General features: G+C 61.5%; 55 protein-coding genes and 1 pseudogene (1 of these 56 cut by a window edge). 29 read left to right on the forward strand and 27 right to left on the reverse strand.

The annotated features are described in order from the left end of the window. Window positions 1-559, forward strand: the 3' portion of a protein-coding gene (locus ACZ5C7_RS10405) for an SDR family NAD(P)-dependent oxidoreductase (protein ID WP_464376239.1). The gene continues 176 nt to the left of window position 1, outside the view; 559 of the gene's 735 nt are visible here — the last part of the coding sequence; its start codon lies beyond the left edge, outside the window; the stop codon is at window positions 557-559. 18 nt (window positions 560-577) lie between these two features. Here ACZ5C7_RS10405 and ACZ5C7_RS10410 read toward each other — a convergent pair whose 3' ends face one another. Further along, entirely contained in the window at window positions 578-964 is a 387-nt protein-coding gene (locus tag ACZ5C7_RS10410; protein ID WP_464376240.1) for a helix-turn-helix domain-containing protein, read from the reverse strand. 95 nt (window positions 965-1,059) lie between these two features. Between ACZ5C7_RS10410 and ACZ5C7_RS10415 the strand changes: the two genes are divergently transcribed. After that, window positions 1,060-1,680 (forward strand): DUF7509 family protein, encoded by a 621-nt coding sequence (locus ACZ5C7_RS10415; protein ID WP_464376241.1) that lies wholly within the window; start codon window positions 1,060-1,062, stop codon window positions 1,678-1,680. A gap of 37 nt (window positions 1,681-1,717) precedes the next feature. Here ACZ5C7_RS10415 and ACZ5C7_RS10420 read toward each other — a convergent pair whose 3' ends face one another. Next, window positions 1,718-2,158 carry a GNAT family N-acetyltransferase gene (locus tag ACZ5C7_RS10420; protein ID WP_464376242.1) on the reverse strand — a complete coding sequence of 147 codons (441 nt, stop codon included), beginning with the start codon at window positions 2,156-2,158 and terminating at the stop codon, window positions 1,718-1,720. A gap of 145 nt (window positions 2,159-2,303) precedes the next feature. On the opposite strand from ACZ5C7_RS10420, the gene ACZ5C7_RS10425 reads away from it, so the two are divergent. Beyond that, on the forward strand, window positions 2,304-3,698 hold the full coding sequence (locus ACZ5C7_RS10425; protein WP_464376243.1) for a hypothetical protein: 1,395 nt from the start codon (window positions 2,304-2,306) through the stop codon (window positions 3,696-3,698). A gap of 225 nt (window positions 3,699-3,923) precedes the next feature. Here the strand turns inward: ACZ5C7_RS10425 and icd are convergent, their stop codons facing one another. Then, window positions 3,924-5,186 carry an isocitrate dehydrogenase (NADP(+)) gene (gene icd / locus ACZ5C7_RS10430; RefSeq protein WP_464376244.1) on the reverse strand — a complete coding sequence of 421 codons (1,263 nt, stop codon included), beginning with the start codon at window positions 5,184-5,186 and terminating at the stop codon, window positions 3,924-3,926. A gap of 113 nt (window positions 5,187-5,299) precedes the next feature. Then, window positions 5,300-5,560 carry a hypothetical protein gene (locus tag ACZ5C7_RS10435; protein ID WP_464376245.1) on the reverse strand — a complete coding sequence of 87 codons (261 nt, stop codon included), beginning with the start codon at window positions 5,558-5,560 and terminating at the stop codon, window positions 5,300-5,302. A gap of 168 nt (window positions 5,561-5,728) precedes the next feature. On the opposite strand from ACZ5C7_RS10435, the gene ACZ5C7_RS10440 reads away from it, so the two are divergent. The 3 genes from ACZ5C7_RS10440 to map all read left to right on the forward strand — a co-directional run bounded on the left by ACZ5C7_RS10440 (window position 5,729) and on the right by map (window position 7,961). Next, window positions 5,729-6,646, forward strand: coding sequence for an isoaspartyl peptidase/L-asparaginase (locus ACZ5C7_RS10440; protein ID WP_464376246.1), 918 nt, complete (start codon window positions 5,729-5,731; stop codon window positions 6,644-6,646). 127 nt (window positions 6,647-6,773) lie between these two features. Next, window positions 6,774-6,911 carry a hypothetical protein gene (locus tag ACZ5C7_RS10445; protein WP_464376247.1) on the forward strand — a complete coding sequence of 46 codons (138 nt, stop codon included), beginning with the start codon at window positions 6,774-6,776 and terminating at the stop codon, window positions 6,909-6,911. Window positions 6,912-7,064: 153 nt separating this feature from the next. After that, window positions 7,065-7,961, forward strand: a complete 897-nt coding sequence (gene map, locus ACZ5C7_RS10450; protein ID WP_464376248.1) for a type II methionyl aminopeptidase — start codon at window positions 7,065-7,067, stop codon at window positions 7,959-7,961. Between the two features lie 143 nt (window positions 7,962-8,104). Here map and ACZ5C7_RS10455 read toward each other — a convergent pair whose 3' ends face one another. Then, on the reverse strand, window positions 8,105-8,305 hold the full coding sequence (locus tag ACZ5C7_RS10455) for a DUF7835 family putative zinc beta-ribbon protein (RefSeq protein WP_464376249.1): 201 nt from the start codon (window positions 8,303-8,305) through the stop codon (window positions 8,105-8,107). Between the two features lie 287 nt (window positions 8,306-8,592). Here ACZ5C7_RS10455 and ACZ5C7_RS10460 point away from each other — a divergent pair, with 287 nt between their 5' ends. Then, the gene (locus tag ACZ5C7_RS10460) at window positions 8,593-9,132 is read left to right on the forward strand and encodes an HIT family protein (protein WP_464376250.1); all 540 of its coding nucleotides are present in this window, start codon (window positions 8,593-8,595) and stop codon (window positions 9,130-9,132) included. 29 nt (window positions 9,133-9,161) lie between these two features. On the opposite strand, the gene ACZ5C7_RS10465 is transcribed toward ACZ5C7_RS10460, so the two are convergent. The 3 genes from ACZ5C7_RS10465 to ACZ5C7_RS10475 all read right to left on the reverse strand — a co-directional run bounded on the left by ACZ5C7_RS10465 (window position 9,162) and on the right by ACZ5C7_RS10475 (window position 11,893). Then, window positions 9,162-9,398, reverse strand: a complete 237-nt coding sequence (locus ACZ5C7_RS10465) for a glutathione S-transferase N-terminal domain-containing protein (protein WP_464376251.1) — start codon at window positions 9,396-9,398, stop codon at window positions 9,162-9,164. A 130-nt stretch (window positions 9,399-9,528) separates the two neighbouring features. Further along, entirely contained in the window at window positions 9,529-10,782 is a 1,254-nt protein-coding gene (locus tag ACZ5C7_RS10470; RefSeq protein WP_464376252.1) for a tRNA (N(6)-L-threonylcarbamoyladenosine(37)-C(2))-methylthiotransferase, read from the reverse strand. A gap of 79 nt (window positions 10,783-10,861) precedes the next feature. Further along, window positions 10,862-11,893 (reverse strand): AI-2E family transporter, encoded by a 1,032-nt coding sequence (locus ACZ5C7_RS10475; RefSeq protein WP_464376253.1) that lies wholly within the window; start codon window positions 11,891-11,893, stop codon window positions 10,862-10,864. A gap of 188 nt (window positions 11,894-12,081) precedes the next feature. Between ACZ5C7_RS10475 and ACZ5C7_RS10480 the strand changes: the two genes are divergently transcribed. Further along, window positions 12,082-12,807, forward strand: a complete 726-nt coding sequence (locus ACZ5C7_RS10480) for a DUF547 domain-containing protein (protein WP_464376254.1) — start codon at window positions 12,082-12,084, stop codon at window positions 12,805-12,807. 3 nt (window positions 12,808-12,810) lie between these two features. Here the strand turns inward: ACZ5C7_RS10480 and ACZ5C7_RS10485 are convergent, their stop codons facing one another. Further along, entirely contained in the window at window positions 12,811-13,872 is a 1,062-nt protein-coding gene (locus ACZ5C7_RS10485; protein ID WP_464376255.1) for a TrmB family transcriptional regulator, read from the reverse strand. 219 nt (window positions 13,873-14,091) lie between these two features. Between ACZ5C7_RS10485 and ACZ5C7_RS10490 the strand changes: the two genes are divergently transcribed. Next, a complete protein-coding gene (locus ACZ5C7_RS10490; RefSeq protein ID WP_464376256.1) occupies window positions 14,092-16,227 on the forward strand; it encodes a DUF7997 domain-containing protein in 2,136 nt (711 codons plus the stop codon). A gap of 52 nt (window positions 16,228-16,279) precedes the next feature. On the opposite strand, the gene ACZ5C7_RS10495 is transcribed toward ACZ5C7_RS10490, so the two are convergent. After that, window positions 16,280-17,416 (reverse strand): ABC transporter ATP-binding protein, encoded by a 1,137-nt coding sequence (locus ACZ5C7_RS10495; RefSeq protein ID WP_464376257.1) that lies wholly within the window; start codon window positions 17,414-17,416, stop codon window positions 16,280-16,282. Window positions 17,417-17,721: 305 nt separating this feature from the next. Here ACZ5C7_RS10495 and ACZ5C7_RS10500 point away from each other — a divergent pair, with 305 nt between their 5' ends. The 3 genes from ACZ5C7_RS10500 to ACZ5C7_RS10510 are packed head-to-tail and all read left to right on the forward strand — an operon-like array spanning window position 17,722 to window position 20,953. Then, window positions 17,722-18,930: an extracellular solute-binding protein gene (locus ACZ5C7_RS10500; RefSeq protein WP_464376258.1), complete on the forward strand. Its 1,209-nt coding sequence runs from the start codon at window positions 17,722-17,724 to the stop codon at window positions 18,928-18,930. 23 nt (window positions 18,931-18,953) lie between these two features. Then, window positions 18,954-19,988 (forward strand): carbohydrate ABC transporter permease, encoded by a 1,035-nt coding sequence (locus tag ACZ5C7_RS10505; RefSeq protein WP_464376259.1) that lies wholly within the window; start codon window positions 18,954-18,956, stop codon window positions 19,986-19,988. Beyond that, window positions 19,985-20,953, forward strand: coding sequence for a sugar ABC transporter permease (locus ACZ5C7_RS10510; protein ID WP_464376260.1), 969 nt, complete (start codon window positions 19,985-19,987; stop codon window positions 20,951-20,953). Before ACZ5C7_RS10505 ends, ACZ5C7_RS10510 begins: the two co-directional genes overlap by 4 nt. 283 nt (window positions 20,954-21,236) lie before the next feature. Here the strand turns inward: ACZ5C7_RS10510 and ACZ5C7_RS10515 are convergent, their stop codons facing one another. Continuing rightward, entirely contained in the window at window positions 21,237-22,475 is a 1,239-nt protein-coding gene (locus ACZ5C7_RS10515) for a mandelate racemase/muconate lactonizing enzyme family protein (protein ID WP_464376261.1), read from the reverse strand. 204 nt (window positions 22,476-22,679) lie between these two features. Continuing rightward, complete coding sequence (locus ACZ5C7_RS10520; protein WP_464376262.1) at window positions 22,680-23,747, reverse strand: glucose 1-dehydrogenase; 1,068 nt, start codon at window positions 23,745-23,747, stop codon at window positions 22,680-22,682. Between the two features lie 149 nt (window positions 23,748-23,896). Here ACZ5C7_RS10520 and ACZ5C7_RS10525 point away from each other — a divergent pair, with 149 nt between their 5' ends. Then, a complete protein-coding gene (locus tag ACZ5C7_RS10525; protein ID WP_464376263.1) occupies window positions 23,897-24,253 on the forward strand; it encodes a hypothetical protein in 357 nt (118 codons plus the stop codon). A 58-nt stretch (window positions 24,254-24,311) separates the two neighbouring features. Here the strand turns inward: ACZ5C7_RS10525 and ACZ5C7_RS10530 are convergent, their stop codons facing one another. Then, a complete protein-coding gene (locus ACZ5C7_RS10530; RefSeq protein WP_464376264.1) occupies window positions 24,312-24,491 on the reverse strand; it encodes a hypothetical protein in 180 nt (59 codons plus the stop codon). A 189-nt stretch (window positions 24,492-24,680) separates the two neighbouring features. Here ACZ5C7_RS10530 and ACZ5C7_RS10535 point away from each other — a divergent pair, with 189 nt between their 5' ends. From ACZ5C7_RS10535 to ACZ5C7_RS10545, 3 genes are all read left to right on the forward strand, one after another. After that, a complete protein-coding gene (locus ACZ5C7_RS10535; RefSeq protein WP_464376265.1) occupies window positions 24,681-24,959 on the forward strand; it encodes a ubiquitin-like small modifier protein 1 in 279 nt (92 codons plus the stop codon). A 194-nt stretch (window positions 24,960-25,153) separates the two neighbouring features. Continuing rightward, window positions 25,154-25,414: a MoaD-like domain-containing protein gene (locus ACZ5C7_RS10540; protein WP_464376266.1), complete on the forward strand. Its 261-nt coding sequence runs from the start codon at window positions 25,154-25,156 to the stop codon at window positions 25,412-25,414. Next, a complete protein-coding gene (locus ACZ5C7_RS10545) occupies window positions 25,414-25,767 on the forward strand; it encodes a hypothetical protein (RefSeq protein WP_464376267.1) in 354 nt (117 codons plus the stop codon). Before ACZ5C7_RS10540 ends, ACZ5C7_RS10545 begins: the two co-directional genes overlap by 1 nt. A gap of 34 nt (window positions 25,768-25,801) precedes the next feature. Here ACZ5C7_RS10545 and ACZ5C7_RS10550 read toward each other — a convergent pair whose 3' ends face one another. Then, a complete protein-coding gene (locus ACZ5C7_RS10550; protein ID WP_464376268.1) occupies window positions 25,802-28,138 on the reverse strand; it encodes an amino acid permease in 2,337 nt (778 codons plus the stop codon). A gap of 235 nt (window positions 28,139-28,373) precedes the next feature. On the opposite strand from ACZ5C7_RS10550, the gene ACZ5C7_RS10555 reads away from it, so the two are divergent. Then, window positions 28,374-29,186 (forward strand): Lrp/AsnC family transcriptional regulator, encoded by an 813-nt coding sequence (locus tag ACZ5C7_RS10555; RefSeq protein ID WP_464378431.1) that lies wholly within the window; start codon window positions 28,374-28,376, stop codon window positions 29,184-29,186. Further along, entirely contained in the window at window positions 29,183-29,338 is a 156-nt protein-coding gene (locus ACZ5C7_RS10560) for a hypothetical protein (RefSeq protein ID WP_464376269.1), read from the forward strand. Before ACZ5C7_RS10555 ends, ACZ5C7_RS10560 begins: the two co-directional genes overlap by 4 nt. Window positions 29,339-29,473: 135 nt before the next feature. Here ACZ5C7_RS10560 and ACZ5C7_RS10565 read toward each other — a convergent pair whose 3' ends face one another. After that, entirely contained in the window at window positions 29,474-30,109 is a 636-nt protein-coding gene (locus tag ACZ5C7_RS10565; RefSeq protein WP_464376270.1) for a metal-dependent hydrolase, read from the reverse strand. A gap of 101 nt (window positions 30,110-30,210) precedes the next feature. On the opposite strand from ACZ5C7_RS10565, the gene ACZ5C7_RS10570 reads away from it, so the two are divergent. After that, window positions 30,211-31,542 (forward strand): DUF2238 domain-containing protein, encoded by a 1,332-nt coding sequence (locus tag ACZ5C7_RS10570; RefSeq protein WP_464376271.1) that lies wholly within the window; start codon window positions 30,211-30,213, stop codon window positions 31,540-31,542. A gap of 61 nt (window positions 31,543-31,603) precedes the next feature. Here the strand turns inward: ACZ5C7_RS10570 and ACZ5C7_RS10575 are convergent, their stop codons facing one another. The 3 genes and pseudogenes from ACZ5C7_RS10575 to ACZ5C7_RS10585 form a co-directional block, all read right to left on the reverse strand. Beyond that, window positions 31,604-33,529, reverse strand: coding sequence for an aldehyde ferredoxin oxidoreductase family protein (locus ACZ5C7_RS10575; protein WP_464376272.1), 1,926 nt, complete (start codon window positions 33,527-33,529; stop codon window positions 31,604-31,606). Window positions 33,530-33,737: 208 nt separating this feature from the next. Beyond that, on the reverse strand, window positions 33,738-33,926 hold the full coding sequence (locus ACZ5C7_RS10580) for a DUF1328 family protein (protein WP_464376273.1): 189 nt from the start codon (window positions 33,924-33,926) through the stop codon (window positions 33,738-33,740). Window positions 33,927-34,049: 123 nt separating this feature from the next. Beyond that, window positions 34,050-34,271: pseudogene (locus ACZ5C7_RS10585) on the reverse strand (helix-turn-helix domain-containing protein); the annotation flags it as partial. A gap of 205 nt (window positions 34,272-34,476) precedes the next feature. On the opposite strand from ACZ5C7_RS10585, the gene ACZ5C7_RS10590 reads away from it, so the two are divergent. Next, entirely contained in the window at window positions 34,477-34,671 is a 195-nt protein-coding gene (locus tag ACZ5C7_RS10590) for an HVO_0649 family zinc finger protein (RefSeq protein ID WP_464376274.1), read from the forward strand. A gap of 197 nt (window positions 34,672-34,868) precedes the next feature. Next, window positions 34,869-35,948, forward strand: coding sequence for an archaeosine biosynthesis radical SAM protein RaSEA (locus ACZ5C7_RS10595; RefSeq protein WP_464376275.1), 1,080 nt, complete (start codon window positions 34,869-34,871; stop codon window positions 35,946-35,948). Between the two features lie 19 nt (window positions 35,949-35,967). On the opposite strand, the gene ACZ5C7_RS10600 is transcribed toward ACZ5C7_RS10595, so the two are convergent. Next, the gene (locus ACZ5C7_RS10600) at window positions 35,968-38,283 is read right to left on the reverse strand and encodes a catalase (RefSeq protein ID WP_464376276.1); all 2,316 of its coding nucleotides are present in this window, start codon (window positions 38,281-38,283) and stop codon (window positions 35,968-35,970) included. A 427-nt stretch (window positions 38,284-38,710) separates the two neighbouring features. Between ACZ5C7_RS10600 and ACZ5C7_RS10605 the strand changes: the two genes are divergently transcribed. Both ACZ5C7_RS10605 and ACZ5C7_RS10610 read left to right on the forward strand, forming a co-directional pair. After that, complete coding sequence (locus ACZ5C7_RS10605; RefSeq protein ID WP_464376277.1) at window positions 38,711-39,538, forward strand: helix-turn-helix transcriptional regulator; 828 nt, start codon at window positions 38,711-38,713, stop codon at window positions 39,536-39,538. Between the two features lie 108 nt (window positions 39,539-39,646). Next, a complete protein-coding gene (locus ACZ5C7_RS10610; RefSeq protein ID WP_464376278.1) occupies window positions 39,647-40,525 on the forward strand; it encodes an alpha/beta fold hydrolase in 879 nt (292 codons plus the stop codon). A gap of 152 nt (window positions 40,526-40,677) precedes the next feature. On the opposite strand, the gene purQ is transcribed toward ACZ5C7_RS10610, so the two are convergent. The 3 genes from purQ to ACZ5C7_RS10625 all read right to left on the reverse strand — a co-directional run bounded on the left by purQ (window position 40,678) and on the right by ACZ5C7_RS10625 (window position 42,178). Continuing rightward, window positions 40,678-41,358: a phosphoribosylformylglycinamidine synthase I gene (gene purQ / locus ACZ5C7_RS10615; RefSeq protein WP_464376279.1), complete on the reverse strand. Its 681-nt coding sequence runs from the start codon at window positions 41,356-41,358 to the stop codon at window positions 40,678-40,680. An 8-nt stretch (window positions 41,359-41,366) separates the two neighbouring features. Then, complete coding sequence (purS, locus tag ACZ5C7_RS10620) at window positions 41,367-41,621, reverse strand: phosphoribosylformylglycinamidine synthase subunit PurS (RefSeq protein ID WP_464376280.1); 255 nt, start codon at window positions 41,619-41,621, stop codon at window positions 41,367-41,369. A gap of 218 nt (window positions 41,622-41,839) precedes the next feature. After that, window positions 41,840-42,178, reverse strand: a complete 339-nt coding sequence (locus tag ACZ5C7_RS10625) for a hypothetical protein (RefSeq protein ID WP_464376281.1) — start codon at window positions 42,176-42,178, stop codon at window positions 41,840-41,842. A gap of 513 nt (window positions 42,179-42,691) precedes the next feature. Between ACZ5C7_RS10625 and ACZ5C7_RS10630 the strand changes: the two genes are divergently transcribed. After that, window positions 42,692-43,204: an Lrp/AsnC family transcriptional regulator gene (locus ACZ5C7_RS10630; RefSeq protein ID WP_464376282.1), complete on the forward strand. Its 513-nt coding sequence runs from the start codon at window positions 42,692-42,694 to the stop codon at window positions 43,202-43,204. A gap of 176 nt (window positions 43,205-43,380) precedes the next feature. Continuing rightward, the gene (locus ACZ5C7_RS10635; protein ID WP_464376283.1) at window positions 43,381-43,737 is read left to right on the forward strand and encodes a DUF7344 domain-containing protein; all 357 of its coding nucleotides are present in this window, start codon (window positions 43,381-43,383) and stop codon (window positions 43,735-43,737) included. Window positions 43,738-43,994: 257 nt separating this feature from the next. Here the strand turns inward: ACZ5C7_RS10635 and ACZ5C7_RS10640 are convergent, their stop codons facing one another. The 3 genes from ACZ5C7_RS10640 to ACZ5C7_RS10650 form a co-directional block, all read right to left on the reverse strand. Beyond that, window positions 43,995-46,472, reverse strand: coding sequence for a PAS domain-containing sensor histidine kinase (locus tag ACZ5C7_RS10640; RefSeq protein WP_464376284.1), 2,478 nt, complete (start codon window positions 46,470-46,472; stop codon window positions 43,995-43,997). Window positions 46,473-46,545: 73 nt separating this feature from the next. After that, the gene (locus tag ACZ5C7_RS10645; protein ID WP_464376285.1) at window positions 46,546-47,838 is read right to left on the reverse strand and encodes an FAD/NAD(P)-binding protein; all 1,293 of its coding nucleotides are present in this window, start codon (window positions 47,836-47,838) and stop codon (window positions 46,546-46,548) included. Between the two features lie 82 nt (window positions 47,839-47,920). Further along, window positions 47,921-49,705: a nucleoside recognition domain-containing protein gene (locus ACZ5C7_RS10650; RefSeq protein WP_464376286.1), complete on the reverse strand. Its 1,785-nt coding sequence runs from the start codon at window positions 49,703-49,705 to the stop codon at window positions 47,921-47,923. Window positions 49,706-49,887: 182 nt separating this feature from the next. Here ACZ5C7_RS10650 and ACZ5C7_RS10655 point away from each other — a divergent pair, with 182 nt between their 5' ends. The 3 genes from ACZ5C7_RS10655 to ACZ5C7_RS10665 all read left to right on the forward strand — a co-directional run bounded on the left by ACZ5C7_RS10655 (window position 49,888) and on the right by ACZ5C7_RS10665 (window position 51,891). Further along, window positions 49,888-51,219, forward strand: a complete 1,332-nt coding sequence (locus ACZ5C7_RS10655) for a GTP-binding protein (protein WP_464376287.1) — start codon at window positions 49,888-49,890, stop codon at window positions 51,217-51,219. A gap of 49 nt (window positions 51,220-51,268) precedes the next feature. Further along, complete coding sequence (locus ACZ5C7_RS10660) at window positions 51,269-51,568, forward strand: DUF7511 domain-containing protein (RefSeq protein ID WP_464376288.1); 300 nt, start codon at window positions 51,269-51,271, stop codon at window positions 51,566-51,568. Window positions 51,569-51,633: 65 nt separating this feature from the next. Beyond that, a complete protein-coding gene (locus ACZ5C7_RS10665) occupies window positions 51,634-51,891 on the forward strand; it encodes a hypothetical protein (RefSeq protein WP_464376289.1) in 258 nt (85 codons plus the stop codon). 58 nt (window positions 51,892-51,949) lie between these two features. On the opposite strand, the gene ACZ5C7_RS10670 is transcribed toward ACZ5C7_RS10665, so the two are convergent. Further along, window positions 51,950-52,630, reverse strand: coding sequence for a DUF4336 domain-containing protein (locus ACZ5C7_RS10670; RefSeq protein WP_464378432.1), 681 nt, complete (start codon window positions 52,628-52,630; stop codon window positions 51,950-51,952). A gap of 71 nt (window positions 52,631-52,701) precedes the next feature. Then, window positions 52,702-54,078, reverse strand: coding sequence for an NAD(P)/FAD-dependent oxidoreductase (locus tag ACZ5C7_RS10675; RefSeq protein ID WP_464376290.1), 1,377 nt, complete (start codon window positions 54,076-54,078; stop codon window positions 52,702-52,704). Between the two features lie 199 nt (window positions 54,079-54,277). On the opposite strand from ACZ5C7_RS10675, the gene ACZ5C7_RS10680 reads away from it, so the two are divergent. Beyond that, window positions 54,278-55,225, forward strand: coding sequence for a formyltetrahydrofolate deformylase (locus ACZ5C7_RS10680; protein WP_464376291.1), 948 nt, complete (start codon window positions 54,278-54,280; stop codon window positions 55,223-55,225). Window positions 55,226-55,383: the final 158 nt, after the last annotated feature.

Raw genomic sequence — 55,383 nt, forward strand, 5'->3', positions numbered from 1 at the left:
GAAGCCAGCCGATGTCACGGCGCTCATAGAGCGGACGCGCGACGCGTTCGACTCGATCGACGCCGTGGTCAACAACGCAGGCATCGTCGAGCCAGCGCCGCTCGAGGAACTCGAGCCGGAAACGTTCGAGGAGGTCGTCACGACGAACCTGACCGGGGCGTTTTCCGTCACTCAGGCTGCGGCCCCGGATCTCCGTGAAACCGGGGGAGACGTGGTGATGATCTCGAGTATCGGTGGAACGGCCGGAACCGTCGATGCATCCTACGCCGCAAGCAAGGCCGGGTTACACGGACTTACCCGCTCGCTCGCCCGTGAACTCGGGGACGACGGCGTGCAGGTAAACGCGGTCGCGCCGGGGCCCGTCGAAACGGAACTGAACGACGATATCGTCGACTACCTCGAGTCCGTCGAGTTTCGGGGCCACGAGGGAATCGACACCCACCTACCCCAGTACGCCTGCGAACCCGACGCGATCGCTCACTCAGTCGAGTACCTGCTCGAGAATCCATACGTACAGGGCGAAGTGCTCTGTGTCAACGGCGGCATGCAGTTTCGATAAGTCGATTTGCGGCGACGGTTACTTGCCGTATTCCTCGAGTGCGTCCCACTCTCGAGCCATGAGTTCGCGGACGCCGTCGGTGAGAATCCCTTCGCCAAGTGAGGTCGCTCGGTAGTAGGAGTACAATCCGTCCTTGTCGGGCGATTTTCGCTTTCGATTTTCGATCAAGCCGACTTCGACGAGTTCCTCGAGATGGTAGTGCAACGCGTTCGACCGGACCTCGAGCTTGTCACGAAGTTCGCTGGCGCTTTGGGGCCCGTCTTCGACGAGCGTATCGACGATTCGAAACCTCGTTTCGTTCCCGATCGACCGCTGCATCGCGAGGTACTCCTCGAGCGAGAGGACGCTATTTTCGGGCAGTAATCCCTCGCGTTCTCGCCCCGCCACCCGTTCGGACTCTGCCATATGAATCTCTTGTCCGTGCGATCGCTTAAGTATTCGCTGACTCAGTGATTACTGAAATAGCTCGTATTTATATAGTATCGCGCAGCAACACCGGTATGCGCGACCGTCTGATCGCCGAACTCGGCGACCTGCAGCGACCGCGATTTCTCGTCTATTTGATGGGGCCCTACGAAGCGTTCGACGTCGAACGGGCTCTCGAGCACGCCGAACCCGAATCGATCCCCGAAGCGGTCGATTTCGGGGCGCTCGTCGATTCGAATCACGTTCTCGAGCACGACGAAGCCGCGCTTGACCTGTTGCTCGAGGTCCGCGACCGGCTCCGAACGAACGCCGGCGTCAACGCCTTTCTCGCTATCGATATCGACGTTCCACTCGAGGAGATGGACGCGGCGACGCAGAGCATCGAATTCGCCCGTGCGAGCAATGCCATCGTCTACGTCGTCCCTGCGGTCGGCGACAACCTCGGCGTCGGCATCGAGACCGGAGCCGTTCTCGAAGCGCTGTTCGACGACGAGACCGCCGATAACCGCCGAGAACGGGTGATGTTCGTCCACGAACCGAGCGTTCGGAGCGCGATGATCGCGGCCGTCCGCGATCGATGGGAGGTGCGCATCTACTCCTACGACGACCGAGCGGATCTGGCACGACAGCTTCGGTTGTTCGTTCGCGATCTCATTCGCAAGGAACGAACCGGCGAGTTGCCGCGACTCGAGTAAGTAGCAGGGACTCCCGCTATTTCGACTACCCGCGGGATCACTCGAGAGACTTTTTCATCGCGACGTGGGGAATCCCCGCCTCTTCGAACTCCTCGCCGTAACGCTCGTAGCCGAGTTCGCGATAGAACCCGGCCGCTCGAGTCTGTGCGTGAAGCTTGAGCGTTTCTAGGTCGTCCGAGCTGGCCTCCGCCTCGAGGGCGTCCATCAACTCTTGTCCGATGCCGTTCTCGCGGTGTGACTCGAGTACCGCCACGCGTTCGACCTTTCCGACGCCCTCGTCCGGTTCGCGAAGCCGAGCCGCGCCGATCGGGTCGCCGGTATCGGGGTCGCCCTCGTACGCGGTGAAGTGGACGGCGTCGTCTTCGTGCTCGTCGTACTCGATTTTCTCGTCGACGCCTTGCTCCTCGACGAACACCGTTTGACGGACGCTGAATGCGTCCTCGAGTCGTTGCTCGTCGTTGACGCGAACTACAGCCATCGTGGGAGTGTACGGATTCTGCGGTGAGAACGTTGCGGTTTCGGCCGACTGTCAACTGATCGATCGATATGATCGCTTTCGTTGGCGACCGAGATAATGATGGCATGAATAAATTTATTATAAATTAACAAAGTGTATTGCAAAGATGCTAGAGGACACATCCGCCTGGGACGGACCGGGAACCGAACGAGGAACTGGCCCGTGGATCGCCTTTACGCGGGTATTTGTCGGATCGTTGCTGCTGTACGAGGTGATCGCCGGCGGCTGGTGGAAACCCGGGACCCTCGCTTCGGGGACGAACGAGGACTGGATCGGTGCGAACGCCGGCGGCGACATCACTCGAGTTGCGGAACGAGCGATCGACGACGGCGTGTACGGCTGGTATGCGACGCTTCTCGAGAGCGCCGTGCTTCCGTACGCGACCGAGTGGAGCTACCTCGCGACCGCCGCGCAACTGCTTACGGCCGTCGCGCTTATTATCGGGTTGTGGACCCGCCCGGCGGCTTTCTTCGGCGTTCTGTACTTCCTTCCCGTGTTTCACTTCGGAACGATCCGCACCTCGCCGCTGTTTACGGTCCCGATCGCGTTCGTCTTCGTAGCGAATGCGGCGCGATACTACGGACTCGACGCGATTCTTGCAACTCGTTCGAATGCGATCGGTCGGGCGACCCGCGCGGTCAATCGGCCCCTTCCGATCCCTCGTCGGTGGTACCCCGAACTGGCGGCCGGGTTGGCGGTGATTTCGGCGTACTACCTGATTTCGATGCCGACGGCCGAGACGTCGCGTATCCTGTCGATCGGCCTCGAGATGACGATTCTGACCGCGCTCACCGCTGGCGGATTCCTGCTCGTCTTCCGGGGCGCGAGACCGGTCGCCGTCGCCGCGGACGCGCTCAGGATCTTCGTCGGCTATCGGTTCCTGCAGGAAATCTTCTTCCGGACCGATCTGGGACTTCCCGGCTGGGCGTCGGCGGACGTCCAAACGGAGGCGTTCGAAACCATGGCCGCCGAACACGCCGCGCCGATCGGCGCGCTCATCGAGACGGTGATTCTCCCGACGATGAGCGGTTGGATCGTAGCCTTTGCCGTGGTTCAGACTGCGGTCGGCGTCGCACTGCTCGTGGGCTGGCGAACCCGTTTTACGGGGGCCGTTGCGATCGGGTATCTGTCCGTGCTAACCGTCCTCGGGTTCGTCCGACTCGGCCCGTTACTGCTCGCGAGCCTCATCGTGGCCACCGCTCTCGGGGGTCGAAACGCGAGTTTGGACGCCGTTTCCGGACGCAAACCGGAGCCGCTATCGATGCCGGCCCCGTCGATGAACCACTCTCTCGTGGCTCCCGCTGCGCTCGTTCTCCCGATCGTCGTCTTTGCGGGGGTCACAATCGGTATCGATCCGAGCGCCGACGCCACGCCGCTCGCCCTCGAGTCGCTCGTCATGGCCGGGTTCGTGATTAGCGCGGCCGCAGTCGCGGTTCTCGAGGCGACGCGGCCGACCGGTGTCCGGAACCGATCGGAAGACGGCGAGCCGGTCGGTTCGTAGCGTCTCCGGCCGTCGCGTGATCCTGCTGGCTCGAGAGGGCCATCGGGGGTCGAAGACTCGAAAGAAAGAAAAACAGCGTTCGCGCGGTGAAGCCGCGAAAGCGGCCGAAAAACAGGCTGACGCCAGTTTTTCGATGTGTTCGGCGCGAGCCGAACGCCCGAGAAACGAGCTTATGCTAGTTTCTCGATGTTCTGGCGGTTTCACCGCCAGAGGACGAAAAGCTGTCTACGACAGCTTTTCGATGTTCGCAACGACTTCTTCGGCGTACTCGCTCGTCGCGAGCTTCTCGGCGTCCTCGAGCTGTCGTTCGAGGTCGTAGGTGACCAAACCTTCCGAGATGGTCTCTTCGACGGCGTCACGAACGAGGTCCGCGGCGTCGCTCCAGCCCATGTACTCGAGCATCATGCGACCCGAAAGGATCATCGCGGTCGGGTTGACCTTGTCCTGGCCCTCGTACTTCGGTGCGGAGCCGTGGACGGGCTCTGCGAGCAGGCGACCGTCGCCGAAGTTCGAACCGGGGGCGATGCCGAGGCCACCGATCTGTGCGCCGGCGGCGTCGGACATGTAGTCCCCATTCAAGTTCATCGTCGCGATGACGTCGTAGTTGTCCGTTCGCGTGAGCAACTGCTGGAGCATGTTGTCCGCGATGCGGTCGTTGACGACGAGCGTGTCGTCGTCGACCTCGCCGTCCTGTTCCTCCCAGAGGGTGTCCTCGGTGATGACCTCGTCACCGTACTCCTCTTCGGCGACCTCGTAGCCCCAGTCGCGGAACTGACCTTCGGTGAACTTCATGATGTTGCCCTTGTGGACGAGTGTGACCGAGTCTCGGTCGTGCTCTAAGGCGTAGTCGATGGCGCGGCGGACGAGTCGCTTCGTTCCGAACTCGGTGATCGGCTTGACGCCGATACCGACGTCGCCGTCGTGGATGACGTCGTCTTCGCCCATCTCGTCTTCGACGAACTCCTTGACCTGCTGGACTTCGTCGGTGCCTGCCTCCCACTCGATGCCGGCGTAGACGTCTTCCGTGTTCTCTCGGAAGGTGACCATGTCCATCTGTTCTGGCTCTTTGACGGGCGATGGAACGCCGTCGAGGTGGTAGGTCGGTCGAACGTTCGCGTAGAGATCGAGCAGTTTGCGTAGACCGACGTTCAGCGAGCGGAATCCTGCGCCGACCGGTGTCGTGAGCGGACCTTTGATCGCGACGCGGTGTTCTTTGATGGCTTCGACGGTCTCGTCCGGAAGATTCTCGTCGTACATCTCGCGGGCGGATTCGCCGGCGTAGACGCGCATCCAGTTGATCTCGTGGCCGGTCGCATCCGCGGCGGCGTCGAGCACCTTCTGTGCGGCGGGACCAACGTCGCTGCCCACACCGTCACCGTAGATAATCGGGATAATCGGATTATCGGGAACCTCGAGTTCGTCCTCGGAACCGTCCTTCAGCGTGATCTTCTCCCCTTGTCCGGGAACTTCGATCTTGTCGTAGCTCATTTCGTCTGTACGGTTCTTCGATGAGGGTAAAAGGTCTACCATTTCTCTCGAGCGCTTTTTTAAGTCAGGGTGCTTTATCGAGCAAAAAACAACCTGCCCGCTCACCGTCGGGGTTATTCGTCCCACTGACGGATCACGAGGACTAATCCGATCACGATCAGTACCGAACCGAATCCACCGATCGCGACCCGTCCTCCGCTCGTCAGCACCGATTCCTCGAGCGTGACCCAGAACGCGGCCAGTACTGTGATACCCAGAGCGATCGTTGCGCTTCCGCTGTCGGTCGGCCGAGTCGACGTTCCAAGTACCACTCGTCCAATTGCGATCGTTCCGATGATCAGACAGAAGCCGACCAGAAAGACGAGTGGCGTCATCGTCGTCCGGGTACACGGTAGGACGTGGTAAGTGTACGGGAAGCGGTACGATAGTCGATATTTGAACGGTTCGATACCGGTCGACGATACCCGAACCGACGGACAACAGTTCGGTACTCGAGGCCCGTGACCGGGAGAGTTAATCCCCCGGGATCACCACATCAGGACATGCAAATCGTCGTTCACGGTGGGGCTGGAAGCAATCCCAAAAACCCGACCGAGAGACGGGCGGTCCTCGAGGATGCCGCCGATGCGGGTGCAGCCGAAACCGACGTCGTCGACGCGGTCGTGACCGCCGTCGGCGCTCTCGAGTCCTCACCACGATTCAACGCGGGCGTCGGGAGCGCCGTCCAGAGTGACGGGAAGATCCGAACGGATGCGGGAATCATGACCGACGAACGTTCCATCGGCGCCGTCTGTTCGATGGAGGGAGTCGAGCGTGCGGGTTGTGCCGCACGGATCGTCATGGAAGAGACGCCACACACGTTCGTCTCGGGCGATCACGCCGTCGATCTCGCGGAGGCGTTCGACGTCGAGGTCGACGCCGATCTCTGGACCGATCGCACCCGCGAAAAGTGGGACGCTCTTGAGGTCCCAGCCGGCGGCACGCAGACTCAACTCGAGTGGATCGACGACCGCTTCGGAGAGACGGATCCGGGCGGAAGAGGCGAGTCCGACGCAGATGACGGCCCACGGGGTATCGATGATGAACACGATCACGACACCGTCGGTGCGGTCGCGTGCGACGGCGATTCCCTCGCGGCCGCAACGTCGACGGGCGGTCGCTGGCTGGCCCTCGCCGGTCGCGTCGGCGACGTTCCGCAGGTCGGGGCCGGCTTTTACTGCTCGCGGGCGGCAGCGGTAAGCGCGACCGGAGCCGGAGAGGATATCGCCCGAACGACGCTCTCGCGGCGGGTTGGAAGACACGTCGAGCGCGGCCTCGAGGCGGATGCGGCTGCCGAGCTCGCCATCGAGGAGTTCGCGGAACTGACCGGATCAACTGCCGGCGTAATCGTCGTCGACGCACGAGGTCATCTGGGATCGGCGTACAACAGCGATGCGATGCAGACGGCGAAACGACGGTAACCTGCGATAATCCACTCTAACGCGCTTTTGTCTTCCTTCTTTTCGACCGAGCGTTCCGCAGACCACGTCGTAATATCGACGATCGTCGTAGGACATATTTATTATTGTCGATGAAAATATGTCGATAATGCTCCGCCCACCACAGCACGCGGCCCAACGGTGTCCGCTTTGTCGAGCGACGCTGTCGAACGTCCAAGGCGTTGTCGCCTGTCCCGACTGCGAGTGGACCGGCGGCTCCGACTCGTCTCCCGTGTCCCGTTCGTAACTTCCTTCTCATCTTGCCTCTCCGCGAACCGACCGGTGAGTCCCATCCGCCGATGTCTTGCGTCTATCCGCCACGATAACGTCGGGTTCGTCCGGCGTCATCGCACAGTCGGCAGGCGGAACCTCTTTTTGCCGACCGATACAACCCGGGTACATGAGCGAAACGGAAGTCGATCTTGAGGCGGAGATGTACGAAAAGCACCGCGAAGCCGGCGAAATCCTCTCGCAGGTCCGCGCGGAGACCGCAGAGCGCGTCGAGGTCGGTGCGAGTCACCTCGAGATCGCCGAATACGCCGAAGACAGAATTCGAGAACTGGGCGGAAAGCCGGCGTTTCCGGTGAATATTTCGATCGACGAGGAGGCGGCACACGCGACGCCGAGCATCGACGACGAGTCGACCTTCGGCGAGGAGATGATCAACCTCGATATCGGCGTCCATATCGACGGCTGGCTGGCTGATACCGCTATCACCGTCGATCTCTCCGGAAACCCGGAACTCGCCGAGGCCCCCGAACAGGCACTCCAAGCCGCGATCGACGTCATCGAACCCGGCGTGCAGACGGGCGACATCGGTGCCGAAATCGAGGACGTGATCGACGGCTACGGCTACAATCCCGTCGTCAACCTCACCGGTCACGGTCTGGGCCACTGGGAGCAACACACGAGCCCGAACATCCCGAATCGCGCCGTTTCACAGGGAACGACCCTCGAGACCGGCGATGTCGTTGCTATCGAACCGTTCGCGACGGACGGCGGCGGGAAGGTGACGGAGGGCTCGAGCGAGGAAATCTTCTCGCTCGAACGGGACGGATCGGTCCGAAACCGGCAGGCTCGAGAAGCTCTCGAGCAGATCACCGACGAGTTTCGGACCCTCCCGTTCGCGACGCGGTGGCTCGAGACTGGTCGGCCAGAGGTCGCGTTGCGACGACTCAAACGCAACAGCATCGTTCACGGTTATCCCGTTCTCAAAGAAGACGAAGGGTGTCTCGTGAGCCAGAAAGAACACACGATCATCGTCACGGAAGATGGTTGTGAGGTAACGACGATTTAGGGCAGACTCGAGTGTTCCAAAGCAGTCATAGACATTCTCTATCACGACCGAGGCCAAAAAATAACAGCACGGAGATCCCACCTGTCGTCGTTGACTCCGTGCAACTGTTTTACTGCTGACTATCGGCGCCTTCTGGCACCCACTCAGGCGTTGTTCATCCGTTGGCTCGTCCGGTTCCCACAGCGCTGACACTCGGCCACGCGGTATGGCTCACGCGAGAACTGTGCGTTTTCCTGTTTGAGGCTCTCGGTTCGAATCTGCACGTTCACTTCGTGGACCGTTTCGAGTCCGCAATCGTCGCAGTGTTCGGTCATCCCATTGAATGAGTTGTCTGTTGTTGCCATTGAAACTGGGATAAGATTAGGGGTATGATAAACCCGCGTCCCATTTCGGATGTTGAGTCGTAATAATCGCAAGACGTGACGGGGGTAGAGAAAACCACTCACTGAGAACGCTCGAGATTGTTTAGAACCGGATTTAATGACTTATTAATCGACTTTCCCACGAATATGACAGCCAGTTAAGTTTGTATTACGGGTCCGCGACACGCTGAACCACGGGTATAACTAGCAGTATCCATTGGCAGACGTTTCGAGTGAAATGCTTTAGGCTCGGCTCGAATGTACCCAGTATGGACCAGGTGTTCGCACCGTGGCGGATCGAATGGATTAGACGTGAGAAGAAAAACCCCGACGTCGAGGAGTGTGTCTTCTGTGAGTTCCCCGAACGCGACAACGACCGAGAAAACCTCCTCGTTGCGCGGAGCGAACACGCGTTCGTTCTGTTGAATAACTATCCCTACAGCCCCGGTCACGTGATGGTGATCCCGCGCGTGCACACGGGCGACTACACGGATCTCACCGACGAGCAACTGCTCGATCACGCCCGGCTCAAACAACGGACGTTCGAGGCCGTCGAGACGGCACTGCAGCCCGACGGCTTCAACGCGGGTCTCAACCTTGGCGAGGGTGCCGGTGGCTCGATCGGTGACCACCTTCACACTCACATTGTCCCCCGTTGGCAGGGGGATACGAACTTCATGCCGGTGATTGGAGACACCTCCGTTATCGTCGAAGCGCTCGACGAAACGTACGAGCACCTTCACGAGGCCTTCGCCGAGCAGGACGGCACAAGCGTTCCCGGTGACGACCGAGCCGTCGTGTTCGATTGACAGCAGTCATTTCCGCTCGACAACCGGCCTTAGGCGTACGTTCGCTCGAGATACTCGAGGATGTTTTCCGATTCGGCCATCGTGACGCCGTACTCCTCGTCGACGAGGAGCGGCACCTGTCGTTGGCCGGAAACGCGTTTGACCTCGTTTCGCTCCGAATGTAGCCCCTCCACCCAGACGCTCTCGTAGTCGATATCGAGCGCCTCGAGTTCCTCGTCGACGATTTCACAGTACGGACAGCCCTCGAGCTGGTAGAGCGTGATCATACCCTGGCTTCGTCTCGAAACCGCAAAAGAGTGGGTGTCGTCTGCAACCGCTACCGAGAACTCCGCCATCGTCGCGTATTCGCGTCAAAAGTTGCCACTTTCCCGAATATAGAACTGTGGGAATCGAAGGCTAGAGGGGCTCCCCGAACGCGTATACCGTATTTTGGCCGGTGATCTCGAGATCGACGAAGTCGCCGATTTCGACCCCGTGATCGTCGGCGTTCTGGACGATGATCTGGCGGTACGCGCCGTCCCGGCACTTCACGGAGTCGGCGGTTCCGTCCTCGACGACGAGTGCGTCCTCTCGCACCTCGCCGACCATCTCTTCGTAGGCTCCGCCCACGATATCGAGTTTGAGGTCGCTCATCGCCTTCGAGCGCTCTTTTTTGATCGTGCCGCCCAGTCCCTTCATCTCGGCGGCGTCGGTTCCCGGCCGCTTCGAAAATCGCGTTACGTTGAGTTTCTCGGGCCGAGTTTCTCGAAGCAGGGCCATCGACTGTTCGTGGTCGTGATCCGTCTCGGTCGGGAAGCCGACGATGAAATCGGTCGATAGCGTCCAGTACTCGAGCGTCGAATCGAACGTGTCGACGACCTCGAGGTACTCCTCGACCTGGTGTTGTCGGCGCATATCGCCCAGCACGTCGTCCGAGCCCGATTGGACCGGCGCGTGGAGGAAGTTGTAGAGTTTCTCGTTATCGGCGAAGACAGTTGCCAGTTCCTCGCGGATGCCGTGGACCCCCTTCGGGTTCGCCATTCCGACGCGGACCCGAAAGTCGCCGTCGATGGCACAGATCCGCTCGAGGAGTTCGTGAAGCGTCCGCTCGCCTTTGTCCCACCCGTAGACGCCCGTGTCTTGACCGGTAATGCGAATCTCCTTCGCACCGGCGTGGACGAGTGCGCGGGCTTTCTCGACGTTTTCTTCGATCGGGGGGGAGTCGATTTTTCCGGTCGCTTGCTTAGTGATGCAGTACGAACAATCCGACATACAACCGCGAGCGATCGGGAGAATGCCGATGACGCCCTGCAGGATCGGCTCCGCGTCCGGCGTCGTCGTCGGGCACTCGCCGTTCGTGACGGCCTCGGGAACCTCGTCCCAGTGGAGCACCTCGCCGTCGATTCCCGCGCCCGCGAACTCTTCGCCCTGCGCGAGGGCCATACAGCCCGTGATGAACAGGTCCGCGGTTTCGTCGGCCAGCTCTTCGGCGCGGCGGAGCATGTTCTGCTCGGTCTTTTCGACGACCGTGCAGGTGTTGAGGATGGCGACGTCCGCCTGTTCGGGTCCCTCGACCTGGTGGTGGCCCGCGTCGCGGAGCCGCCGCTCGATCTCGCGGCTCTCTCCGCGGTTCGACGTACAGCCGTACGTCTCGATGTGATACCGGGCCATTCGTTTAGAAGGTAGTCTGGGCTCGTCGGCCAAAAGCGCGACGGATTCGACGTTTCCGCGAGCGTCTCGGTACCTCTTCTCACTCGGGCTCGCCTGATCGCCCGCTCGTCTCCTCGAGTCGGTCGTAGTTTTCGTCGACCACCTGAACCGTCGCGATAAACGCCCCCAGAACGACGGGACCGAAGAAGAGTCCCATGAATCCGAACGCGTAGACGCCCCCGAGGACCCCGACGATGATCACGGCGGGGTTGATGTCCGCGTAGCGGTCGACCACGATGGGACGAAGATAGTCGTCCGAGACGCCGACGATGATGGCACTGTAGACGAATAATCCGACGGCGAACAGCGGCTCTCCGGTTAACACCAGGTATCCGACCGCGGGCCCCCAGACCAGGAACGTCCCGACGAGCGGAATGAGTGCGAGGACGATCATCAACGCCGTCCAGAACGCGGCGTTCGGGATGTCGGTTACGAAAAAGCCGAGGCCCGCGATGAGACCCTGCGCCATGGCGATTAGGACGTGACCGAGGAGGACGGCTCGCATGACTTCGTCGAGCTCCGTGTAGAGGTCGTTCTGTACGTCCTCTGGAAGGGGGGTCATCTCACGGACCCAACCGTAGAGCACGTCGCCGTCTTTGAGCAGGTAGTAAATGAGAAACAGCGCGAGCCCGATCCCGACCAAAGCGTGCGTAATCGTGCTGAGCCACGCCGTCGACTGCTCGAGCACCGTCGTTCCTAGTTGCTGGCCGAGATCGGCGGCCGAGGAGGCGATATCGACTCCGAGGCCGAACTCGCTTTCGAGATACTCTTCGATTTCTGTTAGCTGGAGTCCTTCAGGATCGAGATTCTGCGCCATTCTAGCGGCGTCATCCGCGATGGCGATTACGACGAGGATGAACGGAAGGATGAACGCCACGACCGCGAGGATAACCAACGAGAACGCGGCGATGGTCGAGGACATCCGCTCTTCGAGGCGACGCTGGAGCGGCGAGAGAATGTACGCGATCAGTACCGCGGTTAGCACGTACTGGGCGAACGGAAGTACCAGTAGCAGCGACAGATAGCCGAAGACGGCCAATAGGGCGAGGAGGTATCCTTTCCTGCGGTTCACACTCGTATCCGTCAACGGATACTCGGATAAAACCGGCAGGGGCTCGTTCCAATCGATGAACGTATCGAATACGAGCGTCTACCAGCCGGAAAACGACGGTTGCCAAGATAGTAACGTGTTCGCAGGCGCGACAGTCGTCCGCACCCGCCACAGTCTTTCAAGAATCTGGTGCACCTATGGATACCCGAATGTCGACTCAGCTCGACCCCCTCTCTTTGTCGTCCGATCTGCTGTACGAAATCAAGACGGACGGTGATGTCGATGGGTTACAGCGCCACCTCGCTGCGCTCGAACGGTCGCACCTCCGCCGGTCGCTCCGCGGACGAGAGCAGCGACTCGCGTTCTGGCTCAACTGTTACAACGCGTATCTTCACCTCCTGTGTGAAGACGATCCGTCGGTCTTCGACGGGAGTTCGCTCGAGCGATGGAAGTTCTACGCGCGCGATTGCATTCCGATTGCGGGCGTCTGGTTGAGCCTCGCGGACATCGAACACGGGATGCTTCGGGGATCGAAACATCCGTGGGGGCTGGGATACCTTCCGCGGCCCTTCCCTTCGTCGTTCGAGCGCGAATTTCGGCTCGAGTCGGTCGACCCGCGAATTCACTTCGCGCTGAGTCGGGTCGGTGAAACCGGCCCACCTTCGACGGTGTTCTCGTCGGCGGACGTGGACGAAGAACTCGATCTGACGACCGAGTGGTACCTCGAGGAAACCGTCGTCTACGACGCGGGATCGAACACCGCAACCGTCCCGTTTTTGTTCCTCTGGTACCGCGGCGATTTCGGCGGTGAAAGCGGCGTGTTCGAGTTTTTGCGGGAGTACGACGCCCTTCCGGAAACCGCGACGCCGCGACTCGAGTACGAGAGCACGTACGGCGAGTCGGTCGATATCGAAACGACCCAGAACCGAGAGTGAGTGTTACTCCTCGAGGTACTCGAGCGTCACCGACTCGGCCTCGAAGTCCTCGAGGAACGCGCCGCTCCCGCCGATTTTGTACCGCTCGCCGTCGACGTCGATTTCGAAGGAGTTCTCGACGGGGAACGTCGAGGTGACGGGACGGACGAGGCTCTGCTGGACGGAAACGACGGGACCCGAAAGCGTCGACGGGAGGTCTCGATCGCCGACGGGCGACCCCGTGACCGTCGCTTCGATCGTGGCGTTCGCCGCTTCGTGGAGCGCGACCTGAAACACCGCGTTTCGAAACCCGTCGTAGGTTTCGGGGAGCGCCGCGGGCGTCGTCACGTACCGCTCGTCGGCGGTCGGCCAGTAGTTCGCCAGAAACGAGCCGACGAAGACGGGGACCAACTGCTCCTGACTGAGTGCGATCGCTTTCGTCTCGCTCGTCGTACTCGTCAACAACTGACTGGGTGCGAGCAGGCCGTGGCGTTGGTCGGTCGTCATCATCGTCGGAACCAGCGCGTCCCAGGTCCGGACCGTGCTCGCAGTGCCGGTAAACGTCGCGATGTTCGGGTCGTTGTCGTCAGTCGCACCGAGCAAGAGCAAGACGAGAACGCCCCGGTCGACCGTCTCCTCGAGCGTGGATCTAATCTTTGGGAGTATCTCGGTCGGCAGGGAGAGCGTGACTTCCGTCTCCGCGTTCGACAGCAACGTTTCGATTCGCTTGAGAACTGTCTGGCGGGATTTGATCACCTCGAACTGCTCGCCGGTTCGCTCGGTCGCGGTGTAGCGCGACCGAATTCCCGGCTCGATCGCTTCGACGCTATCGGTCAACCGGTCGACGACCGCTTCGGGCGGGACCGGTCTGATAACGGTCGGAACCGCGTGATCGTCGACCTCGACGAACCCCCGTTTCTCGAGCGCTTCGCTGATGCTGTAGACGTACCGCTTGGAGACGTCGGCGGCGTCCGAAATCGTGCTCGCTTTCGACTCTCCGTGTTCGAGAATCGCGAGGTACGTGTCGATCTCCTTTTCGGAGAGCCCGAATCGTTCGAGCAGGTCGGTGAGCCCGTCTTGATCCATGTATATGCAGTACGTCACAGATTGGGTCGGTCCCTGAAAAAGATTCGCTGTCGGCCGCTGACGTTGACGAGGACGCCCCGATCGCGCCCGAGCTGTTGTCGGCACGGCTCCATCGCCGATTGGACGAACGAGCAGGGATGTCCGACGATGGCGAGGTGAAAAGTGAGAATAAATATTACAACAAACTTTAATCCCCGTGGGATGTACTGGTGAGATACGATGACACTACATACCGCCCTGAACGACTTCAAGCGCGTTCGGGGAAGCGATCGCCGCTTCGCTGGCGAGCGTCGGTCGACGAAGGGGCTGTTTTCCGGTCTCGACGATCGACTCGTCCACGTGTCGCCCGAGGGCGCTATTAGCGACTACTCGTATCCGCTGTCGGGATTGGTCGGCGTCGATCGATCGCGGTTCGGTATCGACGTTGGCGACTCCGTCCACTGGTTCGATGACGGAATCCAGCGATACGTCGGCAGAACCGCCGTCGTCGAAACCGTCCATCGCGTTCGCGGCTACGCGATTTCACAGTACGATCTGACGCTGGGCCGACTCCACCTCACGCATTTCGTCCTCGAAACCGTCTCCGAGGAGACGGATCAGGAACGCGAAACTCCGTCGAACGGGATCTCGGAGACGCAAGTCGGCGCCGACGGTGATCTCGAGGATATCACGCTCCAGGCCTGTCTCGGCTTCGCACCCGACGGACGGGCCGGACAGGTCGGACAGCTTTGGCACGACGACGCCGTCGAGGTCCACCACGACAGCGAACGAGACGTTCTCACCGCGTCGACGGAGCTCGAGGTGACCGGACAGGTTCCCGAGACGTTCGACGAACTCCTCGATTCGGAGCCGAGCAGGCTCCCCCGTTCTTCGGACGACGGTCGCTACGAGGACGGCCGGCTCAGTCCCATCGCCATGGCGGCGGTCCAACTCGAGGGGTCGACCCCGCGGGCGACGGTCGCCACGCTTCTCACCGACGCGGACGAGCAAACCCGGACAGACGCGCTCGAGCGCGTACACGCCGGTGCAACCGACCACGCAACTCGCGAATCCCTCCTCGAGGCGGGCCGAACCCAGGCCGAGCGGATCGGTTTGGGACGGGACGCTCCGGCGGATGCGACCGTTGAGGGTGCGTTCGAGGACCTTCGGGCGCTTCAGCTGTTGCGTGCTCCGGGCGGCTCTCGAATTGCGGGCCCCGAATTCGACCCGTACTACCGATACTCCGGCGGGTACGGCTACACGTGGTTCCGGGACGACGCGGAAATATCGCGGTTCCTGCTCGCCGCGGACCGTCGCGCCGGACTCGGGCTCGAGGACTGGCACGAGGAAAGCGCCCGGTTCTACGCCGAGGCCCAGCGTCCCGACGGCACCTGGCCACACCGAGTCTGGCCCCACAGCGGCCGACTCGCGCCCGGCTGGGCGAACGGGCGACTCGAGAACGGATCGGAGGCGACGGCCGACTATCAGGCCGACCAGACCGCGAGCGTCGCGACGTACCTCGCGACCTATCTCCGCGTCGTCGATCCCTCGGACGAGCGCGTTCGCGACTCGCTGCTCTCCGCGATGGACGGCCTCGACGCCTCGCTCGAGGACGACGGCCTGCCGACCCGCGTCCAGAACGCCTGGGAGAACATGACGGGGCGGTTCACCCACACTGCGGCGACGTTTCTCGAGGCCTACGCGGCGATTGCGCGCGCGCCCCTTGAGGAGAGTAGCCGCGAGACCGCCACCGAACGCGCTCGGTCGGTTTACGGCGCGATCGACGACCTGTGGGTCCCAGAACGCGGAATCTACGCCCTTCGACTCGACGATGAAACGGTCGACGATCGGTTGGATGGCAGCACGTTCGCGCTCGCGTCGGCCCATAACGAGTACGAACGCCTCGAGCGTGGGAGGGTCGACGACGAGCGACTCGACCGGTTGGTTTCTCACGTCGAAACGACCATCGAGGGTCTCTGGCGGAACCCCGACGGACCGGTCGAGGGGTTGGCGAGGTTCGAGGACGATCCGTGGCGGATTCGCGACCAAACCCAGCCGAAAATTTGGACCGTGACGACGGCGTGGGGTGCCCACGCCGGGGTCGAACTCGAGGAGCTGCTCGCGACGAACGACCACGCCGCTGCCGGTCGGTTCAGCGAGCGAGCGAAAGCGCTGCTCTCCGCAGTGGAGCTGGACGGACCGCTTCGCTTTGCCGGCGGGTACCTCCCCGAGCAGGTGTTCGACGACGGGACTCCGGACTGTGCGACGCCGTTAGGGTGGCCCCACGCGTTGGGTCTCGCGACGAGAACTGCGCTCGCGGACCTCGAGCACTCGGCCCCGCCCGCTGTCGATACGCAGCCGTCGCTGCGGGAGTAAGGGAGATTCGCGAGAATTTCGTTTTGTAGGCGATCGTGCGGTTGGTTTCGGTTCAGGACGTTGCCATGGCCTGGAGCTCTTCGGACGAGCCGAGGAGATCGCGGCCGGTTTCGGAATCGAAGAGGTGGATATCGTCCTCGTCGAACGTGAGCGTCACGTCTTCACCAGGCCGGGGTTCGATAGCCGGATCGACCCGAGCGATGAACTCGCCCGCGATATCGAGGTGCAGGAAGTTGTCCGAGCCGACCGGTTCGACGACCGAAACGCGTGCGGTAATCGAGTTTCGAGCATCGTCGGCGAACACGACGTTCTCCGGACGGATCCCCAGCGTGTACCGACTCGAATCGAGGGAGTCGACGTGTTGATCCACGTACGCCGCCGAGAGTTCGAAGTCAAACTCGCCCTCGAGGCCAGTGAGACGAACGGCGTCTCCGCGAGTCTCTGCGTCGACATCGACGAAGTTCATCGACGGAGAGCCGATGAAGCCGCCGACGAACTCGTTGGTGGGGTTCTCGTAGACGTCCGTCGGCTTTCCGAGTTGTTGGAGCTCTCCGCCGTCGAGGATAACGATCCGGTCGCCCATCGTCATCGCCTCGTGCTGGTCGTGGGTGACGTAAACCGCCGTAATGCCGAGTTCGTTCTGGAGGCGCTGAATCTCCGCGCGCATCGTCGTTCGAAGCTTGGCGTCGAGATTCGAAAGCGGCTCGTCGAAGAGGAACACGTCCGGTTCGCGGACGATCGCTCGTCCGAGGGCGACGCGTTGTTTCTGCCCGCCCGAGAGCTGATCGGGTTTGTCCTCGAGCAATCCCTCGATGTCCATCATCTCAGCGGTTTCGACGACCTGCTGTTCCCGTTCGGCCTCGCTCATGTCGGTGCTCATCCGGAGCCCGAACGCCATGTTTTCGAAGACGGTCTTGTGCGGGTACAGCGCGTAGTTCTGGAAGACCATCGCGACGTCACGGTTTTTCGCGTGTACGTCCGTGACATCCTCCCCGCCGATGGAGATCGTTCCCGATGTCGGTTCCTCGAGCCCGGCTAACATCCGGAGTGTCGTCGTCTTTCCGCATCCCGACGGTCCCACGACGGTGACGAACTCACCGTCTTCGATCTCGAGATTCAGGTCGTCGACGGCGACGACCGTTCCAACGTCGTACTCCTTTCGAAGCGATTCGACCCTGACTCGTGCCATTTGGCCAGTGGTTCGTCGAGGGGACGTAAAACCCTTTCCCAAAAATTAGAATATAAGAAGTAATATTACAACATATAATTGCACATCTCGAGATCCGCTGTTCGGATGGTTTGGGCGTTCAATATGGCATTTGAGCCGAAACACTCTATCAGACACTCGTGTTCTACACAATTCTTCGATACACTCTATCTCCCCTGTATAGGGCCTGTAGCGGCCCGTTTCTCGTTTGCGTCCCGGATAGCGCGGCTTCGAACCTAACTACTAAATATATGAAGATATAATACATCACTGTTTCCACCATGTCAATGGAACGCAGACAGCTACTGACGGGGATTGGCGGACTGACAACGGTCGGTGTCGCAGGGTGTTTGAGTCGAATCACCGGGGGAGATCAGGGAACGACCGCCTGGTACGATTTTACCGAGGCACAAGAAAACGCGTTCGAGGAGTATCTCGAGGAGTTCAACGGCGACCGAGCGGACGAGCTCAACGCGGAATCACCCGCCGAGATGGAAGAGGAGCTCGAAACGGCGCTTCCAGCCGAACAGGGGCCAGAGACGTTTAACTGGGCGCACGACTGGATCGGCCAGTACCACGAGCAAGATTTCGTCTACGACGCGAGCGACGACCTCGAGATCGACCTTGAGGAGACCTTCACGGAAAACGCGGTCGAGGCGGTCCAGTGGGAGGGTGCGGTTTACGGACTACCGTACGCGATCGAGACCGTTTCCCTGATGTACAATCCGGAGTACGTCGACGAGCCGCCCGAGACGCTCTCGGAGATGGTTGAGATCATGGAAGAACACCACGACCCGGAAAACAACCAGTACGGGCTCTCGATGCCGGCCGTCGATCCGTACTTCCCGAGCGCGTGGCTGCAGGCCTTCGGCGGCTCTCTGTTCGACGAAGAGACCGAAGAGCTCGGTATCGAAGACGAGGAGTTCATCGAGGGTGTCGAACTCCTCGAGGACTCCATCTGGCCGTACGTTCCCGGCGATCCCGACTACGATAGTCAAGTGCCGATTTTCAACGACGGAAACGCGCCGTTCGCGATCAACGGCCCGTGGGAACTCGACGGGTTCCGCGACGCCGGCGTCGACGCGGAGGTGGCACCGCTTCCCGACATCGACGGCGGCGATCCGACGCCCTATACTGGCGTGCAAGTCTGGTATTTCACCTCGGAACTCGAAGCGGCCGACCAGGACGGACTCGAGACGACGATCGAGTGGGCCGAGTGGTACACGACCAACGAGGAGGCGATCGTCGATAACGCAGAAATTCAGGGGCTCATCCCCGTTCATCAGGACTACGCCGACGGCGACGACGACCTCGGCGAGGACGTCGAAACCTTCGCCGAGACCGTCGAGATGGGGACGCCGCTTCCGACACATCCGAAGTCCGACCAGATTTGGGACCCCCTCGAGGAGGGCCTCGAGCGGGTGTTCCACGGCGACGAGAGCGCCGAAGAAGCGATGGAATCGACCGCCGACGAGATCCGCGACCGCTGGGACTAACGCGCGCCTGATTCAGAGTATCCATGTCTTCCTCACTCAGATCCCGCGTTTCCGACCACGGGCAGCGACGCCTGCCGTTCGACGTTCAAAACGTCGGACTCGCCGGACTCTTGCTCGTCGCCCCCGGCGTCGTATTGTTCCTTTCGTTCATGCTGTTCCCGATCGCGTTTCTCGTCTACCTCTCGTTTACCGACGCGACCCACGCCGGAACGGTCATCGGCGGCGAGGCCTCAGTGGTCGGGTTCGACAACTACGTCGCCTTGTTCACCGACCCGCAGTTCTGGCGCTCGTTCGGGATCACGTGGCTGTTTCTCGCCATCAGTCTCGCCATCAAAGTCGTGCTCGGGATCGGGATCGCGATGGTTCTGACCCACGCTCGAGTCGTCGGGAAACGATACATGCGGGCGCTCGTGATCGTCCCGATGGGGTTCCCGGCGATTTTCGTGATAACCGTCTGGGACGGCATGTTCAGCGGCGCTCGGTACGGTCCGCTGAACCAGCTGGTCGCAACGTACAACTCCATCGTTTCAGGACTCGTCGGGGCGCTCGACAGTCTCCTGTTCTTCGTGGCGCTTTCAGCGCCGGATATCCTGCTCGCCGATATTCCGATCAATTGGCTTAGCGGCCGCTGGAGCGCGTTCTTCGCCTACGTCACGACGGAGGTGTGGCTGGCGTACCCGTTCATGGTGATCATCATCGTGAGCGCGTTACAGGACGTGCCGATGGATCTCCACGACGCCGCGAAAGTCGACGGTGCGGGCTACGTTCATCGGTTCTTGCACGTCACGCTTCCGTCGATCAAGCGGCCGGTGCTTTTCGCGTCGATCCTGACCGCCGCGACCTCGTTCCAGCAGTTCTTGATTCCGTTCATCTTCAATCGGGGCGGCCCGTCTCGACAGAACGAACTGCTGATCCTCTATGGCTACCGTGAAGCCATCGATCTGAACGAGTACGCGTTCGCCTCGGCGATCATGGTCACCGCCATCGCCTTCATCGGCATGTTCATGTGGCTCGCCGTCAAGAAAGGAAAACTCGCGGAGGGAATCGATTCCGCATGAGTCGTTTCAATCGCTACACCAGTTTCGTCGGTCGATGGACAGTCAACAAACTAACCTGGCCGCAGCGGGTCGCCGAATCGGCTCGGACGACCGTCGAACAGGTGCGAACCGGTCGGCGGTCCGTCACCGACGTCGCGAAGACGGGTCTCGGGACGGCGGGCGCCTTCACGATGATGATTATCCTGTTGTTCCCGGTGTACTGGGTGTTCGCCGCGTCGCTCTCGCAAGGGGCCGGATTGATGAGCACCGACGGTATCTTCGCCGATCCGACGACGTACAACCTCGACGCCTACCGGTGGGTGCTCTTCGAATCGAACTTCGTGCACGCGCTCGGAAACAGTATCATCGTCGTCTCGATCACCGTAGCGGTCTCGATGTCGGTGATCATCCCCGGCGCGTACGCGCTTTCGCGCCGAAAGTTCCTCGGCCGACGTGGGATCCTCTACGGTTACGTCCTGTTTACGCAGGTCGGCGCGGGGCTGTCGATCGCGACGCTGATCGCGCTCTACGCCCTGTTCGTCAACTTCGGGCTGGATAACAACCTCCTCGTGCTCGGCGTGTTCTACGCCGCGGGGGCGATCCCGTTCAACACCTGGCTGCTCAAGACCTTCATGGACAACATCCCCGTCTCCTACGAGGAAGCGGCCGTCATCGACGGCGCGAGCCAGTTGCAGGTTATCCGCGAGGTGATCCTTCCGCTGTCGAAGCCCGGCATCGCCGTCGTGCTGGTCTTTACGTTCCTCGCGGGCTGGAACGAGTTCATCATCGCCCAGACGTTACTCCAATCCCACAACTACACGCTCTCGGTCGAACTCTATGCGCTCATCGCGGGCGGAAGTTACGAAACCCCGTGGACGGAGTTCTCGGCGTTCGCAATCTTGTTCGCGCTGCCCGTCGCGATCATCTACTTCCTCGCACAGAGCTACGTCGAAAGCGGGCTCTCATTCGGCGGCATGGAAGGGTAATCGCTGTTCTGGTCGTCTTTCCGTTTTTCAGCCCGCATACGTACGGAGAGCGAGATGTTCTCCTCGAGTCGACGGGAAGCCTCGAATTTCGAGTTTAGCTTCTCGAGTCGTAGGCGCATGCAGGAGCGAAAAACCGACCGAAGAAAACCGGTGGCGCGGACAGACTCTCTGTTGCTATGGATTGGAGTTTGGATCCGAACGCGGTCTCAACACGTTCGAACCGCGCGCCTCGAGTCCTCAGCGCCGAACAACGCTGAGCAGAGCTCAACGAACGTGACGCGTCTTATGCCTCGTCGAAGAGCTCTTCGCCCTCGACCATCCGCTCTTCGACGACGTCTATATCGAGGGTCAGGCCGAGACCCGGCTTCTCGGGAATCTCGATCGAGCCGTCCTCGATGACGTCCTCCTGAACCAAATCCTCCCACCAGCCGAGTTCGTAGCTGTGGTACTCGACGGCCAGCGAGTTCGGAATCGCCGCGCCGACGTGGGCCGAGGCCATCGTGGCGACGGGCGAGGCGACGTTGTGCATCGCGACCGGGATGTAGTACATGTCCGCCAGATCCGCAATCTTTCTGGTCTCGCGCATGCCGCCGACTTTCGGCATGTCGGGGGCGATGATGTCGACGGACTGCTTCTCGATGAGCTGGCGCTGACCGTGTTTGCGGTAGACGTTCTCGCCGACGGTAATCGGCGTCGTCGTCGATTGGGTGACCTCCCGCTGAACGTCGTGATTCTCCGGCGGGACGGGGTCCTCGAGCCACCAGACGTCGTACTCTTCGAGCGCCGTCGCGAGCCGCTTTGCGCTGTCGGCGGAGAACGTCCAGTGACAGTCGAAGGCCACGTCGGCGCGACTGCCGACGCGCTCTGTGATCGCTTCGACGATCGAAACCTTATGGTCGATCTCGGGGCCGCGAAGGTGGCGGTTCGCGCGGTCCTTTTCGTGACCGGACGGAACGTCGAGGTCGAACTTGAGCGCGTCGTAACCTAGCTCCTCGACGACGCGTTCGGCTTCGTCGGCACAAGCGATCGGGTCGGCTTCGTCTTCGGTGTGACAGTCGCAGTAGACGCGAACCTCGTCGCGGTACTTGCCGCCCAAAAGCTGGTAGGCCGGAATCTCGAGGATCTTGCCCGCCAGGTCGTGCAGTGCGACTTCAATGCCCGAAATCGCGGTGACGGTGACGCCGCCGATCGAGCCCTCGCCGGACATCTTCTGGACGAGGTGTTCGGTCAGGCGGTCGATGTCGAGCGGGTTCTCGCCCCGCAGAAACGGTTTCATGCGCTCGATGAGTTCGGGCGCACCCGCGCCCCAGTAGGCTTCGCCGGTCCCGACGATACCGGCGTCGGTGTAGATACGGACCAGCGTCCACGGGAAGTTGCCGTCGACCATCGTGGTCTGGATGTCCGTGATTTCGACGTCCCTGTCGCCCCCGCGCTCGCGCGTAACGTTCATCGTTTCCGAGGACAGTTCCCGCATCGTGTACTCGGCGTTCGGATCGTGTAGCTGTGAGTAATCGACTCCCATGACTAATGAGTTACTCGTATCATAGTAATGTTTTTCTATCCTGTGAATACATTTCGCAGCCGGACTCGTGCGGTCTGTGTGTTCCATTCCAGCGAGCCAGCAAATAGTCCTTGTGCCGCCGGCGGATCGACGTGAATCCGGCCGACGATCGTCCGCAGGTCTCTCGAACGGTCCGTAGTCGGCTCGTCTCGAGTCCGCGTTCGATCAGATCGTGTCGAACTCGACCGCCGTCTTGATCACCGAATCGTCCTGTTCGAAGGCCCGTTCGAAGTTCTCGAGGGCGTAAACGCCGGTAACGAGGTCGTCGGTAATCCACTCCGGAATCGACGAGAGCGTATCGATGGCAGCCTCGAAGTGGCCGCGGTGTGAGTTAACAGTTCCCACGAGGGCCTTGTTGTGAAGGACAAGTTCCCGGTGGAGCCGTCCGCCGTCGACCTCGAACGACCAGTCGTCGGGGACGCCGACGAGCGCGCCGACGCCGTTCGGTGCGAGCGCCTCGACCGTCTCGAAGGGGTGTTTGGCGTATCCCGTCGCCTCGTAGACGAGATCCATCGGCTCGTAGGCTTCGGAAATCTCGGAAACGGGCGTTTCTCGTGAGTCGACGTACGTCGAGCCAAGATCCTCGACGACATCGATCGACGGATCGGGCCTGTCCCGCCGTCCCAGACAGTACGTTCGATCGATCTCGAGGACCTCCTCGAACATCGCGAGGGTCACGAGTCCGAGCGAGCCGTTTCCGAGGACGATCGCTGATTCGGGTTCCCAGTGAACCGCCGAGCGGGCCGCCTGGGCGTGCTCGAGCGCTTTCTCGGTGATGCTGATCGGTTCGACCAGAAAGCCGAGCGGTGCGAGATCGCGGGGTACCGGGACGAGCGTGTCGGCGGGGCTGGTGAAGTACTCCGCCATGAACCCGTGTTCGCCGACGATGCCGCGCTCGAGGTATGCTCCCTCGGGTGCCATATCCGGTTCGCCGCGTTCGAAGTACTCGTTTGTCCCATCCGGCGGCCTGCGGACCGTCGGCGCGACGATGTCGCCGGCGTCGAGATCGGTTCCGTTCGGATCCTCGACGACGCCGACCGCCTCGTGACCGAGAACGAGGCGGTCGCTCCCCTCGGGGGGTTCGCCGTGTGCACCGCGGATGACCTCGTGGTCGGTGCCGTCGACGCCGACGCGAAGCGTTCTGACGAGCGCTTCGCCGGCCGTCGGCTCGGGTATCGGTTTTTCGACGACGGTAAGATCGCCGGCACCTGGTTCGACTGCGATCGCTTTCATTGCTCGAACACAGACGACGCGCAACAATAAATTTACCTGATAGCGAGTAAATACTCTCGGACCGTCTATTGGGGTAACGACGGCTGCTGACAGACAACGGTGGCTCCCACAGTCCAAGCGTTCAATGCTCCCGGCTTGGTAGCATACCTATGGCATACACCGTCTCGCGCGAGACTCAGACGCTCGTAACGCTCCACGAAGGCACCGACACGACCGCCTGCGACGAAGCGACGGACGAAATCGCCGAGGCGCTCGAGTCGCTGATCGAAGTGGAGACCAACGGCGTAATCGATTGGAACAGTCTCGATGCCGAGGTGTACGAACATCCCGCGGCACCGTTCGACCCGTACACGATCGCGATATCGTTTCGTCTTTTCGTCGACGTGGATGCGGACTCCGCACAAGCGGCGGAAGAACTGGGTGCGAAGAGTATCGAAGCGATCCTCGATCGTGCGGGGTTCGAGTCCCTCTCGTATCCGTCGCCGGCAACTGCGAGCGAGGAGTAACGGAGCGTACTCGTTCGGCGAGCACGCCAGTCGGCGGCGGTGTGCTCTGTGGGATGGCTCAGTTCCAGAGTTTCGTCGCGTCGACGACAGCTAGCCCCTCGTCGTCTTCGACTTCACAGATTCGGATGACGAGGTGTGCCTTGCAGTAGTACTCGACGGTCTCGATTCCGGTGTCGTTGTTCCGAACGATGAGCTGACACGCATCCTCCTTCGAGCAGTTCGTGGAACGCTCGCACATACCTGTTGAGAGTGGATAATCCACTCGTCAATAAGTTGTTGTCGGTGGATACCCCCGTCCGTTTATGAGGGGTCAGATAGCACGCCATAACGACGTAGATTTTGCCCGATGAACGTCCGCTCGTAATTCAACCGTTCGCGCGGAGGCCACATCGCCCGAACTTATGTCGATAGCCGACAAGGGACCGATATGGAACTCGAGCTCCGATTCTTCGCAACCTTCCGCGAGGCTGTCGGCCAGAAAGAAAAGCGCCGGACGGTCGAGGACGGCGCATCCGTCGGCGACGTTCTCGGCGCACTCGAGGCCGAATACGACGGACTCGAAGGTCAGTTACTCGAAGACGGTTCGATTCGACCGCAGCTGAGCGTGCTAAAAAACGGCCGAGATGTCGTTCATATGGCAGGTCCGGAGACGCCGCTCGAGGACGGGGACCGACTCTCTGTCTTTCCGCCGGTTGCGGGCGGATGACCGGTTCAGGGTGGGTGGGCGATCGGCACGCGATGGCTGATCGGTTCGAGGCGGGCAATCGGTTCAAACTGGAGACGGGCGTTCAGCCTATCGCGGGTTCCCAATTCCACCCTCGAATGTCTCTCGTCGGCGAACCTTGCATGCAGTTTCGCCGTCGAAGATGGCTTTATTCGGCTGGTACCCGAAGAGCGTGTATGACACGGCGTATCGAGCGCTCCTTTCGGGGGATTTCCGAACGGCTCGCGGTTCGCTATCTGCGGAATCTCGGGGGCGAACGGGTCGACGACACCACCGTCGAGAGCGATCGGTGGTCGGCGTCGATCAGCTCGGAGACGGTCGGAATCGGCCCGTCGCTTACGCTCACCGAGGTGACCGTCGTCTTCGAGGGTGAAGGCGACAATCTCGAGGAACTCGTCGAGGAATTTGCACAAAAAGCGATGCGAGCGGGTGGCTGATGGCGGATCCGATCGAGGGACAGATCCTGGTCCTCGCCGCCGCGAAAGCCAGCGTCCCCCCGACCCGGCTCCCGGCGCTCGTCGAGCGGGCACAGGAGCGACTCGAACCGGATCTCGAGCGGTACCGTCGGGAGTACGAGTCCGTCTTCGAGGACGAGGACCGCTGTGCGTTCCTCGTCGAGTGGGGCCACTGGGAGGATATCGGCGAGCGCTTCGACTGGAACCGCCGGGAAACGTCGGCGGTTCGCCGCGCCCACGAAGCGCAACTAGCGCGGATCGGCAGACGTCAGGATCGGCTCGCGGAGTTCGAAGCGGCACTCGAGATTCGCGACCCGCTGATTATCGGAACCTGAAAGCGGCCGAATTCTCGATCTAGCGGTTGTTGTACTACTCGCTCTCTAACCGCTGGATCAGCGCCTGCCGGAACGTCCGCGGCGACCGAGCTTCGCCGCGGGCCATGAGGAACGTGCCCTCGGACTGCCGGACGATGCGCTGTGGGAGCGATCCGTACAGCGCCTGCGCGACGGTGCTCGTTCCCGTCGCGCCGATACAGACCGTCTCGTACTCCGCGGTCGCCTCGAGTAGCGTTTCCTGCACGTCGTCGCCCACGAGCACGCGCGACTCGAAGTCGTCTTCGGAGAGCCCCGCATCGGCTGCGACGGTTTCGATCGTCTCCCGGCCGGCCTGTTTCGGATCGGCTTTTTCGGCGAGTTGCTCTTCGGCATCTTCACTCGAGTCGGCACTCTCGTCCGCATCCACACTGCTGTCGGCGTCCGCCTTCGGCTGCACGTTCAACAACGTTAACGTGCTCTCGGGGAACGCTCGCCGAAGCTCACCTGCGCGTCGAGCGGATACCGGCGCGTGCGGGCCGCCGCCCGCGAGCGTCACGATATCGTTCGGCGACTCGCTCGGGTCCTTGACCAGCGTCACCTCACACGGCGCCCGCTCGAGCAGCGGATCGATCGTCGATCCGAAAATGACGTCTCGGCGGCGTCGGCTCCCCGCCCATCCCAACAGTATGTGATTCGCGTACTCTTGCTCGACGACCGAGAGCAGCGTTTCGCCCGCGTCTCGACCGACGATAGCCCGCGTTCTCACCGTGACGTCGAGGTCGGTCGCAGCGTCGCGAACGTTGTCGAGGAGGGTCTGCTGGCGCTCGACTCGCTGTTCTTCGAACTCGATCTGTGCCGGCGAGGTCTGGGGTGGCACCTCGATCACGTTGACCGCGACGAGTTCGCTCTTGCCGTCCTGACCCGCGGCACTCGCGGCGGCGTACTTGATGAGCGGGCGCTGGGTTTCGGGATTTGCAACGGGGACGACGACGCGATAAACGTCCTCGTCGAGCGTGTCCTCCGATTGCGGGGCGACCGCTTCGCCGATGAGTGTCGTCGAGATCGCCTGCTCTTTCGCGTAGAACTGATACCAACAGATTCCGACGGCGACGACGCCGATGCCGATCAGTTGCACGACGCGCGGCATCTGGAACATGACCGCGATACACGTGAGAAATCCGAGTATCGGAACGATCGGATACAGTACCGACGGAATCCGGAACGTCGGGTCGTACTCGTCCGGATCGGCGCGTCGAAGGACGATGACGGCGACGTGGACGAGCGCGTACGTGATGAGGAACGTGAAACTCGCCACGTCGGCGAGCGTCGCGATCGGGAGCGGACTGGCGACGAGCGCGAGGATGACGACACCGGTTGCGAGAATCGCGCGATATGGCGTCCGGTACTCCTCGTGAATCGCGTTGAGCCAGTTCGTCAGGATCTTGTCCCGCCCCATCGCGAAGTTGACGCGCGCAGCCGAGAGGATCGACGCGTTCGCCGAGGAGATGGTCGCCAGAATCGCGCCGACGATCATCACGATGGAACCGGCGGTCGCGAACTGTTGGCCGTATCCCGCGAATACGAGTTCGCCGAACTGACCGGTGGCGTCAGCGGCGACGTCGGCGACCGGCACCTCGGAGTCGGCCAGTTCCGACACCGGAAGCGTTCCGGTGCTAACGAGCATGACGAGAACGTAGAGGATGGTCGGCGTGACGACCGCCGCGATCATCGACAACGGGAGGTTTCGACCGGGGTTTTTGATCTCTTCGGCGCTCGTCGCGATCACTTCGAAGCCGATGAATGCGACGAAAACGGTGCCCGCCGTTGCGCCGATAGCAGGCGTCCCTTCCGGTGCGAACGGCTCGAGAAGGTCGGGATCGATCGCGAAGAGACCGACGACGATGAAGAGGAGAATCAATCCGACGAGCATGACGACGATGACGTTCTGTAACGACCCCGTCTCCTTGGTGCCGCGATAGTTGACGGCGACGAGTAACGACGTCATCGCCAGCCCGGCGAGAATCACAGAAAACGCCTCCGAGGGGAGTCCCAGAAGGTACTGCCCGAAGCCGAGCATGTAGAACGCCGTCGCGAACATCAAGCCGGCCCACATCCCCCAGCCGACGATCGTTCCGAAGAAACTGCCCAACGCGTGGTTGACGTAGTAGTAGCTTCCGCCGGCTTTCGGCATCCCGGTCGCCAACTCCGACAGCGAGAGGGCCGCGAGTAACGCGATGACGCCGCCGATCAGGAACGAGATCATGCTCGCGGGGCCCGCTGCGTCCGCGACGATACCGGGGAGAACGAAAATACCGGCACCGATCATCGTTCCGAGCCCGAGCGTGTACGCCTCGATGAATCCCAAGTCGCGAGCGAGTTCTTGATCAGACATGGTGTAATCGTCTCCCCCGATATTGGGGCCGAAACCCACACGATTGCCGGTAAACCGCACGGCCGCTGGTGAACTGCGTGTGTCTAGGATGCGAAATCAGTCAGAACATATATTTGTATCGGTAGGATTTTCGCTTCCGTAGCTATTCGAGGTGAAAATGCGGTTTGAATAATCCGTGGGCTATTTATTGTTCTATCGTGAAAACCAGGCCAGTGACCAATGAGGGTGAGTCTCTATCGCTAACCGCCGTCCCGACTCGGGATACCGCCTCGACGAGATCGATCGGCGGATAATCTATGCGCTGATGGCCGACGCGCGCAACACGTCGGCTCCCATGATCGCCGAGGAGGTCAGCGTTTCCCCGGCGACGATCCGCAATCGGATCGACCAACTCGAGAACCACGGTATCATCCGCGGCTATCACACGTCGGTCGATTTCGAGTCCGCAGACGGCGGATTGACGACGCTCTTTCAGTGTAACGTCCCCGTCGAAAACCGCGAGGCGATCGCACAGAAGGTGAGCACGATCCCCGGCGTTATCAACGTCCGAAAACTGATGACCGGCCGACGAAACCTCCACGTACTCGCCGTCGGCGCGGATACGAAATCGCTCGAGCGCATCGGGCGCGCGTTATCCGAACTCGGCGCGGAAATCGAAGACGAGGATCTCGTTCAGGACGAAATCTCGCGCCCGTACACGCCCTACGGCCCCGACGAAACGGCGACGGATCCGACGCCGATGGACGTGATCAGCCTGACCGGCGACGCGAACGTCGTCGAAGTCACCGTCGGTTCCGAATCCGAGATCCGCGACTACACGCTCGAGGAGGCGGGGAAAAACGGCGTTCTCCCGGACGACCTTCTCGTCGTCGCCATCGAGCGGGACGGCACCGTTCTGACACCGCGGGGTGAGACGAGGATCCGGGCGGACGACGTGGTGACCGTCCTCTCACGCGACGGAATCGATGACCGGACACTCGATAGCTTTCAGACAACCACAGCCGAGCCCAGCCAAGAACTGGAACGAGACCCGATTGATTCGCAATGACACTCAAAGACGTTCTCACGGGGCTGTTAACTGACGACGATCCGCACTACGAGTGTCGAAACTGCGGGACGACGCTCGAGGAAGAACGCGATGCGTGTCCGAACTGCGACTCGAGCGAGATCGCTACGTACGAATTCAACTCCGAGCCGTGAGTACGAGCGCGTATACTCGGCATACTGTGTCTATCGCCACCAGTTACGAGCGATAGCCCTCGAACCCGAAGTGTGAGTCGGTCTGAGACCATCCGCTACCGTTCCTGAAAGTCCGACTAGCATCGACCGTCCTCCTCAATCGACGACTCGTCCGGTATCTTCGTCCTCGAGCGAGAGGAATCGCTCGGGAACGTACGCCAGAACTGAATCGGGCGTCCGATCGATCACCCACTCGGCGATCGAGACGAGCGGCTTTCTGACGACGGCGTAGCCGACCGACACCGCGAGCAAAGCGAGCAAAAGCGTTTGGACGACCCCATCGAAGACGAGTAGTCCGGGGATCGCCAGCACACCTGCGAGCGCGAGATCCTCCGGTGCTCCGTCGTAGCGCACCCACCGTTTGGGCTCGAGCCAGCGACCGTGATAGTGGCTGTACACCGCTCGATCCGAGGTTCCCCGCCACGGTTTCAGCTCGAGACCGCCGCCGAGGAGATCCGTCGACGAGTGGAGGGCCGCGGCGAGGAAGAAGACGGAAAGGCCGACCGTCGTCTCGCTCGGAACCCCTATCGCGAGCGTGCCGGCCGGAAGCGCGAGCGCCCAGTAGTAAACCGGATAGTGGAGCGTCTTTCGGTGGCCTGCGTAAAGATCGAGGTCGGGAAAGAACCCGCCGAAAATCGCCGCGAGAGCGACGACGAGTGCGAATTGGGGTGCAAAGAGCGCGACGGCGGCGGCGAGCACGAGCCCTGCGAAGACGTGGGTCGTGGCCATCATCGGTCGGCGATACGAGCGTCGAGGGCATATGTTCGTCGGGTGAGAAAGCAAGCGTTTCGGATCCTTTGCAAGCCTCGAACGTTTCCCGAATAGCGTCGTAGGTGAGTCGAAAATCTCGCGACCGGCGGGACGCCCGCTTCTATCAAACGATGGCACGAACTCCGACCCGAGCGTTTCACGGCGAACTGACGAACGCCTACCTCTCGTGGATCGCTGTCGCCGTCACAATTCTCATCGGCGTTCGAGCGCTCTACTACGGTTCCGTTCACGAATTACTGTTCGCCGCGACCGTCACGACGATCGCGCTCGTTCCGACGATCGCGCTCGGATCGAAACGCGCCGCACTTCCCTGGGAAGTGATGGTCGTGGCAGTCATCCCGCTGATCGGCGCGGCGTTCGCACCGGATCTCTGGAGTCGTCAGCTGATATTGTACGCCGGCGGGGCGATCCTCGCGCTCGCGCTCACGCTCGAGGTTCACGCGCTCACCGAGGTCCAACTCGAGCGGTGGAGCGCCGTTTCGTTCGTCACGATGTTAGCTGGGGCGACCGCGGCGGCGTGGGCGACGATCACGTGGCTTTACGACCTCGTTTCGGGTGCCGACGTGCTCGCGAGCAACGCGCAGGTGATGTGGTTGCTGATCACCACAACCGTAGCCGGGCTCTTCGCCGGCGTGCTCTTCGATCTGTACTACCGGCGCTTTCCCGGCGAAGAACTCGTGTCGGCACCCATCGACGGGATCGACGAGGAAGTCTTCGCTATCGAGACCGACAGCGACGATCATCCGTCGCTCGAGGAACGCCTTCCCTTCGAAGCGAACACTCAGCGAGGAGCCGTTCACGCGATGCGCGCTGGCTTGGTCGTTATAGCCGCGTACGGACTCGTTACGTTCGATACCGGCGCCGTTTCCAACGGAGTCGGGATGCTCGTAATCACGTTTATTCCGACAATTCTTCGACGACGGTACGAGATCCCGTTCGATTCGGGGCTGGTGCTGTGGATTACGGCAGTCGTCTTCTTGCATGCGGCGGGATCGTTCTACATCTACGATCGCTCGTTCTGGTGGCACAACCTCACCCACCCGCTCTCGGCGACGCTCGTCGGCGGCGTCGGCTACGTTGCGATCCGAACGCTCGACGAACGTCGCGACGACGTTCACGTTCCGGTGAAACTGCTTCCGGGGATCGTCGTTCTCTTCGTCGTCTCGTTCGGCGTCTTCTGGGAGATCGGCGAGTTCGGCTTCGACACCGTCGCCGGGCTTACGGGGCTACAGATGCCCCTCGCCCAGCACGGCCTCGACGACACGATGACCGATCTCGTGTTCAACACGATCGGCGCCACAGTCGTCGCGCTGTGGGGGCTTCCCTACCTTACGGACGTGACGGACGCCGTGACGGATCTCCTCGAGGGATGGTCGGTCCTCGAGCGGGGATGACGGTGGGACAAAAGTCGAATCGATTCGAGTACGATACGGGTCGTTCGAACGACCTCGGCGATCAGTCGTCGCCGGTCGCCGTCGCGCCGCCGCCCGAACTCACGCCGGTTCCGGGCCCGATGTCGATTTCCAGCTCCTCGAGTTTCTCGTCCGGGACGACGCCGTCGACCCAGCCGCGGTGGTCGTAGTACTCGTCTTTCATCTCTTCGAGTTCGCAGAACTCGCCCTCGCTCGCGCCCTGTCCGGCAATTCCGTCCTCGCCCTCGAGGAATCGTGCCGGCAGGGAGTCGTCCGCGCCGTCGAAGCCGGCAAGGTTGTTGTAGTACCGCTCCAAGTTGTAGATCCGTTCGCCGGCCTCGAGCAGGTCGTCTTCGGTGTGCTCGAGTCCGGTCATGCCGTTGTACTGGAGGACGTACTCCTCGATTCCCTCGGCGAAGGCGTTGAACTTGCAGATGTCGAAGCTGTCGGAGATGGCGTGGAGGTCCTGGAAGGCGGCGGTCAGTTCGCCCTTCCCTTCGTACTCGTAGGGATCGACTTTTTCGGGAACGCCGAGGATTTCGGCTGCTGGCGTGTACGCCCGCAGGTGACACGCTCCGCGGTTCGAGGTCGCGTAGGCGATTCCCATCCCTTTCATACACCGCGGATCGTACGCCGCGATGGTCTGGCCCTTGACGGCCAGGGAGTTCTCGTGTGCGTCCTTGCGATCCGCAACGCGACGCGGCCCCTCTGCGAGCAGGTCTGCGAGGTCGTCCTCGCGGGAGGCGATCCGCTCGATCATGTCGATCATCGTTTCGGAGTCGCCCCAGTCGAGGCCCTCCTCGAGTTTCCCCTGCTCGCTCATCTCCATGGCCATCGCCATCATATTGCCCACTTCGATGGTGTCGATGCCCATGTCGTTACAGCGCTCGATCATGAGCGCGATTTCGTCGCGGTCGGTGTGTCCCGAGTTCGGACCGAGCGCGTAGGCCGACTCGTACTCGTAGGACTCGGTCGTGACGTTCATCTCCTCGCCCTTGTGCATCGTCTGGACTTCGACTTCCTTCTTGCAGGCGACCGGACACGAGTGACAAGTCGGCTCGTCGACGAGGATGTTCTCGCGGACGTTCTCGCCGGAGACGCGTTCGGCGTCGAGGTCGACGCCCTCGGCCTCGGTCATGCTCTCCGTGGAGGTGTACACCCCGTTTTTCGTCGGGAGACCGTCCATCTCCTCGGTGATGTTCATCAGGACGTTCGTCCCGTACAGCGAGAGGCCGCCCTCGTTCGGGGCGGTCACGTCGGATTCGGTGATCGCGGCCATCGCCTGCTGGTGGCCCTCCTTGAACGTCTCCTGATCTGCGGGCTGGGGCATCTTGGTCGTCGACTTGACGACGACCGCTTTGAGGTTCTTCGAACCCATGACGCAGCCGGTCCCCCCTCGCCCGGACGCTCGGTCGTCCTCGTTGACGATGCAGGCGTACTTGACCTCGTTCTCGCCGCCCGGACCGATCGCCATGATCGAGAGGTTCTTGCCGTACGCTCCGTCAATCTCCTCCTCGATGGTGTCTCGAGTCTCGTGGACGCCTTTCCCCCAGAGGTGGGAGGCGTCGCGGAGTTCGACCTCACCGTCCTCGATGTAGGCGTAGACCGGTTCGTCGGCCTCGCCTTCGAACAGTAGGCCGTCGAACCCGGCCCATTTGAGCCGAGCGCCCGACCAGCCGCCGTGGTGACTGTCGGTGACGGTTCCGGTCAGCGGTGACTTCGTACAGACCGCGATTCGACCGCTCATCGTCACCTGAGTTCCCGACAGCGGCCCGTTCATGAACGCGAGGAGGTTCTCCGGACCCAGGGGATCGACATCCGGTCCTTGTTCGAAGACGTACTTCACTCCCAGCCCCCGTGCCCCAATATACTTCTTCGCGTCCTCGTCGTCGATCGACTCGTAGCCGACCGACTCCGCTCCGAGGTCGATTCGTGCGACGTTGTCGTGAAAGCCGCCGATATCTGTCATGGTAAATGCTCACTATTATCTTCGTCCTCCGTGGTGTTAGTCCTTCCCGACGACGTGAAACCAAATATGGTTACGTACCATCGATCGGATTATGAAAGATGAATGTAAAATGCCCCCATCTTATCTTCACTCGAGACTAACGAGTGGAGTGGCAAATCCTGCGCGGTCGTAACCGATTGTATGTACGTTTCAACGAACTCCTGTCGGATTACAACAGGAGCGCCACGATCGCGAGGATGATGAAGATCAACACGAAGATGCGTGCGATCTCCATGGAAATCCCGGCGACACCACGAGCACCGACCGCGGCGGCAACGATTGCGAGGACGAAGAAGACGACTGCCCAGTACAGGAAGCCACCGTCACCGATCTGCAGCGGAGTCGTGAGTTCCAGCATAAACCGACCTATCACGACGGCATATATAAACGGCGGCGACCGTCCGGGATCGTTCCAATCGCTAAGTTCAGGCTACAGGGGAGTAAGCCCGGCTTCAACCACTGTCCGTGAGAGACTTCGCAGTCAACCGGCCAGACCGTGTTTACCCGTCCCGAAAAACGCTCGGCAGAATTTCGCCTCGGCGTTCCGGAAGTGCTCGTGAAACGTCGGTCGCGAGACGCTAAGGGACTCGGCAAGTTCTCCGCCCGTTGCGGGCCGCGGCCACTCGAAGTAGCCGCCCAGGTACGCCCGCTGGATCACCGCGAACTACCGTTCGGTTAGCTCTTCTTCGAGGCGGGTCCGATACCATCACCACGCCGGATCGACCACGCGCTCGAGCGCCACAGCCGTCTTCGACGGTGAGTCGAGGTCTCGGTCCGTAGACTCGATGTCGATCGTCTCCTTGGCCCTACCTACGTAGGGATTCACTATGAAGTGTTGTGGTTGGGGGGATCGAAAGGCGAGATCGAGCACCCCGACAATTATAATGGGCCATGCCCTATGGTAGCACATGTCTGCCAAACAAGCCCGTTCCCCCTTCGACCGGCTTCGACAGAAGTTCGAGGACGCCGAGCGGCGCTGTCGCCAGTGCGGATTCGTCGATTCCGACGGCGGATGGCGCGTGCGGACGAGCGGCGACCGCGTTTCCTATCAGCACGTGTGCCCGTCCTGTGACGCCATCGAAACGCGAGAGCTTCGCTTATAAGGGTCGGCTCCGTGATCGTGTCGTGCTATAGATTGTCCCGTAGCATAGGCTCCCGACCGCGAGCGAATGCTACAAAGACGACACGGGATCGCTCGAGACAGCCGTGAATCTCGAGACGTTCGGAGGTCACGCCACGGCTACCGACAACGCGAGCGGCAACGAAGGCGCTTTAGGCGTCCGACCGCTTCCTTCGATTAATGAGTACACCCACGCCCGAAGTCTACGAGCAGGGCAAGGGCATGGACGCCCACAACCAGGTGATGCGGGAGATCCGCTCCGAAAAGGAGGCGAGTTACGACCCGCACGAACCGACTCGCGTCTGGCTCGACGAGGACAACACGCCCGACGGCGTCAAGGAGAGTCTGACGATCATCCTGAACACCGGCGGCTGTCGCTGGGCCCGCGCTGGCGGCTGTACGATGTGTGGCTACGTCGCAGAAAGCGTCGACGGCGGGAGCGTCTCCCACGACGCCCTGTTGGATCAGATCGACGTCTGTCTCTCCCACGAGGCAGAAAACGCGGACGATCCAGCGCCACTCATCAAGATCTACACCTCCGGGTCGTTCCTCGACGAACGCGAGGTCGGCGCCGAAACCCGCCGCGCCATCGCCGAAACCTTCGGCGACCGAGAACGGATCGTCCTCGAGTCCCTGCCGGATTTCGTCGACCGCGAGAAGCTCACGGACTTCACCGACGAGGGGCTCCAGGCCGACATCGCGATCGGCCTCGAGACCGCCACGGATCGGGTTCGCCACGACTGCGTGAACAAGTACTTCGACTTCGCGGATTTCGAGGACGCCTGCGCGACCGCGGCCGAGGTCGAGAACGCGGGGATCAAAGCCTACCTGCTGATGAAACCGCCGTTCCTCAGCGAACCCGAGGCCGTCGAGGACATGATCTCTTCGATCGAGCGCTGTGCCGACGTTCCGGGCTGTCACACCGTCTCGATGAACCCGTGTAACGTCCAACGCTACACCATGGTCGACGAGCTTCACTTCCGCGACGGCTATCGACCGCCGTGGCTCTGGTCGGTCGCACACGTCCTCGAGGAAACCGCAGACGTCGACTCGATCGTCGTCTCCGACCCTGTCGGTCACGGCTCCGACCGCGGCGCCCACAACTGCAAGGAGTGCGACGACCTCGTCCAGAAGGCGATCAAGGACTTCGACCTCCGACAGGATCCCTCGGTCTTCGAGCAGGTCAGTTGCGAGTGCGAGGCGACCTGGGAGGCCGTGATGGACCTCGAGCGCGGCTACAACCAGCCGCTGACGCGATAACGGTTTTTGCGGGCACTTCTCAAGCTGGCACTTCCTTCGGATCCCGTCCCCAATGGCGGTGCTCCGCGATCGCGTCGACGAACGCCTCAAGGAACTCCTCGAGGTCGTCGTTCCGACAGGTGACGACGCCGGCGTCCGACTCGAGGTCGCCGTCGTCGGCGATCTCGGTGTCCGGCAGGTCGACCGCCTCGAACAGTTCCGTTCCCTCGCCGACGGCGGCGATCGGCTTGTAGTGTTTGAACGCCTCGGCGACGAAGTGCTTCGGATCGCCCTGCTGAGCCATTGCGTCGACGCTCTCGCTGCCGCCGGGGACGATGACCGCGTCGAAGGATACCGAGGCCGCCGCGACGTGGTGTTTGTCGGCGTCGACCGTCTCGCCGTCGGTCCCCGACTTCTCGCCGAGGAGTTCCGAGACGATCTTGACGCGGGCACCCTCATCTTCGAGGGCCGATCGGATTTCCGAGACGTGCTCGTCGTCGAAGCCGTCGTCGACCAGCATCGCGATCTTGCGGGTCTCGATCGTGTCCGGGGTTCGGTTTTCCATGCTGAGCGACGGATCCTCCCTGTCGTGGTCCGGCATCTGGTCGCCGGGCGATTCGGGAGGTTCGACCCCGATCCCTTCGGCGACGCGTTTGGCGAACTCGTGGTCGACGTTGTTGAACAGGTCGTAGACCATCCGCTCGCGGATCTCCATGCGATCGACCTTCCCGAGCTCGAAGTGGGCGGCGTCGACGATGTTCTGCTTTTCGGGCTCGGACATGCTGTTCCAGAACAGCCGCGCCTGGTCGAAGTGCTCCTCGAAGCTGTCGCTGCGGTTGCGGATCTTCTGCCCGTCGATCTTCTCGGCGTAGTGTTCGTAGCCGCCTTCCTCCTCGGGGACCTCTTGCGGATCGTCGTCACCGATCGAGTTCGGCTTGTAGGAGGCCTTCCCCTCGTTGATTTCTTGGCGCATGAAGCCGGCGCGCTGGTTATTGTGGCGTTCGGCGACCGGCCGGTTGATCGGGATCTCGTCCCAGTTGGCGCTGTTGAAGCGGTTGAGCTGGGTGTCCTGGTAGGAGAACAGTCGACCCTGTAGGAGCGGGTCGTTCGAGAAGTCGATGCCCGGGACGACGTTCCCGGGGTGGAACGCGACCTGTTCGGTCTCGGCGAAGAAGTTGTCCGGCGTCTCGTTTAAGACCAGCTTGCCGATCGTTCGGACCGGAACCTCGGTCTCGGGGACGATCTTGGTCGGATCGAGGACGTCGAAGTCGAACTCCTCGGCCCGTTCCTCGTCGAAGATCTGGACGCCGAGTTCCCACTCGGGATCGTACCCCTCCTCGATGACGTCGTAGAGTCCCTTCCGGTTGAAATCCGAGTCCTTCCCCCAGAGCTTCGTCGTCTCGTCCCAGACGAGCTGGTGGGTGCCGAGTTTGGGCGTCCAGTGGAACTTGACGAACACCGAATCGCCATCCTCGTTGACCAGCCGGAAGGTGTGAACGCCGAAGCCCTGCATCATTCGGTAGGCTCGAGGGAGGGCCCGTCCCGAGAGGACCCACATGACCATGTGCGTGATCTCGGGCTTGAGGGAGGCAAAATCCCAGAAGGTGTCGTGGGCTGCCGACGCCTGCGGCATTCCGTCGTCGGGCTCGGGTTTGATCGCGTGCACCAGATCGGGGAACTCCATCGCGTCCTGGATGAAAAAGACCGGGATGTTGTTCCCGACGAGGTCCCAGTTGCCCTCTTCTGTGTAGAACTTCGTCGCGAAGCCGCGGACGTCCCGGACGGTGTCGGAGGAGCCTCGAGAGCCGACCACCGTCGAGAATCGGGTGAAGACTGGCGTTTTCTGGTCGGGATCGGTTAGCACCTTCGCCTTCGTCAGCTCCGAAATGTCGTCGTACTCGTCGCCGAGGTCGGGATCCTCGTAGGGCTGGAAGTAGCCGTGGGCTCCCGTTCCGCGAGCGTGGACGACCCGTTCGGGAATCGACTCGTGGTCGAATTGGGTCATCTTCTCCCGGAAGTGGAAATCTTCCATGATCGTCGGCCCGCGCTCGCTCGCCTTGAGCGAGTTGTCGGTGTCGCTGATCTTGACGCCGTGGTCGGAGGTTAGCTGCTCGCCCTCGGAATTTTCGCGGACTTCATCGAGTTGCTCTTGCTTACTCCCCTCGTCGAACTCGCCGGCGTCGTCGCTCGTACCGGCTTGGCTCGAGTCGGACCCAGATCCCGACTCGTCGTCAGTGCCGCCGTCAGTTACTGCGGTTCGGTTCGATTCGTCAGTCGTCGCTTCCTCTCGGCTCTCTGTTGTGTTCGATGGCTCGGTAACAGCGTCCGTCTCGTCGGTCGGGTCGTGCTCTGACATAGATCGTATTTTCCTCGAGATGATCGTCACGGACCGAATAACCTCAACTGCCGATCGATGGACGGTCCGTTCCCTCGCCGTCTAGTGACCCACAACTAGCTGGATAAACGCTATCCACACGCTTGCAAGCCGATGCAAGTGTCGTTCATCGTGTGAGTTTCGTCCGTCCGCACAAGCAGTGTGTTGCCGATAGCGCGTGGACCCGGGGACTCAAGAAGATGAGAAGTAGATACTGACACGACTTCTTTATTCAGACTGATGCCCGACACTGAATCGGAAATTCGGTAACTACGTGTGGGAACTAACTACCGGGGTTCCGACCAGTTGCAGATGATGGTACAGGGCGCAAATTCATCACGGGTTACCCCTGAAATCGGTTCAAATAGAGCCCAAAAGAAGTATCATCGACGCAATGCTTACTATTACCATGGGGGGTCCTATCGAAGAAATCGAGTTCATCGCCAGCTCGAACCACCGGGTCGGGGTACTCGACATACTCGCCGAGGAGGGTTGTGATCGGAGAGACATACAGGCCCGGACTGGTGCCCACGCGTCGACTATTGGACGCGTGCTCGGCGACTTCGAGGAGCGACAATGGATCGAACGGAGCGGGCCGACGTACCAACTCACACTGCTTGGTGAGTTCGTCTCTGAACGGTTCACGGAGTTCCGTGATGCGATGGAGACCGAGGGGAAGCTCCGTGATGTCTGGCAGTGGCTTCCGCGAGAGATGGAAGGATTCTCTGTGGACCTGTTCGCAGACGCCGTCGTCGTCTATCCCGGCCCGGGCTATCCATACGAACCCATCGACCGCGTGATCCAACTGGTTGAGGAGAGCGACTCGATGTGGGGACTCGGGGCCACGATATTCAAAGCGGTTGCCAACGAGGCATTCTGTCGGGCCGCCCTTGACGGCATGGAAATCGAGTACGTGTACGACCCGGCAGTCCTCGCGGCGACGGTCAATTGGAACCCCGACCTGTTCGAGAAGGCAGCTGCCCGAGACCATTGCACCGTCTTCGTCCACGACGACCTTCCCGACAGGACGCGGTGCGGGATCGATGTCTTCGACGACCGGGTCAGTATCTGCTGTCACGATACCGAAACCAGAGCACTGCGTGCGTGGATCGACACCGGCGCACCCGAGGCCCGAGAATGGGCCCTCTCGGTCTTCGAGCAGTACCGTCGGGAGGCGCGACCAGTCGACGAGGACGCATTGGACACTCCGGTCCCTGAACAGTTTATCGCTCCGTAGAGAAACCCACCAACCAGTCTGTCCTGTTTGCACGCCGTGCAATATTTCACTAGGTAGTGTCATTATCACGGCCCTCGTCGGTCCAGATACAGCCAGGTGGACCCAACCATGACCGAATCAGCATCACCCGCCACGGGAGAAGAGATGAAAACAGTCACGTCCGCAGACGGGACCGAGATTGCTTTCGAACGGACGGGAAGCGGGCCACCGCTCGTGCTCGTCCACGGGGGAGTCTGTGATCACAGGTTCTGGGAACTCTCCGACGTTCGATCCGCCTTCGCGGACCACTGCACGGTCTACGCGATGGATTGTCGCGGTGTCGGCGAAAGCGGCGACGCCACCGAGCGAAGCTCGGTTGGCCAGCCGGAAGCGTCCGCTTCTGGCAACGCCGACGAGTACGACTTGGAACGGGAGTTCGAGGACGTGGCTGCGGTCGTCGATGCGATCGACAAGCCTGTAACCCTCCTTGGGCACTCATCGGGGGCGCTCTTATCGCTGGAGGCGGCCCTGCGAACCGATAACCTACACGAACTCATCCTGTACGAACCACCGATTGCGTTCGGCGATCACGAACTCTACTCCGATGAGGTACTCGCTGAAATGGAGCGGCTGCTGAAAGCGGGTGAGAACGAACAGGTACTCGTGCTGTTCCTCCAAGAAATCGCCCAATCCACGCCGGAGGAAATCGACGCGCAACGCTCGGCTTCGGATTGGCCGGACCTCGTGGATGCGGCACACGTCTGGCCCCGCAACTTAGCAGCGGTCGGCGAGTACGAGTTCGATGCAGCTCGGTTCGCCAATATGACGACGCCAACGATGCTGTTGTCCGGCAGCGAGAGCCCCCCGCTCTTGAAAGATGCGACGGCCCCGGTCAACGATGCGCTCCCGAACAGCCGGATCGTTACCTTCGATGGGCACGCTCACGAGGCGATGCTCACCGCGCCAGACCGTTTCATCGAAACGGTACTTGCAGTCATCCGTCAGTAGAACTACCGATCGGCGATCAGTCACCTTACTGCTTGCCCTATATTTATCGCGACTTTCACACTCAACTCTGAATACAGAAACTCACTACCAACTACTGTGAGAAAATCGATCTGCTCGAGACGGCGTGGATCCCAATATCCCGTTGTCCGCTATTAGGCGCTCTCGAGACCCCGAAGAACTCCCTGTCCGTCGGTCCCGCCGACGTCGGGGAGCGTGACGCGTTCGGGGTGGGGCATCAACACCGCGACGGAGTCCCGTTCGCCGAGCACGCCGGCGACGTTGTGCTTCGACCCGTTCGGATTGACTTCCTCGTCGATTTCGCCGTTTTCGTCGCAGTACCGAAAGAGCACGCGATCCTCGGCCTCGAGTTCCTCGAGTCGGTCGTCGTCGATCTCGTAACGGCCCTCGCCGTGGGCGATCGGAATCTCGAGAACCTCGCCCTCGTCGTAGGCCTCGGTCCAGGGGGTATCGTCGCGCTCGACGCGGAGGTAGACGTGCTCGCACTGAAACCGCGCGCTCTCGTTGGTCGTGAACGCGCCGTCGGTGAGCCCCGACTCGCAGCCGACCTGCGCGCCGTTACAGACCCCGAGCACGGGAACGCCGTCGTCTGCGGCCTCGCGGATTTCGTCCATGATCGGCGAGCGAGCCGCCATCGCGCCGGCCCGAAGGTAGTCGCCGTAGGAGAAGCCGCCGGGGAGGACGATACCTGTCGTTTCGGCCGGCAGGCCGTCCTCGTGCCAGACGATCTCGGCGTCGATCTCGAGGTGCTCGAGTGCGCGTTCTGCGTCACGGTCGCAGTTCGAGCCGCCGAATCTGATGATTGAAACAGTCATGTTCGATCTCACTCCCGTTCGGCCACGTCGATGTCGTAGTCGTGGATCGTCGGGTTGGCGAGCAGTCGTTCGGCCATCTCTTCGACCTCCGCTTGGGCGTCGCCCGCGGAATCGGCCTCGAGGTCGATCTCGAAGCGGTCGGCCGAGCGAAGCGCCTCGAGATCGAAGCCCAGACGCTCGAGGGAGCGTTTGGTGGTCTCGGCCTCGGGATCGAGGACGCCGTGTTTGAGACGAACCGTCACCGTGGCGGTGTAGGCAGTCATTACGTAAATCCCCGTAACCGTGCTCAAAAACGCTTTCGGGTTCGGTCTGTGATACACATTCGTGGATACATGGGTCGCTCCTCGGTTGGATGGTCGCCAGGCGAAGCAGGCCGAGGACCTCTGGCCGTACGAAAATCGGAGATTCGTGGTGTCCGCGAAATCGAGTTGCGGTCTATTGGTGTCGACGACTCACGTACGACGACGGCCGGGATCGAGACCTACTCAAGCAGATCCGCCTCAACTCGACACCCGCACGGATACGCGTTGTGATGGGTCGGAACGAGTTGGACGACCGCGGTGACCGGGAGCCCACAGTGGGGACAGTCGGGATGAGATGACAGGGCTTCGCCGGTCACTCGCACGCCCAGATTCGTCACGAGGAGCGACACGCCGCGAACCTCGAGGCGGACCTCGACCGCACTTCCACCCGATTCGATCAATCGGGCGAGCGCTTCGGGATCGAACTCGCTGGCGAGTTGATAGGCATCTCGAGGGATTCCCTGTTTCTCGAGGGTTCGGACGATGTCGACGACCAGGTCGTCCGTCGGCGGGGTCATCGTGCCCAGTCACCCCCGAGCGCGTGAACCACCACTGGTGGCGCGTCATCGACGGCTAGCTGTCGTTGACTTCGATTCGTCTGCCGGACGGGATGTTTAAGCCCGCGGAGAAGTAATCCAATCATGGCAACCATCCGTTACCGGATTGGAAGCCACGTCTCGGGTGCTCTAGACACCCGGGGCATTTCAATACGAACGCCCCCGTGCCGCGGAGTGTGTGGCTTCCATTTGTCGTTACGTCCTGTAGTGTCATATAACTACTGTTTTCGAGGAGGAATAATGTGTCCTCGAGCGGAGTATACATGCAAATGGGACGCTACGTGTTCTATCAAATAGCGATGATTTGAGTGAGTTGTGTTGAATACACAGCGCATGTCTCGCACAGCTCAGATAACGTGGGAACAGCTCCACTCTGTACTGATCGAGCTGTTTCATTCCTCGGCCTCGTTTCTGATTTCGCTCGTGCCTTACCCTAGCGAGCGACTAAACTTGCTCGACCACGAATTTGACGGCATGGTCGACGACACACTCGACAATCTCGACAGGCGTATCCTGCACTTGCTCCAAGTAGACGCCCGCGGGGCCAGCGACACGGCCATCGCCGATGAAACCGACGTTACCGGCACCACAGTCCACAATCGGATTAAGGAACTGGAGGACGAGGACGTCATTCTCGGATACAACCCGGAAATCAATTACGAGCAGGCGGGCTACCCGATGCGCGTCTTGTTCATCTGTTCGACCGACCTCTCCCAACGGTCGGAAATGGCGGAGAAAGCCCTCGATGTACAGGGCGTTGTCAACGTTCGAGAGATGCTGTCCGGCGAGGAGAACTTGCACGTCGAAGTCGTGGCTGAAGGAACGTCTGACGTGAAAGAAAGCACCGAACAATTAGACGCCCTGGGCGTGCGGCTTGTGAGTAGCAATATCCTGGCCGAGGAACATATCCAACCGTGGAACCACTTCCACCAGGAGGTCATCGACGAACCCGACACGCTCTCGGAAAACGAGTCCTCCGAGGAATAGCCGCTCACTAGACGGTAATAATAGTTGGAGATTGCAACCGTATCGGCGTTTCCCCAACGCACCCACCCCATTTTGCTTGGGAAAGTCAACCAATAACCCCTCTTCGCCCAATATTATCAAAAAGATAAAATTATCGGAAAAAAGAGGTTAAGGTGGTCCAGGCCGTTCGATGCATAATGGCATCACTGACTACATCGGAATTAAATCAAACATTCAAACTCTTCACACATCCGCACCGGCGATACGTGCTGTATTACTTGGCAAAGGAATCTGAGGTGGTTAGTATCGACGCTCTTGCGACAGCGATCGTCAGGTGGGACGGGGACCGCACGGGGACTGGCCGAACCACCAATATCAACGAAGTCGTGACTGGCCTTCATCACAACCACCTGCCGAAACTTGCGGATGCTGGCATCATCACGTTCGGTCCAGAGAGGGAATCCATCGAACTGGAAGAATCGGGCCGGTTTGGTTGGTTGATCGACAGAACAGTACATGTCGACGGCTATATGCAAACCGCCGCTGGCGATTGACCGAGAGAATATTTCGTCAATGATCTCCCCGGTCTGCTGGAGACTACGATCAATAGATCGGCACGCCTACTGTTCGGCTGGTTCAACGCAGTTCATTCGAAACAAAGAAAGGTTGCTTACTGACTACATCCTCTGTATCTTGCACGAACTTTCTACCATTACTGGATAGATTGAGCGAGGCCTGCAAGATACAAAGCACATGTCTCACAGGAGGTTGAACCCTGACTGGAACGACTCGACCGGTCAGTAGAGTAAATTCACGTATCGTCACCGCTTGCAACAGGGAGCGTAAACGAGAAGGTCGCGCCCTCGCCCGGTTCAGACTCGACCCAGATGTCGCCGCCGGCAGACTCGCTTCGCGAGCCTGCCGAGCTCGAATTCGCTTCGCTCGCTCGAACGCCGTGGCGTTCGACGATGCGCTTACAGAGCGCGAGGCCGATCCCCGTTCCCGAGTGTTCGTCTTGGGCGTGCAGGCTCTGGAATACTTCGAAGACACGCTCTCTGTCGTCAGGTTCGATGCCGATCCCCTCGTCGGCGACCGAGACGATCACCTCGGAACCGTTCCGGACGGCCGAAATATCCACCTGTGGCGGATCGTCGTCGCTGTACTCGATCGCGTTCGAAAGCAAGTTTTGGAACACCTGGCGTAACTGTCCCGGGTCACCCTCGACACGAGGCAGCGACTCGGCCGTAATTTCGGCGTCGCTCTCTTCGATTTTCTTCTCGAGGTCCTGGCGGACATCCGCGAGAACGGCGTCCAAATCGATCGGCTCGAAGGGATCGCCGCGCCGTTCGACCCGCGAATACTCGAGCAATCCCTCGATCATGTCGTGCATCCGAACGGCACCGTCGACGGCGAAGTCGATGAACTCCTCACCGTCCTCGTCGAGCTCGTCCGCGTAGCGACGCTCGATCAACTGGAGATAGCTCGTGACCATCCGCAGGGGTTCTTGGAGGTCGTGTGAGGCGGCGTAGGCGAACTGTTCGAGACGCTCGTTGGATTTCTCGAGTTGCCGCTCGAAGCGCTTGCGCTCGGTGATATCGGCCAGAGCGCCAGGGAACGACGCTGGAGTCCCGTCGTCGTCGTACTCGACGTGACCGCGCGCAACGACCCAGCGGAGTTCGCCGTCGTCGTCCCACACGCGGTACTCTTCTTCGTATCCCTCCCCCGATTCGATGGCGTCCTCGATACTCCGTTTGACCCGCTCGCGATCGTCGTCGTGGATGGCCGAGATGAACTGGTCGAGCGAGACGCCCTCGGTGGCCGCGTCGGGATCGATTCCGAACGTCTTGGCGGACGACGCACTCGTGACCATCCGGTCATCGGGAATATGCCACTCCCAGGTCCCGACAGCGCCGGCTTCGGCTGCCACCTCCAGTCGCTCTTTTGCATCCTCGAGATAGCGCTCGCGTTCGACCCGCTCGGTGACGTCGTTCGCCGCTCCTAACCATCGAGTGATTTCGCCATCCTCATCCAAGAGCGGTGTGGCACGCGAGATAATCCAGGCCACTGTGCCGTCTTCGCGAACGACTCGGTGTTCCAGCTCGAAGCTGCTTTTCGTGCGAATGGCTTCGTCAATGGCGTCCTGAACTCGCGGCTGGTCTTCGGGAGGGACGTATTGTTCAACCCATGACGAGCGGTGCTCATCGGTGTCTGAAAGGAAATCTGCCCCCTCTAAATTGTGCATCTCACTCCAATCCGCATTCGTACTGAACACCACGTCCGACGTGGTTGTGACCAACGCGCGAAATCGTTCTTCGCTCTCGCGCAGCTGTTCGTAGGCCTCTCGCTTTGCCTGTCGTAGCAACTCCTGTCCGCGCAGTACGATGTCCGATGCGAGCTGTGAATCCGCCGCGTCTGGATCCCGTAGCAGCTCCTGCTCGCCCTCTGCCTGGAGTTCCTGGACGATCGGAGTGATATCCTCGACGCTGTGGACGATGTAGTCGAGGTCGCCAGCCGTGTCGAACACCGGCGAATTGATCGGATTCCACCAGCGCTCCTCGAACTCGTCGCTGTCGGACTCGCGATCAGGAATCGGATAGTGCGTCACCGGCATGGTGTCTGCTTGCCCGGTATCCGCTACTCTCTCGAGCGATTCGCGCAGGTTTCCGGCACCCTCGGCCGGATCGTCGGGGTTGTTCGGGAAGATTTCGAACAACGTCTTTCCCATAATCTCCGCCCGATCGGTCATCGTCGCGTCCAGATACGCATCGCTCACGGCCACGATTTCGTAGTCCTCGGGTTGTACGATGAGATAGTTGCCGGGTACGTTCTCGAACAGTCGACGAAAGGTCGCTTCGGTGGCCTCCGTTTCCGCCTGTTTGCGGTCGCCAATTTCGCGAACGATTCCGAGTGTTCCTTGCTCGATATCGCCCACCTCGAGTACGTTCACCCGCACTTCGCAGCGAATCTGTTCCCCCTCGGCGGTCTCCATGGTGAGATCGAGTAACTCGCTTTGGTCGGCGGCGTTCGATCGAAGACGGTCGATTTCATGTTCGATCGTCGCACTGTCGCCACCGAAGAGCACGGACACGTGCTCGCCGAGCAGTTCCTCACGTGTGTATCCGGACATCTCGACGATAGCGTCGTTGACCGAGACGAGGCGGCCTTCGGCGTCGAGTCGATAGATCCCATCGTCGATCGTCTCGACGAGGGTGCGATAGTGCTGGAGGGCCTCGGTATCGTCCGTTTCTCCCCAGAACGCCTTTTCGGAGGCCCCGGCCCGTTCACCCATACACACGTTGAGTCCCTCAGATCGGATAAGTACCTTGCCTAGACCGCTCCTTGTATCGCATTCACGACGACTGCTATACCGGCCGTTCGACCGCTTCGAGTACTCTCGTATCGATCGCCTCCGTAATCCGATCCGCGCTCCGTCGCGCTCCCGCGATGTTGCCCGCGAGCGCGCCGACCGTTCCCGCCGCGAGCGCTCCGGAGACGAAAAGCGGTGATTCCGTCCCGTCAGTTCGCCGCCAGGCGAGGGTTTCGTCCTCGAGGACGGGCATTCTCCGATAGCCACGCTCGAGGTCCAGATCGTCGGCGACCCGATTTACGAACGGGTGTTCGTAGACCGGCTCGAAGCCGGTCGCGAGCACGACCCGGTCCGCCGAGAGACAGCCGCTGTCCTCGAGCAGGAGCCGAACCCGCTCTTCACTGGCTGACGACGAGGCGCTTTCGACGTATCTCGCGGAGTCGATCCCGTCCCGACGGACCGTAAGGTCGCCGGTCTCGACCAGATCCTCGAGTCGCTCGTGGAGATACGGCGGCATCGTCGAATCGTTTCTGACCGACCGGACGGTTTCGTAGCGCGCTCGAGAACCCGGCGGGTGACAGTGCAGGTTGGTTTCGACGTGCTCCCAGTTGATCCACCGCGGATCGGCTTCGGTGACGGCCCGTTCGAACGGATGGCGAGCGAGCATCGTAACCGACTCGCCGGAGTTCGCCGAACCCGTCCCCGCTCGATCGGACCCGCGCTCGGCGAGGCAGGTCGCGAGCTGGCCCGCGGTGATTCCGCCGCCGACGATCGCCGTTTCTCCGACCCGCCGTTCGGGGTCGAACTCGTCGCTCCAGACGTGGGTCACGCCGGGCACGCCGTCGGCCCAGTCGGGGGTTCGGTAGCGGCCGCCGTGACCGATCGCCAGCACGCAAGTTCGCGTGCGAAGGGTGCCCTCGTCGGTCTCGAGAACTAGCGGTTCCGACCGCTCGTCACCGTTCCCCGACCCGGATCGAATCCGTTCGACCGACGCTCGCCTGTGCACCGACTCGAGGTCGTTGCCGTCGATCACGTAGTCGGCGTAATCGAGAAAGAGCGCGAGCGAGGGCCGGCGCGGATACCCCGGCGTCGGCCGGAGTTCGCTCTCGCGACCCCGCGATTCGGCGAAGCTCTCGAGGCCGAACGGTTCGGTGCCGACGTGGTGGACGAACGTCGAGCGAAGTTCCTCCATGTCGCAGGCCGCCGCCTTCCGGCGGAACGACTCGAGGAGTCGCTCGTGCGGGTCGACGATGGCGATCTCCTCGCGATCGAGGGACGTCTCCTCGAGGAGTCGCTGGACGAGGTACGTTCCGTGGATTCCGCCGCCGACGATGACACACTCGAGCATTCAGGACCACCTACGCCAGGTTGTTATTTCACTCCTTTGGTTTAATAAACATGGCTGGTGTAGGGAGGTGCTTTAATAATAGTCACACGACGAGTGCTCCGACCCAGGCGATGCACAACGCGAATCCGATCGCCGCGGCCGCCTGTCGGGCCAGCATTTTTAGCACGAACCGGGTCGAAACTTCTCGAGCGACGGTGATGGCGGTGACGAGACATGGAAAGAGAACGCCGGCGAGATAGACGGCGACGAGCACCTGCACCGGCGAGAGGGTGGCCACGCCGGCGGTGTCCGCGGTGAGCAACGCCACGCCATCCTTGCGAATCGACGCGAGGACGACCGGTAGGGCGGCGTCGGCCGGCAGAGTGAACGCGGCCATCGCGGGCTCGAGACCGCTTCCCAGGCGCTCGAGCGCCCCGAGGTAGTCGAGGAGGGCGGCGACCACGCAGATGCCCGCGAAGACGGGGAGTGCGGTGGTGAGGAAACTCGAGAGCGACGTCCGGGCTTCCCGCCAGATCGCTCGCGTGCGAGGCCGCTGAAGGAACGTTCGGCGATCGACGGCGAGGCTGGTCATCCGTGCGGCTTCCGGTGCGATGAGGCGAACGTAGACGAGCGTGGTCGCGACGAGGATCGCGAGGTAGGGGCCGACGAGCCAGGGCATTCCGATGGCGGCGAAAACCGCCAGCGTGGCCGGGAACTGGTAGGAGCAAGCCGAGCCGAACGAGATCGCCGAGATGGTGGTACAGCGGGTGCAGGACGAACAGCTCCGGGTGCTCGTGACCGCGGGGACGTTACAGCCAAAGCCCATGACGACGCGAACGAGGTCCCGACCCGTGAGCCCGACGCGGCACATTGTCGGGTGGAGCGCGGTCGTGATCCTGGTGACGAGCCCGCTGGCCTTGTAGACGCCCATGAACAGCGCGAAGATGAGCATCGTCGGAAGCGCCCAGACGAACAGGAACGGCCCCATGGCGAGCAGTCCGTAGTCTCCACCCAGCACGGCCGCGAGCGGGCCGGGGAGCGATCCCGTCCACGCGACGGCCGGCTCGAGGAACCCGCCGACGATCGGGTCGGCCTCCTCGGCGATCGTGTTCGCGAAGAGGACGGCCGCGAGCGCGGGCAACAGCAGCGCCAGACAGCTAACTACGGGCCCGACGTACGGCCGTTCGAACACCCGCTTCGGCGGCTCGATTTGCCAGCCGACGCGGGTTTCGGCCCCGCCCGGAAACTCGCGGCCATTGGGAAGTACCTCGAAGAGGTCGCGGCCGTCCGCGGCACGAGCAGCGGTTGGCCCGGTACCGTTCGCATCTCCCCCATCGGCTGCCACGCGATCCGTATTCCGGGCGTCGACGGGAACGACGGGAACGTCGAGGTCGGCCTCGAGATCGGCGATCGCACCCCATGCGCGACCAGTGTCGATCGCTGTCGATTCCCTGTCGTCTCCCCCGATCACCCCGCCCTCGTCCCGGATCGCCGCGGCCTCACCGTCTTCGACCCTGTCCCAGAACGTGACGACGACGGAGCCCACTCGCCCCTGTACGATGGGTAGGAGGTCCGTGAGGTCCCGATCGATATCGGTGGCCGGGACGACGAGGACGACGCCGTCCGCGTCCTCGAGCTCCGAAAGCGCTGTTCGCGTCGTTTCGGTGTCCGCCTCGAGCGTGAGCCCGGGCGTATCGACGATTTCGAGGCCGTTCATTTGGTACACTTCGCTCGAGACCGTCGAGCCGGCGATGGATTCGTCGGTTGGGGCCGTCCCCGACAGCGCGTCGGCGAGCGCGGACTTGCCGACGCTTTCTTTCCCGATCAGGACGACGGTCTCCGTTCGCTTTTCGGACGAGTGCTCCCGGTGATCGTCGGGACCTACCATTTCGTCGGTGAGGGCTTTTTCGTTCGTCCGTCTCCAGCTCGACGCTTCTCAGCACGGTCGGTCGGGGCCTCTCGGTCGAGATCCTGTTGCATTGGTCGGTCTTCGACTCGAGTGCCCGATATAATAATACTAGCGATCAAAATAATAACTATTATTAAATTAGGCCTTCTATTGACAACCGAATGCCCGAGAATACGATTCCCGTTACGGTGCTTAGCGGTACGCTTGGGGCCGGAAAGACGACGACGCTGAATCACCTCCTCCGCGAGAGCGGAGAGCGCGACATCGCCGTCCTCGTCAACGACATGGGCGAGGTCAACGTCGACGCCGAACACGTCGCCGAATCCTCGGACATCACCGAGGAGGAAGAAGAACTGGTCGAGCTTTCGAACGGCTGCATCTGCTGTGAGCTTCGCGGCGATCTTCTCGACGCGATCGGATCGCTCACGCAGGCGCGCGACTTCGATTCGATCGTCGTCGAGTCGACCGGCGTCGCCGAACCGTTGCCGGTCGCCCAGACGCTCACGCTCGGCTTCGATCAGTCGGATCTCGACCCGACCGAGTTTTACGAGGAGACCGGCATCGAACCGCTCGAGAACTGCCACCTCGACACCACGGTCACGGTCGTCGACGCCCACCAGTTCCACGACGCAATGGGCTCGGACGAAGTCCTCGACGACGACGGCACCGAGAAACACCTCGGCGACTTACTCGTCGATCAGGTGGAGTTCTGCGACGTGTTACTCCTGAACAAGTGCGATCTGGTCGACGAGGAGACCCTCGCGAGCGTCGAAGAAACCCTCGAGACGCTCCAGCCGCGAGCCGAAATCGTTCGGACGAACCACGGTGCGGTCGATCCCGACGCCATCCTCGAGACCGGGCGGTTCGATTTCGAGGACGCCCGACAGTCAGCGGGCTGGGTGCAGGAGCTCCGAGAACCGCACGAGTCGGCCGAAGAGGAACACGGCGTGACCTCCTTCGTCTTCGAATCACGGCGGCCGTTCCACCCCGAGCGATTCGCCGACCTGCTCGACGAATTTCCCGAGAACGTCGTTCGGTCCAAGGGCCACTTCTGGCTCGCGGGACGGGAAGACGAGGCGGTCACGCTCAACGTCGCGGGCCAATCGATTCGCGTCGCACCCGGCGGTCAGTGGGTCGCCGCGCTCCCGCCCGAGGAACGCGACGAACAGGTAGCGGAGTACCCGCGACTCGAGGAAGCCTGGGACGAGGAGTGGGGCGATCGCGGCACGCAGCTGGTCTGTATCGGAACCGAGATGGACCACAAGGCGGTTCGAGATCGGCTCGAAGCCTGCGTGCTCGCCGACGAAGAGATGACCGAAGACTGGGCGACCTACGACGATCGGTTCCCCTCGTTCGAAGTACCCGAGGAAGACGAACTCGAGGACGAAGCGCTCGACGCCGCCTCGGAGGCGGATGAGGGGGCGGAAACGTCGGCTGAAACGGACCACACTCACGAGCACGAAAATGCGACGGAAGTGGGCCTCGCCAAGTGAGCGATCGGACCGAGGCTCGAGGAGACGGCACGAACAGAAACCTACCACAGTGACAGCACACGACCCAACGGACGACGGTGACGCGGACGGGGAACAGGGGACGACTCGAGGAGAACAGGAATCGACTTGGGAAGAACAGAGTACGGCTCGAGGCGAATCGAAATCCGACGAATCACCGGCGGATTCGACCGACAAAGTCCGATCGCTGGACTGTCGGTCCGTCGTCGAACCCGACGAGGACGGAACCGAGGTCTGCACGATCTACGATATGTCCGACCCACAGACGAAACAGACGGCATGGCTTTCCGCGGAGGACGGTTCGTTCGTCGATCTCGAGGCAATGCAGTGAGATGACCACACGACTCGACCACACGCCGCGATACAGACACGGCGCGTTATAGATACCCACCACCAATGTCAACCGCATTCCAAACCGCAGTTCGAAAAAACGTCCAGCGCGAGAATCGATACGAAGCGATCGACCGACTCGTCGAGAACGGCGAGCGAACGAACCTCTCGATCATCGTCCAGATGGGCGGTCTCGACGGCGAGTTCCGTCGCCGGGCTCTCGAGGGGCTCTCCAACTGTCGCGGAACCGAGGAACTCGAGGAACTCGCCGAGGATACTACCGTCGCACCGTCGTTGCGTCGGCGAGCAGACGAACTAGCCTAGTCGAGGATCGAGCCTCGTAGAGGGCCTCGGACGTGGAGCGGTCTGGGACCGAACGGAATCACAGTATCCACTCGAAGCCGTCGACCACGGCCCGCTTTCCGCCAGTTTCGATAATTTCTCCGTGGCCCGGAACGACCCGATCGAAGTCCCACGCGAGCACGTCTCGAATCGACCGACGGAACGCCCGCTCGTTTTTGATCGTAAGCCGCAGATCGAGCGGCGGTCTAACCCGACCGTAGATACCCGCAATTCGTGCCAGGAGACGTGTTTTCAACGGGCTCGAGGAGCCGATGTGGAATCCGATGTCCCCGAAGATGAGCGTTCGGCTCGGGCGGTGAAAGTACGCTATTTCGGTGAGCCACCGGTGACCGATCACGGCCACCTGGTCGATATCGGTTCCCCATCGCGGATCGGGCGTGTCACCTAACAGACTATCGAACGTCAGGTCCGGCCGTCGAACGTCGAGCCCGGGTGCAGCGAGGAGTTCGACCCCCGGAAACGCCTCCCGGTACTGTTCCATGTACAGATGACCGTGGAGTTTGCTGGCCGGGGCGACAAAGCGAACGTCGCCCAGTTCCTCGAGCGCGGCCTCGAGTTTCGGCGTCAATTCGGCCGGCGACTGGACGAACAGGCCGCCGCTCGAGAGGCGGATCACCGTCATGATTCGTCCCATCTCGATTCCCATGAATCGAAGCGGTTCCTCGTACGTCCACAGCCGCTCCGCCGTTCGTTTGAGCATGGTATCCTCCGTTTCGAACACGGTGTCCGAACGCATAGTAGGGGGAGTAGCGCAGTTAGCAACTAACGCAGTCAGCAGTCGCAGTAGTCCGGCTCACAGCAAGAAACGTCCTCGAGGAACATTCGCTTCTCCCGGTACTCCTCGAGCGGTTCCGTCTCGGCGTCCAGCCGCTCGGCGAGCGCCCGTGCGACGGCGGCGAAGCGCTGTCGGAACTTGTAGATGAAACAGAACGATTGGCCGTCGTGGGCGACCTGCGGACCCACGAGGAACAGCCCCGGCGTCTTCGTCGACTCGTCGTCGCTCGTCAGCTCCGGGTGCTCGCCGTCGAAGTCGAACAGATCTTCGACCAGCGTCAGGCTCCCCTCGAAGCCGGTCGCGAGGACGGGTGGGCTCCTCGATCGAAACCGCTCGCCGTCGGTCGTGATCACGTCGTAGCACTCCCCGTCAGTCGGTACGTCGTATCGCTCCTCAGTCCCACGCTCGCCGTCTGCGTCTTCATCTTCGTCGTCGGGTTCGATCCGCTCGATGCGGTCGACGCGAGCGTCCGCGACGAGTTCGATGGGCTGCTCGTCGGCCAGCGCGGCCTCGAGGCGCTCGTTCGTTCTCGGCGAGAGCACCTCGCTGGGGTCGGGGCTGCGAAACTGCCACGTTCCTTCGTCGTCAAGGACCGCGGTCGAGAGCCCCGCACTCGAGAGGCTGATCGCGGCGTCGATACCGCTCTCGGCACCGCCGATGATGACGGTATCGGTCACCGCCGTCGGTGGGTTCTCGACCCGATCGTCGCCGGACGTTCGGGAGTGGCCGGCGGACTGGCTGTGTCCTTTCGTCGAAGCTGTCGCCGCCCCGGAGCCGTCCGCGGCCGCTCTCCGAGATTCGCGGTTGGGTGCGTCTATCCCGTTGGTCTCGGTGCTCGCTCGAGAGCGGAATCGATCCGCGTAGCGCTCCCAGGAATCGACGGAAGCGACGTGAACCGCTCGGGTCGAACCGGGGATCGAGCCGTCGGCGGGGTAATCGTACTGGCCCGCGGCCCAGACGACGTATCTGGCTCGAACGGGCTCGTCGTCCGTTTCGAGCGTGAACCCGGCTTTGTGTTCTCGAGCCGCGACAGATTCGACGTCGATACCGGTCTCAACGATCAACTCGTGGAACTCCGCGACGGCCTCGAGGTACTCCGCGTACTGGTCGCCGGTCGGGTGTTCACAGTCGAGTGCGAGCGCGGGCGAGGTATCGACGGTGATCGCGTTCAAATCGCGCGCGCCGAAGGCGTTACCCGGAAACGAGGGCGTGAGGAGGCGCATCTCTGCGGGCCAGTTGCGAAAGGACGCGCCGATACAGTCGCGCTCGAGGATCGCGTACTCGATACCGAGCTCCTCGAGAACGACCGCCGTTCCGATTCCCGCCGGCCCGGCGCCGACGATCGCGACCTCGAGATCGAACGATGAAGTCATGTCTACTAGTGAGCCGGCCAGTTTTAATAATACTTCGGCACGAAAAGCCAATCATTGGCATTCACTCGGGTCATTATATTATTGGTCGCGTATGCGTGGGTAAATCACGGAAGGAGAAACCGAAAGGCAGGGCTTTTTACAACACACCGCTTGAGAGCGTACTAATGGTTCGACTATCGCTCGAGCGGAGGTGGCAGCGATGACGACCGACGTAACCGAAATCACGGTCGTCGGGGACGACGACACCGGGTTGATCGCCCGGGTGACGAGCCTTCTCTTCGAGCGCGGGATCAATATCGAAGACCTCGATCAGGCGGTCAGAGACGGCGTCTTTCGGATGTACCTCGCCGTCGATACGAGCGAGATGGTCTGTACGAAGGACACGCTTCGAGAGGATCTGGACGAACTGGGTTCCGATCTCGGACTGGACGTGCAGCTTCGGTTCCCCGCCGATCGGGATAACCAGCAGATTGCCGTTCTCGTGACCAAAGAGAGCCACTGCCTCGAGGCGCTGTTCGAGGCGTGGGCCAACGACGAACTGGGGGCCGACATCGGCGTCGTCATCGGGAACCACGACGATCTGGAACCGCTGGCCGACCACTACGACGTGCCGTTCCACGACATCGGAACCGAATCCGGCCAGCAGGACGAGGACCGACTCCTCGAGTTGCTCGCGGAGTACGACGCCGATCTGATCGTCCTCGCCCGATACATGCGGATTCTCAGCCCGAACGTCGTCTTTCGGTACGAGGATCGCATCATCAACGTCCACCCATCCTTGCTCCCCGCCTTCCCCGGCGCGGAGGCCTACCGTCAAGCCGTCGAGGAGGGAGTTCGCGTCGCCGGCGTCACCGGCCACTACGTCACGACCGATCTCGATCAGGGGCCGGTGATCACCCAGCGCGCGTTCGACGTTCCCGACGACGCCGACCTCGAGGAGATGAAACGTCGCGGACAACCCCTCGAGGCCGACGCGTTGCTCGAGGCCGTGCGGCTCCACCTGAACGGGGACGTCTCGGTTCACCGCGGTCGGACGACCGTTCGAGAGAACGGCGACGACTACCAGCTCGGACTCCCCGACGAAGTCGACGATTACATTCCGGATCGGCCGATAGACGGAATCGGAAGCGTCGTCGCCGACGAGTAACGAAGAGTAGGGCTATTCCCTGCAGAGCTCGCTACGCGAGCAGTAACTGGACGAACTGAGGTATTTTGGCTCGTTTTGCCATAGCCTGCTGGTGTTGCTATACGCGATTATTCGATTAGTCGATATGAAAAAATTCGATATATGCGGAAATCGACCAC

It is taken from the genome of Halostagnicola alkaliphila (genome assembly GCF_055379965.1).

Coding starts and splice junctions, on each gene's coding strand:
- ACZ5C7_RS10655 (WP_464376287.1), top strand. CDS start 49,888: ATGCCCGAGAATACGATTCCCGTTACGGTGCTTAGCGGTACGCTTGGG.
- ACZ5C7_RS10680 (WP_464376291.1), top strand. CDS start 54,278: ATGACGACCGACGTAACCGAAATCACGGTCGTCGGGGACGACGACACC.
- ACZ5C7_RS10550 (WP_464376268.1), bottom strand. CDS start 28,138: ATGTCTGATCAAGAACTCGCTCGCGACTTGGGATTCATCGAGGCGTAC.
- purS (WP_464376280.1), bottom strand. CDS start 41,621: ATGACTGCCTACACCGCCACGGTGACGGTTCGTCTCAAACACGGCGTC.
- ACZ5C7_RS10525 (WP_464376263.1), top strand. CDS start 23,897: ATGGCATACACCGTCTCGCGCGAGACTCAGACGCTCGTAACGCTCCAC.
- ACZ5C7_RS10635 (WP_464376283.1), top strand. CDS start 43,381: ATGGCATCACTGACTACATCGGAATTAAATCAAACATTCAAACTCTTC.
- ACZ5C7_RS10460 (WP_464376250.1), top strand. CDS start 8,593: ATGGACCAGGTGTTCGCACCGTGGCGGATCGAATGGATTAGACGTGAG.
- ACZ5C7_RS10530 (WP_464376264.1), bottom strand. CDS start 24,491: ATGTGCGAGCGTTCCACGAACTGCTCGAAGGAGGATGCGTGTCAGCTC.
- map (WP_464376248.1), top strand. CDS start 7,065: ATGAGCGAAACGGAAGTCGATCTTGAGGCGGAGATGTACGAAAAGCAC.
- ACZ5C7_RS10415 (WP_464376241.1), top strand. CDS start 1,060: ATGCGCGACCGTCTGATCGCCGAACTCGGCGACCTGCAGCGACCGCGA.
- ACZ5C7_RS10425 (WP_464376243.1), top strand. CDS start 2,304: ATGCTAGAGGACACATCCGCCTGGGACGGACCGGGAACCGAACGAGGA.
- ACZ5C7_RS10455 (WP_464376249.1), bottom strand. CDS start 8,305: ATGGCAACAACAGACAACTCATTCAATGGGATGACCGAACACTGCGAC.
- ACZ5C7_RS10640 (WP_464376284.1), bottom strand. CDS start 46,472: ATGGGTGAACGGGCCGGGGCCTCCGAAAAGGCGTTCTGGGGAGAAACG.
- ACZ5C7_RS10670 (WP_464378432.1), bottom strand. CDS start 52,630: ATGCTCAAACGAACGGCGGAGCGGCTGTGGACGTACGAGGAACCGCTT.
- ACZ5C7_RS10500 (WP_464376258.1), top strand. CDS start 17,722: ATGGAACGCAGACAGCTACTGACGGGGATTGGCGGACTGACAACGGTC.
- ACZ5C7_RS10600 (WP_464376276.1), bottom strand. CDS start 38,283: ATGTCAGAGCACGACCCGACCGACGAGACGGACGCTGTTACCGAGCCA.
- ACZ5C7_RS10485 (WP_464376255.1), bottom strand. CDS start 13,872: ATGGATCAAGACGGGCTCACCGACCTGCTCGAACGATTCGGGCTCTCC.
- ACZ5C7_RS10645 (WP_464376285.1), bottom strand. CDS start 47,838: ATGCTCGAGTGTGTCATCGTCGGCGGCGGAATCCACGGAACGTACCTC.
- ACZ5C7_RS10605 (WP_464376277.1), top strand. CDS start 38,711: ATGGGGGGTCCTATCGAAGAAATCGAGTTCATCGCCAGCTCGAACCAC.
- ACZ5C7_RS10420 (WP_464376242.1), bottom strand. CDS start 2,158: ATGGCTGTAGTTCGCGTCAACGACGAGCAACGACTCGAGGACGCATTC.
- ACZ5C7_RS10545 (WP_464376267.1), top strand. CDS start 25,414: ATGGCGGATCCGATCGAGGGACAGATCCTGGTCCTCGCCGCCGCGAAA.
- ACZ5C7_RS10630 (WP_464376282.1), top strand. CDS start 42,692: ATGGTCGACGACACACTCGACAATCTCGACAGGCGTATCCTGCACTTG.
- ACZ5C7_RS10610 (WP_464376278.1), top strand. CDS start 39,647: ATGACCGAATCAGCATCACCCGCCACGGGAGAAGAGATGAAAACAGTC.
- ACZ5C7_RS10565 (WP_464376270.1), bottom strand. CDS start 30,109: ATGATGGCCACGACCCACGTCTTCGCAGGGCTCGTGCTCGCCGCCGCC.
- ACZ5C7_RS10535 (WP_464376265.1), top strand. CDS start 24,681: ATGGAACTCGAGCTCCGATTCTTCGCAACCTTCCGCGAGGCTGTCGGC.
- ACZ5C7_RS10590 (WP_464376274.1), top strand. CDS start 34,477: ATGTCTGCCAAACAAGCCCGTTCCCCCTTCGACCGGCTTCGACAGAAG.
- ACZ5C7_RS10410 (WP_464376240.1), bottom strand. CDS start 964: ATGGCAGAGTCCGAACGGGTGGCGGGGCGAGAACGCGAGGGATTACTG.
- ACZ5C7_RS10520 (WP_464376262.1), bottom strand. CDS start 23,747: ATGAAAGCGATCGCAGTCGAACCAGGTGCCGGCGATCTTACCGTCGTC.
- ACZ5C7_RS10540 (WP_464376266.1), top strand. CDS start 25,154: ATGACACGGCGTATCGAGCGCTCCTTTCGGGGGATTTCCGAACGGCTC.
- ACZ5C7_RS10445 (WP_464376247.1), top strand. CDS start 6,774: ATGCTCCGCCCACCACAGCACGCGGCCCAACGGTGTCCGCTTTGTCGA.
- ACZ5C7_RS10515 (WP_464376261.1), bottom strand. CDS start 22,475: ATGGGAGTCGATTACTCACAGCTACACGATCCGAACGCCGAGTACACG.
- ACZ5C7_RS10650 (WP_464376286.1), bottom strand. CDS start 49,705: ATGGTAGGTCCCGACGATCACCGGGAGCACTCGTCCGAAAAGCGAACG.
- ACZ5C7_RS10580 (WP_464376273.1), bottom strand. CDS start 33,926: ATGCTGGAACTCACGACTCCGCTGCAGATCGGTGACGGTGGCTTCCTG.
- ACZ5C7_RS10490 (WP_464376256.1), top strand. CDS start 14,092: ATGACACTACATACCGCCCTGAACGACTTCAAGCGCGTTCGGGGAAGC.
- ACZ5C7_RS10480 (WP_464376254.1), top strand. CDS start 12,082: ATGTCGACTCAGCTCGACCCCCTCTCTTTGTCGTCCGATCTGCTGTAC.
- ACZ5C7_RS10675 (WP_464376290.1), bottom strand. CDS start 54,078: ATGACTTCATCGTTCGATCTCGAGGTCGCGATCGTCGGCGCCGGGCCG.
- ACZ5C7_RS10440 (WP_464376246.1), top strand. CDS start 5,729: ATGCAAATCGTCGTTCACGGTGGGGCTGGAAGCAATCCCAAAAACCCG.
- ACZ5C7_RS10665 (WP_464376289.1), top strand. CDS start 51,634: ATGTCAACCGCATTCCAAACCGCAGTTCGAAAAAACGTCCAGCGCGAG.
- ACZ5C7_RS10465 (WP_464376251.1), bottom strand. CDS start 9,398: ATGATCACGCTCTACCAGCTCGAGGGCTGTCCGTACTGTGAAATCGTC.
- ACZ5C7_RS10435 (WP_464376245.1), bottom strand. CDS start 5,560: ATGACGCCACTCGTCTTTCTGGTCGGCTTCTGTCTGATCATCGGAACG.
- ACZ5C7_RS10595 (WP_464376275.1), top strand. CDS start 34,869: ATGAGTACACCCACGCCCGAAGTCTACGAGCAGGGCAAGGGCATGGAC.
- ACZ5C7_RS10495 (WP_464376257.1), bottom strand. CDS start 17,416: ATGGCACGAGTCAGGGTCGAATCGCTTCGAAAGGAGTACGACGTTGGA.
- ACZ5C7_RS10575 (WP_464376272.1), bottom strand. CDS start 33,529: ATGACAGATATCGGCGGCTTTCACGACAACGTCGCACGAATCGACCTC.
- ACZ5C7_RS10470 (WP_464376252.1), bottom strand. CDS start 10,782: ATGGCCCGGTATCACATCGAGACGTACGGCTGTACGTCGAACCGCGGA.
- icd (WP_464376244.1), bottom strand. CDS start 5,186: ATGAGCTACGACAAGATCGAAGTTCCCGGACAAGGGGAGAAGATCACG.
- ACZ5C7_RS10505 (WP_464376259.1), top strand. CDS start 18,954: ATGTCTTCCTCACTCAGATCCCGCGTTTCCGACCACGGGCAGCGACGC.
- ACZ5C7_RS10625 (WP_464376281.1), bottom strand. CDS start 42,178: ATGACCCCGCCGACGGACGACCTGGTCGTCGACATCGTCCGAACCCTC.
- ACZ5C7_RS10560 (WP_464376269.1), top strand. CDS start 29,183: ATGACACTCAAAGACGTTCTCACGGGGCTGTTAACTGACGACGATCCG.
- ACZ5C7_RS10510 (WP_464376260.1), top strand. CDS start 19,985: ATGAGTCGTTTCAATCGCTACACCAGTTTCGTCGGTCGATGGACAGTC.
- purQ (WP_464376279.1), bottom strand. CDS start 41,358: ATGACTGTTTCAATCATCAGATTCGGCGGCTCGAACTGCGACCGTGAC.